The following is a 57,671-nucleotide window of genomic DNA, read 5'->3' on the forward strand; positions in this document are numbered from 1 at the left end:
GGGGGGGGGGCCACCCGCACACCATCTCCCGGAGGTCTGCATGAACGTCTCGTCCGACACGCCCGCGAGCGGGCCCTCGCCCCGCCGGGTCCTCCTCAAGCTGTCCGGTGAGGTCTTCGGCGGCGGCTCCATCGGTCTGGACGCCGACGTCGTGGCCGGCGTGGCGAAGCAGATCGCCGAGGCCAACGCCGCCGGCGTGCAGATCGCCATCGTCGTCGGCGGTGGCAACTTCTTCCGCGGCGCCGACCTCTCCCAGCGCGGGCTGGACCGCTCCCGCGCCGACTACATGGGCATGCTGGGCACCGTGATGAACGCCCTCGCCCTCCAGGACTTCCTCGAGCAGGCCGGCGTGCGCACCCGCGTGCAGACCGCCATCACGATGGGCCAGGTCGCCGAGCCCTACATCCCGCTGCGCGCCGTGCGCCACCTGGAGAAGGGCCGCGTCGTCATCTTCGGCGCCGGCGCCGGCATGCCGTTCTTCTCGACCGACACGGTCTCGGCCCAGCGTGCGCTCGAGACGCACTGCGACGAGGTCCTCGTCGGCAAGAACGGCGTCGACGGTGTCTACACCGCCGACCCCAACCTCGACCCCACGGCCACCCGCCTGGACCACGTCACCTACGCCGACGCGCTGCGCCAGGGCCTGCGGGTCGTCGACGCCGCCGCGTTCTCGCTGTGCATGGACAACGGCCTGACCATGCGCGTGTTCGGCATGAACACGCCCGGCAACGTCACGCGTGCGCTGCTGGGTGAGAAGATCGGCACACTGGTGACGGTCGACGGCGGTGGCGACACCTCCGCGGCAGGAGACGACATGAAGGAGACACGGTGATCGACGAGATCCTCCTCGAGGCCGAGGAGAAGATGGACAAGGCTGTCGAGGTGGCCAGCGAGGACTTCGCCGGCATCCGTACCGGCAGGGCGAACGCGGGGATGTTCTCCAAGATCCTTGTCGACTACTACGGCGCCCCCACGCCGCTGCAGCAGCTCGGCTCCCTGACGATCCCCGAGGCGCGCACCGTCCTCATCCAGCCCTACGACCGCGGCGCCTCCAACGCGATCATCAAGGCGCTGCGCGAGTCGGACCTGGGCGTCAACCCCACGGACGACGGCAACGTCATCCGCGTCGCGCTGCCCGCCCTCACCGAGGAGCGCCGCCGCGACTACGTCAAGCTCGCCAAGACCAAGGCCGAGGACGCGCGCATCTCCATCCGCAACGTCCGCCGCAAGACCAAGGACGAGCTCGACCGCATGAAGAAGGACGGCGAGGCCGGCGAGGACGAGGTCGACCGCGCCGAGAAGGAGCTCGAGGGGCTGACGAAGAAGCGCGTCGACGCCGTCGACGAGCTGCTCGCCGGCAAGGAACGAGAGCTCCTCGAGGTCTGAGTGAGCACCACCGGCGGTGACCCGCCGCTCACCCGCCGTCAGATCCGCGAGATCCAGGAGGGTGCGCGGCGCGCCATCGTGACCCAGGCGCCGCCCAAGCCGGCCAGCCGCGCGGGACGCAACCTGCCCGCCGCGATCGCCGTCGGTCTGGGTCTGCTCGGCGTGCTCCTCCTGTGCCTGTTCGTGCGCGAGGAGGCGTTCGTCGTCCTCGCGCTGCTCGCCACGAGCGGTGCGCTGTGGGAGTTCGCGCGCGCCGTCGGCACCCGCGGCGTCATGGTGCCGCTCCTGCCGCTGTGGGTGGGCAACGCGGGCATCCTCGTCTCGGCCTACACGGCCGGGCCGGGGGCGATGCTCGTCGCCTTCTTCCTCACCGCGGGAGGCGTGCTCGTGTGGCGCGTGCTCGACGGCGGGGGCCCCGACGCCGTGCGCGACGCCTGCGCCGGCATCCTCGCCTCCGCCTACGTCTCCTTCCTCGCCGGCTTCGCCGTCCTCCTCCTCACCGAGGACCGCGGGCCCTGGCTCGTCCTCACCCTCGTGCTGTGCGCCGTCGCCAACGACACCGGCGGCTACATCGCCGGCGTCCTCGTCGGCCGCCACCCGATGGCCCCCTCGATCAGCCCGAAGAAGTCGTGGGAGGGAGCCGGCGGCTCGCTCGTCCTCGCGGCCGCCGTCGGTGTCGGGCTGGCACTCCTCGCGCTGGACGCGCCGTGGTGGGTGGGGCTGGTCCTCGGCGCCGGTGCGGTCGTCACGGCCACCGTCGGGGACCTCTCGGAGTCGCTCCTCAAGCGTGATCTCGGACTCAAGGACATGGGCACGCTCCTGCCCGGCCACGGCGGAATCCTCGACAGGCTGGACTCCCTGCTCATGACGGCGCCGGCCAGCTACCTGCTGCTCACGACGTTCGTCGGCTGATTCCCAGGAACGCATGGAACAATCGGCACCGACATGTCGACGACTTCACCCCTCCCTCCGACGCCAGGCGCTGCCGGTGAGCGGCCCCAGCTGACCTTCACCGCGCGCCGCCGTGGCAAGCCGCCGCGCCACCTGGCCGACCTCACCCGCGAGGACCGCGCCGCGGTGCTGCGGGAGAAGGACCTGCCCGCCTTCCGGGCCGACCAGCTCTCGCGCCACTACTTCAGCCACCTCACGCGTGACGACGCCGCGATGAGCGACCTCCCGGCCGGCGGTCGCGACGAGCTCATCAACGAGCTGCTGCCCGAGCTCCTCACCGAGGTCCACACCCTCCAGGCCGACGGCGGGGCCACCCGCAAGGCGCTGTGGAGCCTCTTCGACGGCGCCAAGGTCGAGTCCGTCCTCATGCGCTACTCCGAGCGCGCCACCCTGTGCGTGTCCTCGCAGGCCGGCTGCGGGATGGCGTGCCCCTTCTGCGCGACCGGCCAGCAGGGCCTGACCCGCAACCTCTCGACGGCGGAGATCGTCGAGCAGGTGCGCGTCGCGGCCGCGGCCTGCCGCGACGGACTCCTCACCGGTGGCCCCACCCGCCTCACCAACGTCGTGTTCATGGGCATGGGCGAGCCGCTGGCCAACTACCGCGCCGTGGTCAACGCGGTGCGCCGGATGGTCGAGCCCAGCCCCGCGGGCTTCGGGCTGTCGGCCCGCAACGTCACCGTCTCGACGGTCGGCCTCGTGCCCGCCATCGACAAGCTCGCGAAGGAGGGGCTGCCCGTGACCCTGGCCGTCTCCCTCCACGCCCCCGACGACGGCCTGCGCGACGAGCTCATCCCGATCAACTCCCGCTGGAAGGTCGGTGAGCTGCTCGACGCGGCCCGCCGCTACTTCGACGCCACCGGGCGCCGCGTGAGCATCGAGTACGCGCTCATCCGCGACATCAACGACCACCAGTGGCGCGCCCAGCTCCTCGCCGACGAGCTCCTCGCCCGCGGCAAGGGCTGGATCCACGTCAACCCGATCCCGCTCAACCCCACGCCGGGCTCGAAGTGGACCGCCTCGGACCCCGACGTCGAGGACACCTTCGTCCGGACGCTGCGCAAGGCCGGGATCCCCACGACGGTGCGCGACACCCGCGGCAGCGACATCGACGGCGCGTGCGGCCAGCTCGCGGCCGAGCAGCTCGCCACCGCGGCCCCCAAGGTCGGAGTCCCCGAGGTGAAGGAGCCCCCACGATGAGCACGCTGTTCCCGGTCGTGGGGCGGATGAGCACCGGCTACGACCGTGAGCAGGTCGAGGAGTTCTTCACCCGCGCCCGCCAGGCCTACGAGGCGGGACGCTCCGGCACCGACACCGGCCTCACCGAGACCGAGGTCCGCCAGGTGGCCTTCGACCTCGTCCGGGCCGGTTACGCGACCGGGTCGGTGGACTCGGCGCTGGACCGCCTCGAGGCCGCGCTCGTGCAGCGTCGCCGTGACTCCTTCGTCGCCGCCAACGGCCAGCAGGCCTGGATGGACCGGATCGCCGAGCGCGCCACCACGCTCTACCCGCGCCTCGTGCGCCCGGCCGGGGAGCGTTTCGCGGCGCCCGAGCGGGGCCGCGGCTATGACCGCGACGCCGTCGACGACCTCATGGACCGGCTCGTCGCCTACTTCGACGCCGACGGCGACCTCACCGCCGCCGAGCTGCGCACCGTCACCTTCCCCTCCGCGCGCCGCGACAAGGCCTACGCCGAGGGAGTCGTCGACGCCTACCTCGACCGCGCCGTCGAGGTCCTCCTGGCCGTCGAATGACCACGCTCACGCTGCTCGGCTCGACCGGCTCCATCGGGACCCAGGCCCTGGAGGTCGTCTCCCGCGGCGGCTACGAGGTCGCCGCGCTGGCGGCCGGCGGGGCGAACCTGCGCCTCCTCGCCGAGCAGGTCGTCGACCACGAGGTGCCGCTCGTCGCCGTCTCCCGCGGCAGTGCCGCGGACGTGCGTGACGCCGTCGCCGCCGTCGCGGCCGACCGGGGCGTGCCGGCCCCTCCGGTCGAGGTCCTCGTGGGGGAGGGGGCCGCCGCCGAGCTCGCCGGCGCCGGCAGCGACGTCGTCCTCAACGGCGTCACCGGCTCGGTCGGCCTGGAGCCCACCCTCGCCGCACTGCGCGCCGGGTCCAGCCTGGCGCTGGCGAACAAGGAGTCGCTCGTCGTCGGCGGCGCCCTCGTGCGCGCCGCGCGGCAGCGGCCCGACCAGATCGTCCCCGTCGACTCCGAGCACTCGGCGATGGCGCAGGCGCTGCGCTCCGGCACGCACGCCGAGGTCGCCCGGCTCGTCCTCACCGCCTCCGGTGGTCCCTTCCGCGGCAAGCGGCGCGAGGAGCTCACCGGCGTCACCGCCGCCGAGGCGTTGGCCCACCCCACGTGGGCGATGGGACCGGTCGTCACGGTGAACTCCGCGACCCTCGTCAACAAGGGTCTGGAGCTCATCGAGGCCCACCTGCTCTTCGACGTCGCCGTCGAGGACATCACCGTCGTCGTCCACCCGCAGTCCGTCGTCCACTCGATGGTCGAGTTCGTCGACGGCTCGACCATCGCCCAGGCGTCCCCGCCCGACATGCGTCTGCCCATCGCGCTCGCCCTGTCCTGGCCCGCCCGCCCCCAGCGCGCCGTCGCCGCGTGCCGCTGGGACGAGGCGACGAGCTGGACCTTCGAGCCGCTCGACGAGGACACCTTCCGCGGGGTGCGCCTGGCCCGCCAGGCGGCCGCCGCCTCGGCCACCCACCCGGCCGTCCTCAACGCCGCCAACGAGGAGTGCGTCGCCGCCTTCCTCGACGGCCGGCTGAGCTTCCTCGCCATCACCGACATCCTCGAGCAGGTCCTCGCCGAGCACGAGGGCGTCCCCGCCGCGAGCCTCGACCTCGCCACGGTCCACGCCGCCGAGGCCTGGGCCCGGCACCGCGCCCGGGAGCTGGCAGGCACGCGATGAGCTTCCTCGTCGGCGTCCTCGTCCTCGTCGTCGGGCTCGTCGTCTCGATCGCGCTCCACGAGGTCGGGCACCTCGTGCCCGCCAAGCGCTTCGGCGTCAAGGTCACCGAGTACTTCGTCGGCTTCGGTCCCACCCTGTGGTCCCGCCGCCGCGGGGAGACCGAGTACGGCGTCAAGGCCGTCCCGCTCGGCGGCTACGTCCGGATGGTCGGGATGTACCCGCCCGCGCGGACCGACCGGCCCGTGCGCCGCCGTCGTGACGGCCGCGCCACCCTCGTCGAGGAGGCCCGCGAGTACGCGCTGGCCGAGGTCGGCCCCGGCGAGGAGCACCGCACCTTCTCGGCCCTCAGCGTGCCGAAGAAGCTCGTCGTCATGCTCGGCGGGCCGGTGATGAACCTCCTCATCGCCGTCGTCCTCCTCACCGTCGTCCTCGTCGGCGTCGGCGTGCCCGCCTACACCGCCACCCTCGGCAACGTCCAGGAGTGCCTGCCCGCCGACCCCGCGGCCACCGAGTGCGCCGAGGCGGACCCGGCCGCGCCCGGCGCCGTCGCCGGCCTGGAGCCCGACGACACCGTCCTGTCCTGGGGCGGGCGGCCGGTCGAGACGTGGGACGACGTCCGCGCGGCCATCGCCGCGTCCGGGCCCAGCCCGGCCGCCGTCGTCGTCGAGCGCGACGGGCAGGAGCGCACGGTCACGGTGACGCCCGTGATGACCGAGCGGCCCGTCGTCGTCGACGGCGAGGTCGTCACCGACGACGCCGGTGAGCCGGTGACCGAGCCGCAGCCCTTCGTCGGCATCGGCCCGCTCGCCGAGCTCGTGCCGCAGCCGGTCACCGCCGTCCCCGGCCGGGTCGCGGAGGCGGTGGGCGCGACCGTCAACGTCGTCCTCACCCTGCCGCAGCGGCTCGTCGACGTCGCCCAGGCGGCCTTCGGCGAGGAGGAGCGCGACCCGGGCGTCGTCGGGCTCGTCGGCGTGGGCCGCTTCGCCGGGGAGATCGCCTCCATCGACAGCGAGCGGTACGGCGTCGTCGAGCGGGCCGCGGACCTCCTCGGTCTCCTCGCCTCCCTCAACCTCGCGCTGTTCGTCTTCAATCTCGTCCCGCTGCTCCCGCTCGACGGCGGCCACATCGCCGGCGCCCTGTGGGAGGGGCTGCGCCGCCGGGTCGCGGCGTGGCGCGGACGCCCGGACCCGGGCCCCGTCGACGTCGCGCGGATGCTGCCGCTCACCTACGTCGTCGTCGTCGCGATGGTGGGCATGAGCCTGCTCCTCGCCTACGCCGACATCGTGCGGCCGATCACCCTCACCGGCTGAGCCGTGCACGCAGGCGGTGCGGTGGGGGATACTGACGAGGTGAGTACACCGATCTCCCTGGGCATCCCGACCGTCAAGGAGCAGCCGCCCGTGCTGGCTCCCCGTCGGCCCACCCGCAAGATCCGGGTGGGCAACGTCGAGGTGGGTGGTGACGCCCCCGTCAGCGTCCAGTCGATGACGACGACGAAGACGCACGACATCAATGCGACGCTCCAGCAGATCGCCGAGCTCACCGCCTCGGGCTGCGACATCGTCCGCGTGGCCTGCCCCACGGACAAGGACGCCGAGGCGCTGCCGATCATCGCCATGAAGTCCCAGATCCCGGTGATCGCCGACATCCACTTCCAGCCGAAGTACGTCTTCGCGGCCATCGAGGCCGGCTGCGGCGCGGTGCGCGTCAACCCCGGCAACATCCGCAAGTTCGACGACAAGGTCAAGGAGATCGCCAAGGCGGCCTCCGACGCCGGCGTCTCCCTGCGCATCGGCGTCAACGCCGGCTCGCTCGACCCGCGCCTGCTCAAGAAGTACGGCAAGGCCACGCCGGAGGCGCTCGTCGAGTCCGCCGTGTGGGAGGCCTCCCTCTTCGAGGAGCACGGCTTCCACGACTTCAAGATCTCGGTCAAGCACAACGACCCCGTCGTCATGGTGCGCGCCTACGAGCTGCTCTCCGAGCAGGGCGACTGGCCGCTGCACCTCGGTGTCACCGAGGCCGGCCCCGCCTTCCAGGGCACGATCAAGTCCGCCACCGCCTTCGGTGCGCTGCTGTCCAAGGGCATCGGCGACACCATCCGCGTCTCCCTCTCCGCCCCGCCGGTGGAGGAGATCAAGGTCGGCAACCAGATCCTCGAGTCGCTCAACCTGCGTCCCCGCAAGCTCGAGATCGTCTCCTGCCCGTCCTGCGGGCGCGCCCAGGTGGACGTCTACCAGCTGGCCGACGACGTCACTGCGGGCCTGGAGGGCATGACCGTCCCGCTGCGCGTCGCCGTCATGGGCTGCGTCGTCAACGGGCCCGGTGAGGCTCGCGAGGCCGACCTCGGTGTGGCGTCCGGCAACGGCAAGGGCCAGATCTTCGTCAAGGGCGAGGTCATCAAGACCGTCCCCGAGGACCAGATCGTCGAGACGCTCATCGCCGAGGCCAACCGGATCGCCGAGCAGATGGGCCTGGAGCCCGAGTCCGGCGGACCCGTCGTCACGGTCAGCTGAGCGGAGCCCCTGTGCTGGGCAGGTGGCGCCACCCCGTGGGCCCACGCGTCCGTCCCCTGCGGGACGAGGACCGTGAGGCGGCCCTCGGGCTGTGCGCTGCCGACCCCGTCGGCAACGTCCTCGCCGCCGTCCAGGTCGAGGCGCTCGGCCGCCGCCGGCTGCCCGGTGCCGAGCTGCTCGGCGTGTGGTGCGACGGCGAGCTGCAGGCCATGTGCTGGTCCGGCGCCAACCTCGTGCCCGTCGCCGTCGACGAGCCGGAGCTGCTCGACGCCGTCGCCGAGCACGTCCGCGGCCGCGGGCGGCGGGCGTCCTCGATCGTCGGCCCCGCCGATCAGGTGCTGGGCCTGTGGGACCGGCTCGGTCCCGGCTGGCTGCCCTCGCGCGAGATCCGTGCCGACCAGCCGTCGATGGCGATCTCCGACACCCCCGCCGTCGAGCCGGACCCGCGGGTGCGGCTGAGCAGTCTCGAGGACCTCGACGTCGTCGTCCCGGCCTGCGTGGCGATGTTCACCGAGGAGGTGGGCTACTCGCCCCTCGCCTCGGGCGGCGCCTACGCGGCCCGGGTCCACGAGCTCGTCTCGACCCAGCGCTCCTACGTCCGCATCGAGGACGCCCCCGAGGGCCGGCGCGTCGTCTTCAAGGCCGAGGTCGGCGCGTGCGCGCTCGGCGTCGCCCAGATCCAGGGCGTGTGGGTGCACCCCGAGCACCGCGGGCAGGGCGTCGCGGCACCGGCGATGGCCGCCGTCGTCGAGGACGTGCGCCGCCGCACCGCGCCGGTGGTCTCCCTGTACGTCAACGGGTACAACACCCCCGCCATCGCGACCTACCGCCGCACCGGCTTCGAGCAGGTCGGCACGTACGCCACCGTCCTCTTCTGAGCGGGATCCCGCTCTCAGCGGAGGGACCCCTCCCGCGCCGAGCGCTGAGTTGTTACCCCGGTGCCCACCCCCGGTGGGGCGCGCGGACGGGGTGGGGGAGCGGGCGCGATACGCTGGCGCGCGTGCTGATGCGGATGTCGACCCTGTTCCTGCGGACCCTGCGTGAAGACCCGGTGGACGCCGAGCTGCCGAGCCACCGGCTGCTCGTGCGGGCCGGCTACATCCGCCGTGCCGCCCCTGGCATCTACACCTGGCTGCCGCTGGGCCTGCGGGTCCTCGGCAAGATCGAGCAGGTCGTGCGCGAGGAGATGACCGCCGCGGGCGCCCAGGAGGTCCACTTCCCGGCGCTGCTGCCGCGCGAGCCCTACGAGGCCACCGGCCGCTGGACCGAGTACGGCCCGAACCTCTTCCGTCTCAAGGACCGCCGCGAGAACGACTACCTCCTCGCGCCCACGCACGAGGAGATGTTCACCCTCCTCGTCAAGGACCTGTACTCCTCGTACAAGGACCTGCCGCTCACGCTCTTCCAGATCCAGACGAAGTACCGCGACGAGGCGCGCCCGCGCGCCGGCCTGCTGCGCGGACGCGAGTTCATCATGAAGGACGCCTACTCCTTCGACATCGACGACGCCGGCCTCGAGCGCTCCTACCGCGCCCAGCGCGAGGCCTACGAGCGGATCTTCACCCGCCTCGGCCTCGAGTACGTCATCGTCGCGGCGACGAGCGGCGCGATGGGCGGCTCCCGCTCGGAGGAGTTCCTCTTCCCGACGCCGTCCGGCGAGGACACCTTCGTCCGCTCGCCCGGCGGGTACGCGGCCAACGTCGAGGCCGCGCTCACGGCGGTGCCCGAGCCCGTCGACGCGAGCGACCTGCCCGCGGCCGAGGTCCGCGACACCCCCGACTCCACGACCATCGACACCCTCGTGTCGCAGGCCAACGCGCTCTACCCGCGCCCCGACCGTCCCTGGACGGCGGCGGACACGCTGAAGAACGTCGTCCTGGCCCTCGCCCACCCGGACGGCACCGAGGAGCTCGTCGTCGTCGGCCTGCCCGGGGACCGCGAGGTCGACCTCAAGCGGCTCGAGGGGGCGCTCGAGCCCACCCTCGTCGCGCCTGCCACCGACGAGCAGCTCGCCACGCGGCCCGAGCTCGTCAAGGGCTACATCGGCCCCGCCGTCGTCGGCCCCAACACCGGCGAGGACGGCGAGGAGCGCACCGCGCTGCGCTACCTCCTCGACCCCCGCGTCGTGCCCGGCACGAGCTGGATCACCGGCGCGAACGCGGACGGCAAGCACGTCTTCGGGCTCGTCGCCGGCCGTGACTTCACCGCCGACGGCACCATCGAGGCCGCCGAGGTCCGCGCGGGCGACCCCGCGCCGGACGGCTCCGGCCCCCTCGAGCTCGCCCGCGGCATCGAGATCGGACACGTCTTCGCCCTCGGTCGCAAGTACGCCGAGGCCCTCGGCCTCAAGGTCCTCGACGAGAACGGCAAGGCCGTCACCGTGACGATGGGTTCCTACGGCATCGGTGTCAGCCGCGCGCTGGCCGCCGTCGCCGAGGCGACGTGCGACGACTCGGGCCTGTCCTGGCCGATGAGCCTGGCCCCCTTCCACGTCCACCTCCTCGCCACCGGCAAGGACCCCGAGGTCTTCGCCGAGGCCGAGCGCATCGGCGCCGCGCTCACCGCGCAGGGCATCGAGGTGCTCCTCGACGACCGCCCGAAGATGTCCGCGGGCGTGAAGTTCGCCGACTCCGAGCTCCTCGGCGTGCCGCTCGTGCTCGTCGTCGGCCGCGGCCTGGCCGAGGGCAAGGTCGAGCTGCGCGAGCGCGCCACGGGGGAGCGGCGCGAGGTTCCCGTCGGGGAGGCCGTCGACGCGGTCGCCACGGCCGTGCGGACCGCCCTCGGGAGCTGAGCGTCACCGTGTGCGGGCGCCGCGCGCTGGGGGCCGCGCTGCTCGCCGCGCTCACGCTGACGGGCTGCGGCGTCCGGCTCGAGACGCCGCCTCCTGAGGTCCCCACCGCCGACGCCGGGGAGGAGTCCCGCCAGGACGCCGCCCTCGTGGCCGCGCAGCTGCGTGACGCCGCCGGCGCGGCGGCTACGGACGACGGCGCCGACGTCGGCGAGGTGCTCACGGCCGTCGAGGAGGCGTCGGCCGAGCACCACGAGGCGCTCGGCGGCGTGTGGGAGCCGTGGCCGGGTGCCGGCCCGGACGCGACGGCGTACCCCGAGGACCCCACCGCGCCCGCGCCCGCCGCGGCGGCGACGCCGCAAGAGGTCCTCGAGCTCCTCGAGGAGGGCGCCGCCACCGCGCGTGAGGACGCCCTCGCGCACGACGGCGAGCTCGGCCAGCTACTCGCCGCCGTCGCGATCTCCCGCACCTGGCTCGCCGCCGACCTCGCGCGCGCGCTGTCCGTCGACGCCGAGCGGCTCCCGGCCGAGCCACAGCCCGCGCCCGAGCCCGGCACGGTCGACACGGAGACCTCCCGCGCCGTCGACGCCGCCCGCTACGCCTTCGAGGTCGTCGCCGCCCGCAGCAGCGGTGGGCAGCGCGAGGCCGCCGCCGTGCGCGCCGAGCAGCTCGCGCTCGTCGCCGGCGCCGTCGCCCCCGAGGAGGACGAGCGCGAGGTCGCCTACGACGTGAGCGACGCGGCCGACGCCGAGGCGCCGGAGCGCGCCCTCGCGGGCGCTGCAGAGCTCGACGTCCTCGGCGCGTACGTCGCCCTGCTCGGGACGCCGGTGGAGGACCGGGAGACCGTCCTCGACGCCGCGACGTACGCCGCCGGGCAGGCGCGGTCGTGGGATACCGCACTGCCGGCCCTGCCCGGCCTCTCCTGAGGGGGGCCCGCGCCCCGGGTAAGGTGTGGGAGTTCCGCAGCCGAGCCCCCAGGAGAGCACCATGGCACGCCCGTCGGACGTCGCAGCCGAGCTGCGCCGCGTCCTCGAGCCCGTCGTCACCGACGCCGGCCTGTACCTCGAGGACGTGAGCGTGAGCGCGGCCGGCCGACGCAGCGTCGTCCGGGTCGTCGTCGACCTCACGGACGGACCCGGCGGTGTCGGCTCCGAGCTCCTCACCGACGTCTCCCGCCAGGTCTCCACGACCCTCGACGACGTCGACGTCGTCGCCGGGGCGTACACCCTCGAGGTCTCCACCCCCGGGGTCACGCGACCCCTGACGACGGCACGCCACTACCGCCGCGCCGAGGGGCGCCTCGTCCGCCTGCGCACCACGTCCGGCGCCCTGCGCGGACGCGTGCTCGCGGTCGACGGCGAGGACGTGGTCATCGACACTGAGGGCACGCGTCAGGTCGTCGCGCTGTCCGACATCACCTCGGGCACGGTCGAGCCCGAGCTGGGGCGTGCGGCAGACGCTGCCGCAGAGGGCTGAGGAGGACACATGGACATCGACATGACCGCGCTGCGCCTGATCGAGAGCGAGCGCGAGATCCGCCTCGACGTGCTGGTCGGCGCCATCGAGGAAGCACTCCTCCTCGCCTACCAGCGCACCCCCGGAGCCGCGGAGCGGGCCCGCGTGGAGGTCGACCGCCGCACCGGCCGCGTCACCGTCATGGCGACCGAGGTCGACGAGGAGGGCAACGCCGTCGGCGAGTACGACGACACCCCCAGCGACTTCGGTCGCATCGCCACCGCCACGGCCCGCAGCGTCATCGTCCAGCGGCTGCGTGACGCCGAGGACGACCAGGTGATGGGCTCGCTGCGCGACCGCGCCGGCACCCTCATCGCCGGCGTCGTCCAGCAGGGCCGCGACCCGCGCGTCGTCCTCGTCGACATCGGCGAGCTCGAGGCCGTGCTCCCCGCCCACGAGCAGGTGCCCACCGAGACCTACCGCCACGGCGACCGCCTGCGCGCCTACGTCCTGGAGGTGACGCGCGGCACCAAGGGGCCCTCGGTCACCCTCTCGCGCACCCACCCCAACCTCGTGCGCGAGCTCTTCGCCCTCGAGGTGCCCGAGGTCGCCGACGGCAGCGTCGAGATCAAGGCGCTGGCCCGCGAGGCCGGGCACCGCACGAAGATCGCCGTCGCCTCCACCGTTCCCGGTCTCAACGCCAAGGGTGCCTGCATCGGCCCCATGGGCCAGCGGGTGCGGGCCGTCATGAGCGAGCTCGACGGCGAGAAGATCGACATCGTCGACTACAGCGAGGACGCCGCGACCTTCGTCGGCAACGCGCTCTCGCCCGCCCGCGTGACGAGCGTCGAGGTCGTGGACGCCGAGGAGCGGTCCGCCCGCGTCGTCGTGCCCGACTTCCAGCTGTCCCTGGCCATCGGCAAGGAGGGCCAGAACGCCCGCCTCGCCGCCCGCCTCACCGGCTGGCGGATCGACATCCACTCGGACACCGAGGGCGAGCAGCCCGAGGGCTGAGCACCCCCGGCGGGGGCGTGTGAGGAAACACACCACCCCCCGCTGCGGGGCCCATCACTGTCCCGCACGGGCCGGTGGGGGTAGACTTCCCGACGGGTCGCAGCCCGAATTCCTATGACAACGCCTCCTTCCCCCTCACCTCCCGGCGAGGGACAGGTGCGCACATGCGTGGGATGCCGGGTCAAGGCCCCGCGGTCCGCCCTCGTGCGTGTCGTCCTCGTTCCCCAGTCGCCTCGCGCGATGGTGGACGAACGGACGGACGCCCCGGGGCGGGGGGCCTGGTTGCACGCTGACCGGGCTTGCCTGGACCTCGCCGATCGCCGGCGGGCGATCCCCCGGGCCCTGCGCTCCGCAGGACCGGTGGACACCACCGCCGTCACGGAGTGGTTCAGCACGAGAACGCCGGGTCAGACCTGAGCCGGTACGAGTCATCGACGAAGAAAGCGGGTTGGAAGCCGATGGGCACCCGATGAGTACCCAGCGATGAGTTTCAAGCACTAACACGGCCCCACCCTGTCCCGGGCGGGCCGAGACAGGAGAAATGTGGCAAAGCTTCGCGTCCACGAGCTCGCCAAGGAGCTCGGCGTCGACAGCAAGACGGTTCTGGCCAAGCTCGGCGAGCTCGGAGAGTTCGTCAAGTCGGCCTCGTCCACCGTCGAGGCGCCCGTCGTGCGCCGCCTCCGGGAGGCCATTCCCGCACCGTCGGCCTCCGAGGAGAAGCCGGCACCCAAGAAGGCGGTCAAGCCCAAGGCCCCCGCCGCCAAGACCGCTGAGCCCGAGGCCCCTGCCCCGCAGGAGGCACCGGCGGCACCCGCCGCCCCGGCACCCAGCCCCGCCCGCCCGTCGCCCGCCGCCGCAGAGCGGCCCGCGGCGCCCAAGCCCGGTGCACCTGCACCGACGCCGGCGCCCGAGCCCAAGGCGACCCCGGCAGCCCCCGAGCCCGCGCAGCCCGCCGCCGCGCAGCCCGCTGCCGAGGCGAGCACCCCCGAGGCACCGAAGCCGGCCACCAAGGCCGCTGCCGGTCCCAAGCCCGGCGCCCCGCGCCCGGGCAACAACCCCTTCGCCACCAGCCAGGGCATGCCCCGGCCCGGTGGCAGCGGTGGACCCCGTCCCGGTGGTCCGCGTCCCGGCGCCCCGCGTCCGGGCAACAACCCCTTCGCCACGAGCCAGGGCATGCCCCGGCCCGGTGGCAGCGGCGGTGCCGGCGCAGCCGGCCCGCGTCCCGGTGGCCCCCGTCCGGGCGGTCCCCGCCCCGGTGCGGGCGCCGGTGCGGCAGGCCCGCGTCCGGGTGCACCGCGTCCCGGTGGCGCACGCCCCAGCCCGGGCATGATGCCCGGCCGCAGCTCGGTCGGGACGCCTGGCGCCCCGGCTCGTGGTGGCGGCGGCGGCCGTGGCCGTCCCGGTGGCGGTGGCCCCGGTGGTCCCGGTGGCGCAGGCGGTCCCGGTGGCGGCGGTCGTCCCGGCGGTTTCGCGGGTCGCGGTCGTCCCGGTGCGCGCGGCGGTACGCAGGGCGCCTTCGGGCGTCCCGGCGGCCGTCCGGTGCGCGGACGCAAGTCCAAGCGCGCGAAGCGTCAGGAGTTCGAGCAGCAGGGCGCACCGAGCCTCGGTGGCGTCCAGGTCCCCCGCGGCAACGGCACCACCGAGGTGCAGATCCGCGCCGGTGCCAGCCTCGCGGACTTCGCCGACAAGATCGACGCGAACCCCGCAGCGCTCGTGACGGTGCTCTTCCACCTCGGCGAGATGGCCACGGCCACCCAGTCGCTGGACGAGGACACCTTCAAGGCCCTGGGTGACGAGCTCGGTTACATCATCAACATCGTCTCGCCCGAGGACGAGGACCGTGAGCTCCTCGGGGGCTTCGACATCGACCTCGACGCCGAGCTGGCCGGGGAGACCGACGAGGACCTCATGGCCCGTCCGCCGGTCGTCACCGTCATGGGTCACGTCGACCACGGAAAGACCAAGCTCCTCGACGCGATCCGCAGCACCGACGTCGTCGCCGGCGAGGCCGGTGGCATCACACAGCACATCGGTGCCTACCAGATCTGGACCGAGCACGAGGGCCACGACCGCGCTCTCACCTTCATCGACACCCCCGGTCACGAGGCCTTCACGGCCATGCGTGCCCGTGGTGCCGACGTCACCGACATCGCGATCCTCGTGGTGGCGGCCGACGACGGCGTCATGCCGCAGACGGTCGAGGCGCTCAACCACGCTCAGTCGGCCGGTGTGCCGATCGTCGTGGCCGTCAACAAGGTGGACAAGGAGGCGGCCAACCCCGCCAAGATCCGCCAGCAGCTGACCGAGTACAACCTCGTGGCCGAGGAGTACGGCGGCGACACGATGTTCGTCGACGTCTCCGCGCTCCAGCGGATGGGTATCGACGACCTCCTCGAGGCCGTCCTCCTCACCGCGGACGCCGCCCTGGACCTGCGGGCCAACCCCGACAAGGACGCGCGCGGTGTCGCCATCGAGGCGAACCTCGACAAGGGCCGCGGCACGGTCGCGACCGTTCTCGTCCAGTCCGGAACCCTGCACGTCGGGGACGCCATCGTCGCCGGTACCGCCCACGGGCGCGTCCGGGCGATGTTCGACGAGCACGGCGTCCCGGTCGAGGAGGCCGGTCCCGCGCGTCCCGTGCAGGTCCTCGGCCTCACCTCCGTGCCTCGCGCCGGTGACTCCTTCATCGTGGCCGGCGACGACCGCACCGCCCGGCAGATCGCTGACAAGCGGGCCGCCGCCGAGCGCGCCGCGACGCTGGCCAAGCGCCGCAAGCGCGTCTCGCTCGAGGACTTCACCGAGGCGCTTCAGCAGGGCCGGGTCGAGACCCTCAACCTCGTCCTCAAGGGCGACGTGTCCGGTGCCGTCGAGGCGCTGGAGGACTCGCTCCTCAAGATCGAGGTCGGCGACGAGGTCGCGCTGCGGATCATCCACCGCGGCGTGGGTGCCATCACCCAGAACGACGTCAACCTCGCCACGGTCGACAACGCCATCATCATCGGCTTCAACGTGAAGCCCGCGGAGCGGGTCACGGAGCTGGCCGACCGCGAGGGCGTCGACATCCGGTACTACTCGGTCATCTACCAGGCGATCGACGACGTCGAGCAGGCGCTCAAGGGCATGCTCAAGCCGGAGTACGAGGAGGTCCAGCTGGGCACCGCGGAGGTCCGCCAGGTGTTCCGCTCCTCCAAGGTCGGCAACATCGCCGGTTCGATCGTCCGGTCCGGCACCATCCGCCGGAACACCAAGGCGCGCGTCCTGCGGGACGGCGTCGTCGTGGGGGAGAACGTCACGATCGACTCCCTGCGCCGCGAGAAGGACGACGTCACCGAGGTCCGCGAGGGCTTCGAGTGCGGCATCAGCCTCGGGTCGTTCAACGACATTACCGAGGGCGACGTCATCGAGACCTTCGAGATGCGCGAGAAGCCGCGTAAGTAGAGGGCTGCAGTCCTAGCGACGTGGCGCGCACCGACAGGTGCGCGCCACGTCGCGTCCCACGACAGGAGAGAACCATGGCCGACACCCCGCGGATGCGCCGCGTGAGTGACCGCATCCAGCAGATCGTCGCGTCGATGCTCGAGTCCCGCATCAAGGACCCGCGCCTCGGCTTCGTCACGGTGACGGAGGTCCGGGTGACCGGGGACCTCCAGCAGGCCACCGTCTACTACACCGTGCTCGGTGACGAGCAGGCCCAGCGGGACACCGCGGCCGCCCTCGCCTCCGCGCGCGGCCACATCCGCTCGGAGGTCGGCAAGCAGCTCGGTCTGCGGCTGACCCCGACGCTCGAGTTCACGGCCGACGTCGTGCCCGAGACCGCCGCCGACCTCGAGCGCGCCCTGCGCGAGGCCGCCGAGCGCGACGCCGAGCTGGCGCGCCTGGCCGCGGGCGCTCAGCCGGCCGGTGACGCCGACCCGTACCGTCGTCCCGCGACGGACGAGGTCGACGAGGCGGACGAGCCCGCCGACGACGCTCGCTGAGCCCGTCGTGCCGGTGAGCATCCCGCGGCTCGGCGCCGCCGGCGTCGCCGTCGGGGTGCTCTCCGGCCTGCTCGGCATCGGTGGGGGAGTGGTCCTCGTCCCGCTGCTCGTCCTCCTCATGGGGATGGCGCAGAAGCGGGCGCAGGCCACCTCCCTCGCCGCGATCACCCTGACCGCCCTCGCCGGCGCGATCAGCTACGGCGTCGCGGGCGACGTCGTCCTCGTCCCCGCCCTCGTCGTCGCGGCCGGCGGGATCGTCGGCACGCTCGTCGGGGCCGAGCTGGTCCACCGGATGTCCGAGCGCACGCTGCGGATCGTGTTCGCCGCCGTCATGGTCGTCGTCGCGGTCCGGATGGCTCTCGCGCCGCCCGTCGAGGGCGCCGGCGAGCTCGCCCACCTCGACCCGCCGGTCCTCGTGGGCTACGTGGGCGCCGGGCTCCTCATGGGCCTGCTGTCGGCGCTGGTGGGTATCGGCGGTGGCGTCGTCATGGTGCCGCTGCTCGTCCTCGGCTTCGGCTTCTCCCCGCACGAGGCGCAGGGCACCTCGCTCGCCGTCATGGTCCCCGTCTCCCTCATGGGCGCCTGGCGTCATGCCCGCCGCGGCTACACCGACTGGCGCGCCGGGCTCGTGCTCGGCCTCGGCGGCGTCCTCGGCGCCCCGCTCGGCGCACTGCTCGCCCAGGCGGTGCCCGAGGTGTGGCTGCAGCGTCTCTTCGCCGTCCTGCTCGTCTACTCGGCCGTCCAGCTCGTCCTCAAGGCCCGCAAGCGCTGACAGACGCCGCCCCCTCTTGCGCCGAGAGCCGGGTTCCTCCGCGGGCGGCGCGATGGAGTCCACCTCCTTGTGCCGAGAGCCGGATTCCTCCGCGGGTGGCGCGATGGAGCCCACCTCCTTGTGCCGAGAGCCGGGTTCCTCCGCGGGTGGCGCGATGGAGCCCGCCTCCTTGTGCCGAGAGCCGGATTCCTCCGCGGGTGGCGCGATGGAGGCCACCTCCTTGTGCCGAGAGCCGGATTCCTCCGCGGGCCACGCGTGCGGAGGAATCCGGCTGTCGGCGAAAGGGGGGCTTGCTTCTGGCGGAATCCGGCTGTCGGCGGAGGGGGCGGGGTGGGGGGCCCGGCTCCGCTGCTAGCGTCGCCGGGTGACTGAGCGACGTTCCCCCTCCGGTGCCTCCGACCCCGTCGACGGGCTCCTCGTCGTCGACAAGCCGTCGGGCTGGACGAGCCACGACGTCGTCGGCCGCGTGCGCCGCCTCGCCGGCACCCGCAAGGTCGGCCACGCCGGGACCCTCGACCCCATGGCCACCGGCGTCCTCGTCCTCGGTGTCAACCGCGCCACGCGGCTGCTCACCTACCTCGTGGGTGCGGACAAGGAGTACACCGCGACCGTCCGTCTCGGTCAGGCGACCGTGACCGACGACGCCGAGGGAGACGTCACCGACGCCCCCGGTGCTGCGGCCGTCGACCCCGACGCTCTCGCCGCGGCCGTCGCCGCCCTGCGCGGGCCGATCGAGCAGGTCCCCAGCTCCGTCAGCGCCATCAAGGTCGACGGCAAGCGCTCCTACGCCCGCGTCCGCGGCGGGGAGGAGGTCGAGCTCGCGGCCCGACCCGTCACCATCCACCGTCTCGACGTGCTCGCGCAGCGGACGACGACGGCGCAGGACGGCACCGCCGTCACCGACCTCGACGTCGTCGTCGGGTGCTCCTCGGGTACCTACGTCCGCGCCCTCGCCCGCGACCTCGGCACCGCCCTCGGAACCGGCGGCCACCTCACCGCGCTGCGACGCACCTACGTCGGCCCCTTCGCCCTCGACGGCGCCGCGGACCTCGACACCCTCGGCGCCGAGCACGCGGAGGGCCGGCCCGTCCAGCTGCTCTCGACGACCGAGGCGTGCCGCGCGGCCTTCGACCTCCGCGAGCTCTCCGACAGTGAGACCACCGCCGTGCGCTACGGCCAGCGGGTTGACGCCACCGGCAGGCCCGGCCCGGTCGCGGCCCTGGCCCCGGACGGCCACGTCGTCGCCCTCCTCGAGGACCGCGGCGCCCAGGCGCGCCCGGTGCTCGTCCTCGACCCCGCCTGAGCTCCCCGCGGACACACCTCTCCGCGCGCGGCCCGGCCAGGTGTGCCACCCTGCCCGGACAGCGTCACACGACGGGAGGGGGAGCGGTGCTCCAGGTGCTGTGGGGACTGGGCGGCATGGTCGTCGTCCTGGCGATCGCGTGGCTGCTCTCGGTCGACCGACGGCGGATCAACTACCGCACCGTGTCCCTCGCCCTGCTCGTCCAGATCGTCTTCGGCGTCCTCGTCCTCTACGTCCCGGCGGGCCAGCGCGTGCTCGAGACGGTGACGTCCGGCGTCCAGTCGGTCATCAACTCCTCCGCGGAGGGCATCGCCTTCCTCTTCGGCCCGATCCTCCCCGACGAGGGCTCGGTCTTCGCCTTCCAGGTGCTGCCCGTCATCGTCTTCTTCGCCGCTCTCACGGCGGTGCTGTACCACGTCGGCCTCCTCCAGCTCGTCACGCGCTGGATCGGCGGCGCCCTCGCGAAGCTGCTGGGCACGACCGGGCCGGAGTCGATGAACGCCGCCGCGAACATCTTCGTCGGCCAGACCGAGGCGCCGCTCGTCATCCGCCCCTACATCAAGGACATGACGCCCTCGGAGATCTTCGCCGTCATGGCCGGCGGCCTCACCACGGTCGCCGGCTCGGTGCTCGTCGGCTACTCGCTGCTCGGCGCCAACCTCGAGTACCTCATCGCCGCGAGCTTCATGGCAGCCCCCGCGGGCCTCCTCATGGCGAAGATGCTCGTCCCCGCCGGCGCCCTCGCGGACATCGGCCCCAACGCCGAGACCACCGCCCCGTCGGACGCGCCCGCCACCGACACCGCCGACGACGGCGCCCCCGCCGACAGCCGCGGCGGCTCGCGGCTGGCAGCGGCCTTCCGTCGCGGCTCCCGCCGGGGCGGCACCCACGAGGGCCGCAACGAGCTCGTCCGCCGGGCGCGTGGGGAGGACGCCCCGGAGGAGGACGAGGAGGAGCCGCCGGTCAACGTCATCGACGCCGCCGCCCGCGGCGCGTCCGACGGCCTCACCCTTGCGCTCAACGTCGGGGCGATGCTCCTCGCGTTCATCTCGCTCATCGCGCTGGCCAACATCGTCGTCGGCGGCATCGGCGGGTGGTTCGGCAACGACGACCTCAGCGTCGAGGAGATCCTCGGCTACGTCTTCTCCCCGATCATGGCAGCCGTCGGCGTCCCCCTCCACGAGGCGGTCGACGCCGGCAGCTTCCTCGGCCAGAAGGTCATCCTCAACGAGTTCGTCGCCTTCTCCGACTTCGCGCCCAGGGCCGAGGACTTCAGCGAGAAGTCCCAGGCCGTCATCACCTTCGCGCTCACCGGCTTCGCGAACCTGGGCTCCCTCGCCATCCTCCTCGGCGGGCTGGGCGGCATCGCTCCCACCCAGCGCAGCGTCATCGCCACCCTCGGCCTGCGGGCGGTGCTCGCGGGCACGCTCGGAAACCTCTTGTCGGCGGCCATCGCCGGGATCCTCATCGGCTGAGCCGGGGTAGTCTCGGCTGCGGCCCGCAGCCAGCGACCGCCGACGACAGAAGGAGCCCCAGCGTGCAGGTGTGGCACGGCATCGAGCAGATCCCCGACGGTCTGAGCGGCAGTGTCGTCACCATCGGCAACTTCGACGGCGTCCACCGCGGCCACCGGGCCGTCCTCACGGCCACGACCGACCGGGCCCGCGCCCTCGGGGTCCCCGCCGTCGCCCTCACCTTCGACCCGCACCCCGCGCAGGTCCACCGGCCCGGCACGACGCCGCCGCTCCTCACCGGTCTCACCGACAGGCTCGCCCTCCTCGCCGAGATCGGCATCGACGCCACGCTCGTCCTCCACTACACCCTCGACCTCGCCGCGCTGACGCCCGAGGAGTTCGTCACCGGGTACCTGCGGGACGCTCTGCGGGCGCGCGCCGTCGTCGTCGGGCACGACGCGCGCTTCGGCCGCGGCAACTCCGGTGACCAGCACACGATGGCGGCCCTGGGACGGGAGCACGGCTTCGTCGTCGACGTCGTCGAGGACGTCGGGGTGGACCGACGCTGGTCCTCCAGCTGGGCGCGCGAGCTCGTCGAGGCGGGGAACGTCGCCGCGGCCGCGACCATCCTCGGCCGCCCCCACCGGATGCGCGGCGTCGTCGTCCGCGGCCAGGCCCGCGGGCGTGACCTCGGCTTCCCGACGGCGAACCTCGCCCCGTCCGCGACCGGCACCATCCCCGCCGACGGCGTCTACGCCGGCTGGCTGCGCCGGCACGAGGGGGCGGGGGAGCGGCTGCCCGCCGCGATCTCCGTCGGGACGAACCCGACCTTCGGGGACATCGCCGAGCGGATCGTCGAGGCCCACGTCATCGGGCGCACAGACCTCGACCTGTACGACGAGGAGGTCGTCGTCGAGTTCGTCGAGCGGCTGCGCCCGACCCTGCGCTACGAGGGCGTCGAGGCGCTCGTCACGCAGATGCGCCTGGACGTCACCGACGCGCTCACCGCGCTCGGCGAGCCGGCCGTCTGATAACATCATCTCTTGCCGTCAGATCGGCCGCGGATGCGTCATGCCCGGGTGGACATGCCCCGGTGCTCCGCGCAACAACCCCTAGGAGAACCTGTGCCCCTCGCTGCAGACGTCAAGCAGTCCATCATCGCCGAGTACGCCACCCACGAGGGCGACACCGGTTCGCCGGAGGTCCAGATCGCGATGCTCAGCCGTCGCATCCTCGACCTCACCGAGCACCTCAAGACGCACAAGCACGACCACCACAGCCGTCGTGGTCTGCTGCTGCTCGTCGGTCAGCGCCGCAACCTGCTCAAGTACCTGCAGCGTGTCGACATCGAGCGGTACCGCACCCTGATCGGGCGCCTCGGACTGCGTCGCTGACACTCGCGCCGGCTCGGACCCGTACGGGTCCGGGCCGGCCTTGCAATGTCCGCCGGTGACGGCGGACGACAACTCAACACACCACCACCGCGCCGGACGTACCGAGCCGGTTTTCGGTAGTGGCCCCCGGAAGACCGGTTCGCCGGTGGTCCGTGGGCCTCGATCGAAGGCCGCCGGGCGCCGCGCGACGACCACGAAGGAGGGCGCCCCATGGAGGGACCCGAGATCACGTCCGCCGAAGCCGTCATTGACAACGGCAAGTTCGGCACCCGCACCGTCCGTTTCGAGACCGGCCGCCTGGCCCGTCAGGCCGCCGGCTCCGCCGTCGCGTACCTCGACGAGGACACGATGCTGCTGTCGGCCACCACGTTCGGCAAGAACCCGAAGGACCACTTCGACTTCTTCCCGCTGACCGTGGACGTCGAGGAGCGTCAGTACGCCGCCGGCAAGATCCCCGGCTCGTTCTTCCGCCGCGAGGGCCGTCCCTCGACCGAGGCGATCCTCGCCTGCCGGCTCATCGACCGCCCGCTGCGCCCGTCCTTCGCCAAGGGCCTGCGCAACGAGGTCCAGGTCGTCGAGACCGTCCTCGCGATCCACCCCGACGACTCCTACGACGTCCTGGCGATCAACGCCGCGTCGATGTCGACCCAGATCTCCGGTCTGCCCTTCTCCGGGCCGATCGGCGGCACCCGCATCGCCCTCATCGACGACCAGTGGGTCGCCTTCCCGCGCTACTCCGAGCTCGAGCGGGCCGTCTTCTCGATGGTCGTCGCCGGCCGCGTCGTCACCGACGCGCAGGGCACCGAGGACGTCGCGGTCATGATGGTCGAGGCCGAGGCCACCGACAACGCCTGGACGCTCATCAAGGAGCAGGGCGCCACCGCCCCGACCGAGGAGGTCGTGGCCCAGGGCCTCGAGGCCGCCAAGCCGTTCATCCTCGCGCTGTGCCACGCGCAGAGCGAGCTCGCGGCGAACACCTCCAAGCCGACCACCGAGCTGCCCCGCTTCCTCGACTACTCCACCGAGGAGTACGAGGCCGTCGTCGCCCACGCCGGCACGGACCTCTCCGAGGCCATCGCCATCGCGGGCAAGCACGAGCGCGAGAGCCGTCTCGACGAGGTCAAGAAGGCCACCCTCGAGGCGCTCGCCGGCCAGTTCCCCGACGCCGAGAAGAACCTCTCCGCCGCCTTCCGCGCCGCCACCAAGCACTTCGTGCGCCGCCGCGTCCTCACCGACGGCGTGCGCATGGACGGTCGCGGCCTGCGCGACATCCGCACCCTGTCCGCCGAGGTCGACGTGCTCCCGCGCGTCCACGGCTCGGCGATCTTCGAGCGCGGCGAGACGCAGATCATGGGCGTGACCACGCTCAACATGCTCCGCATGGAGCAGCAGCTCGACACGCTCTCCCCGCAGACGCGCAAGCGCTACATGCACAACTACAACTTCCCGCCCTACTCCACCGGTGAGACCGGTCGCGTGGGCTCGCCCAAGCGTCGCGAGATCGGCCACGGTGCCCTCGCCGAGCGCGCCCTCATGCCGGTGCTGCCGACCCGCGAGGAGTTCCCCTACGCGATCCGGCAGGTCTCCGAGGCGCTGGGCTCCAACGGCTCCACCTCGATGGGCTCGGTCTGCGCCTCGACCCTGTCCCTGTACAACGCCGGCGTGCCGCTGCGCGCCCCCGTGGCCGGTATCGCCATGGGCCTCATGACCGACGAGGTCGACGGTGAGACCCGCTACGCGGCGCTCACCGACATCCTCGGCGCCGAGGACGCCTTCGGTGACATGGACTTCAAGGTCGCCGGTACCCGCGAGTTCGTCACGGCCATCCAGCTGGACACCAAGCTCGACGGCATCCCGTCCTCCGTGCTCACCGGTGCCCTCTCGCAGGCCCGTGACGCGCGTCTGCACATCCTCGACGTCATGACCGAGGTCATCGACGCCCCCGACGAGATGGCCCCGACGGCGCCCCGCGTCATCACGGTCAAGGTCCCCGTCGACAAGATCGGTGAGGTCATCGGCCCGAAGGGCAAGATGATCAACCAGATCCAGGAGGACACCGGCGCGGACATCTCCATCGAGGACGACGGCACCGTCTACATCGGCGCGACCGACGGCCCCTCGGCCGAGGCCGCCCGCCAGGCGGTCAACGCCATCGCCAACCCGCAGATGCCGGAGATCGGCGAGCGCTTCGTCGGGACCGTCGTCAAGACGACGACCTTCGGCGCCTTCGTCTCCCTGTCCCCGGGCAAGGACGGCCTGCTCCACATCTCGCAGATCCGCCGGCTCGTCGGTGGCAAGCGCGTGGAGAACGTCGAGGACGTCCTCGGGGTGGGCCAGCAGGTCCAGGTCGAGCTCGCCGAGATCGACGCCCGCGGCAAGCTGTCCCTGCACGCCGTCGTCGACGACGAGGAGGGTGAGGCGGCCGAGACCGCCGCGCCCGAGGCCACCGAGGCCGCCTCGTCCGGCGAGGAGCAGGGCGAGCGCGAGGAGCGTCCGCGCCGTGAGGGCGGCGGCCGTCGTCGCGAGCGTCGCACCCGTACGCGGGAGGACGGCGACAGCGCCGGTGCCTGAGGCACTTCCCCTGGGCCCGGCCGGTGAGCCGGGTACCGAGATCTCGCTGGAGCAGGACGGGAGCGTCATCCGACGCTCCGTCCTGCCCGGCGGGATCCGCGTGCTGAGCGAGGCCATGCCGGCCCAGCGCTCAGCCACGATCGGGGCCTGGGTGGCCGTCGGCTCGCGTGACGAAACCGACGGCCACCACGGCTCGACCCACTTCCTCGAGCACCTGCTCTTCAAGGGCACCCCGCGCCGGGACGCGATGGACATCGCCGTGGCCTTCGACGCCGTCGGCGGGGAGGCCAACGCCGCCACCGGCAAGGAGCACACCTGCTACTACGCGCGGGTGCTCGACGCCGACCTGCCGATGGCGGTCGACGTCATCACCGACATGGTGACCTCCGCCCTCCTCGACGCCGAGGAGTTCGAGACCGAGCGCGGCGTCATCCTCGAGGAGCTGGCGATGGCGGGGGACGACCCTGTCGATGTCGCCCACGAGCAGTTCGCGACGGCGGTCCTCGGACCGCACCCCCTCGGACGCCCGATCGGTGGCACGCCGGCGACGATCCGCGGCGTGCCGCGTGAGGCCGTGCTCGAGCACTACCGGCGCACCTACGTGCCCAGCGAGCTCGTCGTCACGGCGGCGGGTGCCGTCGACCACGACGAGCTGTGCCGCCAGGTCCTCGAGGCCGTCCGCGCGGGCGGCTGGGAGCTCGACCCGGCGGGCGTGCCCGCCGAGCGCCGCTCCGCCGGCGACGACGCGCTGCCCACCGAGGGCCGCGCCCTTACGCTGCACCGCACCACCGAGCAGGCCAACGTCATCCTCGGCTGCCAGGGCCTGCCCGCCGGTGACGACCGCCGCTGGGCGCTGTCGGTCCTCATGACCGCCCTCGGCGGCGGCATGAGCTCACGCCTGTTCCAGGAGATCCGCGAGCGTCGCGGCCTGGCCTACTCGACCTACGCCTTCGCCTCCTCGTACGCGGAGGCCGGCACGGTGGGCCTGTACGCCGGCTGTGCGCCGGAGAACACCGCGCAGGTCGTCGAGCTGCTCGGCGAGGAGCTCGACCGCATCGCGGCCGCACCGCTCCCGGCCGAGGAGCTCGAGCGGGCCATCGGCCAGCTGAGCGGCAACCTCGTCCTCGGCCTCGAGGACACCGGCTCGCGCATGTCCCGGCTGGGGCGCGCGGAGATCGTCCACGGCGAGCTGACGACCGTCGCCGAGACGCTCGAGCGGGTCTCAGCCGTCACGGCCGAGCAGGTGCAGGCGCTGGCGGTCGAGCTGGCCGCCAAGCCGCGCTCGCTCGTCGTCGTCGGCCCCTTCGAGGACGACCTCGCCGGTCAGCTCCTCGCCAGCCCCGCCGCCGACAGCTGAGTTGTTCCGGTATCCCCCTGCCGCCGACAGCTGAGTTGTTCCGGCGTCCCCCTGCCGCCGACAGCTGAGTTGTTCCTCGCGCTTCACGCCGTACGGCGCGTACCTGCGCTGTGAGCGGCACGAGCACTCGGTAACAACTGCGCTCTCGGCGCGGGTGGGGGTGTAACAACTCAGCGCTCGGCGGGGGTGGGCCACAACTCCCCGCTCGGCGGGGGTGGGGTAACAACTCAGCGCTTGGCGGGGGTGGGCCACAGCTCCGCGCTCGGCGGGGTGGGGTAACAACTCAGCGCTCGGCGGGGGTGGGGGCCACAGCTCCGCGCTCGGCGGGGGTGAGGGCCACAGCTCCGCGCTCGGCGGGGGTGGGTAACAACTCAGCGCTCGGCGGGTGGGCGGTGCTGAGGGGTGAGGGACGCGCGGCTTATGCTCGCGGGCATGAGTGAACCCCTCAAGGTGGCCGTCCTCGGGGCCGACGGGCGCATGGGCGCCACCGTCTGCGACGCCGTCGAGAAGGCACCGGACCTGGAGCTCGTCGCCCGGCTCGAGAAGGACGACGACGTCGCCTCCCTGGCCGGGCGGGCGGACGTGGCCGTCGACTTCACCGTCCCCTCCGTCACCGAGGCCAACGTCCACGCGCTGCTCGACGCCGGCGTCCACGCCGTCGTCGGCACGACCGGCTGGGACGACGCGGCCCTGGCCCGGGTGGAGGAGCACCTGGCCCGCACCGACGGGCTCGGGGTGCTCATCGCCCCCAACTTCGCCCTGTCCGCCGTGCTCGCCATGCAGTTCGCCGCCACCGCGGCCCGCTACTTCGAGTCCGCCGAGGTCGTCGAGCTCCACCACCCGAACAAGGTCGACGCACCGTCGGGGACGGCGCTGGCCACCGCGCGCGGCATCGCCGCCGCTCGCCGCGACGCCGGCCTGGGCGCGATGCCCGACGCGACCGAGACCCAGCTCGATGGTGCCCGCGGCGCCGTCGTCGACGGCGTCCACGTCCACGCCGTGCGCCTGCGCGGGCTCGTCGCCCACGAGGAGGTCGTCCTCGGCAACCCCGGGGAGCAGCTGACGATCCGCACCGACTCCTTCGACCGGGAGAGCTTCATGCCCGGCGTCCTCCTCGGCGTCCGCGAGGTGGGCGGTCGCCCGGGGCTCACCGTGGGCCTGGAGCACCTGCTCGACCTCTGACCCGGTCTCAGCCCCCGAGGGCGGCGATCGCCGCGACCGTCATGTCCCACAGGCGGTCACGGTCCAGTCCCACCGCCACGGAGGTGGTGAGCGGCCGGCCGAGGTCGCCGTCGAAGTCGGTGACCGTCATGCCGGTGGTCCACCGCCCTGCCGTCTCGACCGTGACGAAGGCGTCCCGGTAGGTCATGACGCCGGGGTCGAGGGCGGCGGCCACGGCGCACAGGTCGTGGACGGCCGGGGCGGGGAAGCCGCGCGCCGCGTAGGCCGCGGTGAAGAACTCGAGCAGCTCGTCGACGAAGGCCGCGAGCGGGGTGCCCAGCGCGCGCACCCTGCCGCGGAAGGCGTCGTCCGCGAGGGCCTGGTGGGTGAGGTCCAGGCCCACCATGGTGACCGGCCACGACCCGGCGAAGACGGCCTCCGCCGCCTCGGGGTCGGCGAGGATGTTGAACTCGGCCGCCGGGGTGCGGTTGCCCCGCGTGTAGCTGCCGCCCATGAGCACCACCCGCTTGACGAGCCCGGCCAGGCGCGGCTCGAGGGCAAGAGCCAGGGCGATGTTGGTGAGCGGGCCGGTGGGCACGAGCGTCACCGTGCCCGGCTCGTGCGACAGGACGGTCTCGACGATGAGCTCGGCGGCGCGCCGCTCGTCCAGGCCGACCGTCGGGGTGGGCAGCACCGGCCCGTCCAGGCCGCTCTCACCGTGGTAGTCGGGGGCGACGATCGCCTCCCGGACGAGGGGCCCGGCAGCCCCGCGCGCGACCGGCACGTCTACCCCGGCGATCGTGCACACCGCGCGGGCGTTGCGGGTGACCTTGTCGATGGTCTGGTTCCCGGCGACGGTCGTCACCGCCAGCAGCTCGCAGCGCGGGTCGCCGGCGGCGAGGAGGATCGCCAGGGCGTCGTCGTGGCCGGGGTCGCAGTCGAGGATGATCTTCTCGGTCATGGACCGAGTCTGGTCCCCGGCTCAGACCTGGGCGAACCAGCAGCTCTCGACGACGTCCCCCGCACCGGTCGTGAGGACGCGGCGCGGCCCGGCCGGCGCGAAGCCCGCCGAGGAGAGGAAGCGGGTGCGGGCGTCGTCCTCCTGGCCCGCCCACATGACGAGCGACGTGGCGCCCGCCTCGCTGGCCAGGTCCACGCAGGCGGCGAGCAGCCGGGAGCCGTGCCCCTCGCGGGTGTGGGAGGCCTCCACCTCCAGCGCCAGCACCTCCACCGGCGCCTCGCCGGCGGACTCGGGCAGCTCCACGCCCTCGGCCGGGGCGAAGGCGAGGAAGCCGACGACCTCGACGCCCGCGCAGGCGGTGAGGACGCGGTGACGCTGGCTGGGCGGGGAGGTGACGGCCGCCTGCCACTGGGCGGTCACGGCCGAGGAGTCGACCGCGCCGAGCTCCTCCTCGGTGATGATCCCGCGCCCGCGCCACGCCGCCAGCTGCAGCCGGGTGACGAGGGGGGCGTCCTCGGGGACGGCCGGGCGCACGGAGAGGTCCGCCGTCGGGCCGTGGTCGTGACCCGCGTGCGGGTCGTCGTCGGGCAGGGCGCCGGCTGCCAGGGCACCGAGCAGGTCGTCCGCGTCGTGCGGCGTGCTGTCCATCCTCACCCCAGCAGGCTACCGGCGCGGGCGGTCACGGTGCGGACCGCCGCGGTCCCCGACCCGCGCGGACGGTACCGTCGTCCCCATGAACGCCGCCGCACCCTCGCGCACCTTCGGCTCGGTGTCGGTCGCCATGGTGACCCCCTTCCACGCCGACGGCACGGTGGACGTGCCCACCGCGCAGCAGCTGGCCGTCGACCTCGTCGACGCCGGCTGCGACAGCCTCGTCGTCAACGGCACGACCGGGGAGTCCTCGACCACCCACCAGCCCGAGAAGGACGCGCTCGTGCTCGGCGTCGTCGAGGCCGTGGGGGAGCGCGCCATGGTCATCGCCGGCGCCGGGTCCAACGACACCGCGCACGCCGTGCGCATCGCCAAGAGCGCCGAGCGCACCGGCGCCCACGGGCTGCTCGTCGTCACCCCGTACTACAACCGGCCCTCCCAGGCCGGTGTCGTCACCCACATCGAGACCATCGCCGACTCCACCGGCCTGCCGGTCATGCTCTACGACATCCCCGGCCGCACCGGCGTCGCCATCGGCGACGACGCCCTGGACCGCCTCGCCGAGCACCCCCGCATCCTCGCGGTCAAGGACGCGACCGGCGACGTGCCGCACGGCTTCGAGCGCATGGCCCGCACCGGGCTGGAGTTCTACTCCGGCGACGACGGCCTCAACTTCGCCTGGCTCGCGCACGGCGCCTCCGGCGTCGTCAGCGTCGTCGGGCACCTCGCGGCCGGCGCCTACGCCGAGATGGTCGCCGCGGTCGACGACGGCGATCTCGTCGCCGCCCGCGCCGTCGCCAACCGCACACGCGGCCTCGTCAATGCCATCATGGGAGGTGGCCAGGGCGCCGTCATGGTCAAGGAGGCACTACACCTCCAGGGCCGGCTGCCCAGCCCGGCCGTGCGGCTGCCGCTCGTGCGCGCCGCGGAGAACGAGATCGTGGCACTGGAGACGGTGCTGCGCCAGGAAGGACTTCTGTGAGCCACACCCACCCCGACCTCGCGCCCCCGGGGCCCCTCGCGCCAGGGGCGCTGCGCATCGTCGCCCTCGGAGGCCTGGGTGAGGTCGGCCGCAACATGGCCGTCCTCGAGTACGAGGGCCGCCTGCTCATCATCGACTGCGGTGTGCTCTTCCCCGAGGACCACCAGCCCGGCGTCGACCTCATCCTCCCGGACTTCGACTACATCGCCGACCGCATGGGCGACGTCGAGGCCATCGTCCTCACCCACGGGCACGAGGACCACATCGGCGCCGTGCCCTACCTCCTGCGCCTGCGCCAGGACATCCCGCTCATCGGCTCCCAGCTCACCCTCGCGTTCATCGAGGCCAAGCTCAAGGAGCACCGCATCACTCCCCGCACCCGCGCGGTGAAGGAGGGGCAGGTCGAGCGCTTCGGGCCCTTCGAGACCGAGTTCGTCGCCGTCAACCACTCCATCCCCGACGCGCTGGCCGTCATGGTGCGCACCGGTGCCGGCAACGTGCTCCACACCGGTGACTTCAAGATGGACCAGCTGCCGCTGGACGGCCGGATCACCGACCTGCGCGCCTTCGCCCGTCTCGGCGAGGAGGGCGTGGACCTGTTCATGACCGACTCGACGAACGCTGAGGTCCCCGGCTTCACCACCGCCGAGGCGGAGATCGGCCCGGTCCTGGACGCCGTCTTCGCCGACGCCACCCAGAAGATCGTCGTCGCCTCCTTCGCCTCGCACGTGCACCGGGTGCAGCAGGTGCTCGACGCCGCCTACGCCCACCGCCGCAAGGTCGCCTTCGTCGGGCGCTCGATGGTGCGCAACATGAAGATCGCCTCCGACCTCGGCTACCTCCACGTCCCGGAGGACACCGTCGTCGACATCAAGCAGGTCGACGACCTGCGCGACGACGAGCTCGTCCTCATGGCGACCGGTTCCCAGGGCGAGCCGATGGCGGCCCTCAGCCGCATCGCCAACCGCGACCACCGCGTCGCGGTCGGCCCGGGGGACACGGTGATCTTCGCCTCCTCCCTCATCCCGGGCAACGAGAACTCGGTCTACCGGGTCATCAACGGGCTCACCCGTCTCGGCGCGAAGGTCGTCCACCAGGCCAACGCCCGGGTGCACGTCTCCGGCCACGCCAGCGCCGGTGAGCTCCTCTACTGCTACAACATCGTCAAGCCGCGCAACGTCATGCCGGTGCACGGGGAGATCCGCCACCTCGTGGCCAACGGGGCGCTCGCCGTCAAGACCGGTGTGCCCGCCGAGCGGGTCGTGCTCGCCGAGGACGGCGTCGTCGTCGACCTCGTCGACGGGAAGGCCCGGATCGTCGGCGCCGTCCCGAGCCGGTACGTCTACGTCGACGGCTCGTCCGTCGGGGAGATCACCGAGGCCGAGCTCAAGGACCGTCGGATCCTCGGCGAGGAGGGCTTCATCTCGATCTTCGCCGCCGTGGACTCCGCGACCGGCGCCGTCGTCGCCGGACCGCACATCCAGGCCCGCGGCATGGCCGAGGACGAGTCCGTCTTCGACGGCATCCTCCCCAAGCTCGCCGAGGAGCTCACCAGCGCGGCGCGCGGCGGGGCGACCGACACGCGCCAGCTGCAGCAGGTGATGCGCCGGGTGGTGGGCCGCTGGGCGTCCAGCAGGCTGCGCCGCCGTCCGATGATCATCCCGGTCGTCGTCGAGGCATAGGACAGAGGGAGTGCGATGGCCGCGACGCTGATCATCCTCGTCGCGGCCATCGTCGCTTTCGTCTCCGGCAGGATCCCGCTCGCCATCGTGGCGATCGGGGTGGCCCTGGCCCTGTGGGCCACCGGGGTGCTCGAGCTCCAGGACGCGCTCGCCGGGTTCGGTGACCCGACGGTGCTGTTCATCGCCGCCCTGTTCGTCGTGAGCGAGGCCCTCGAGGCCACCGGCGTGACCGCGTGGGCCGGCACCCAGGTCATCCGTCGCGCCGGGACGTCGCGGACGGCGATCCTCCTCGCCGTCTCCCTCCTCGTCGCGGTCCTCACCGCCTTCATCAGCGTGAACGGGGCGGTGGCCGCCCTCATCCCGATGGTGGTCGTCGTCGCGACCCGCGCCGGGATCCCGGTGTCCCACCTGCTGCTGCCGCTCGCCTTCACCGCGCACGCCGGGTCGATGCTCCTGCTCACCGGCACCCCGGTGAACATCATCGTCAGCGAGGCCGCGCAGGACGCCGGGGAGCGTGCCCTCGGCTTCTTCGAGTTCGGGCTGGCCGGTGTCCCGCTGCTCGTCGGGACCGTGCTGGTCATCGTGCTGCTCGGGCCCCTCCTCCTCCCGGACCGGACCCCCAACGAGCTGCCCAGCGACCTGACCGCGGTGATCGGGGTGCTGCGTGAGCAGTACGCGCTGCCCGCCGACCAGCGGCTGACCAGCGCCGAGCGCGGGGTCGCGGAGGTCACCGTCGCGCCGCGGTCAGCGCTCGTCGGGCTCCATGTCTTCCCCGGCATGGCGACGCCGAGCGGGGACCTCGTCGTCGTCGCGGTCCAGCGGGGCGGTGAGGACCTCACCGGTCCGGACTCCCACCTGCGGCCTGGGGACACGCTGCTCGTCAGCGGCACCTGGGAGCACCTCGAGCGGCACACGGCCGGGCCCGACGTGCTCGTCGCCACCCCGCCGGACGAGCTGCGCCGCGGCGTCCCGCTGGGGCGCGGGGCCCGGCGCACCCTCACCGTGCTCGCGCTCATGGTGCTGCTGCTCGCCACCGGTGCGGTGCCGCCCGCGGTCGCCGGGCTGCTCGCCGCGTGCGCGCTCGTCCTGTCCGGTGTGCTCACCCCCGTGCAGGCCTTCCGGAGGATCGGCTGGTCCACCGTCGTCCTCGTCGCCGGCATGATCCCGCTGTCGACCGCCTTCATCACCACGGGCACGGCCGATCGCATCGCCGAGGAGCTGCTCGGCGTCGTCGGCCAGAGCTCGCCGCACGTGGCCCTGCTCGCCATGTGCGTGCTCACCATGGTGCTCGGGCAGCTCATCTCCAACACCGCCACCGTGCTCATCCTCGTGCCGGTCGCGGCCGCCCTCGCCGCGGACCTCTCGGTCTCGGTCCTGCCCTTCATGCTCGCCCTGGCGGTCTCCGGTGCGGCCTCCTTCCTCACCCCGGTCGCGACCCCGGCCAACACCATGGTGCTGGAGCCCGGCGGCTACCGGTTCGGGGACTACGGCAGGCTCGGGCTGCCCCTGCTGCTGCTCTTCCTCGTCGTCGCCGTCCTGTGGGTGCCGGTCGTCCTGCCCTTCGGGTGACCCGAAGGGTGCCGCCGCGGACACCTCCGTCGCTATGCTGGGCCCATCGCGGTCCTTGCAAGGGCGGAGAAGCAGGGGCACGCGAGCACTCCTGCGGACGAGGCACGCATGGCGACGACCGAGACGGGGAGCTCCGAGTCCTCGGGGTTCCTCGACTGGATCGAGCGGGTCGGCAACAAGGTGCCGAACCCGTCGATCATGTTCGTCTACCTCATCGGCGTCGTCGCCGTGCTGTCCGCGCTGCTCGCCTGGGCGGGCGTCAGCGTGACCGACGAGGTCGTCATCCCGGTCCCGCGGGACGAGTTCAACCAGATCAACGAGCACCTCGGGGGGACGTACTCGATCTACGACTCCACCACGGGTGAGCCGGCGACCCTCCCGGACTACGTCGTCTCGGAGGAGACCTTCGACGTCCGCAGCCTCCTGTCCGTCGACGGCGTGCGGTTCTTCTTCTCCTCCTTCGTCGACAACTTCGCGGGCTTCGGTGTCGTCGCCACGGTGCTCATCGCGATGGCGGGAGTGGGCGTCGCCGAGCACGCCGGCCTCATGGCCGCGCTCATCCGCAAGGTCGTCAAGATCGCCCCGCCGCGGTGGCTGGCCTTCGTCCTCATCTTCGTCGGTGTCCTCTCCTCGGTCGCCACCGACGCCGGCTACCTCATCCTCGTGCCGCTGGCGGCCGCAGCGTTCCTCTCGGTGGGCCGGCACCCGCTCGCCGGCCTCGCCGCGGCCTTCGCCGGGGTTGGCGCCGTCTTCGGTGCCAACCTCCTCATCACGCCCTCGGACAGCATGCTCACCGAGATCACCAACGAGGTGCTGTCGAGCGCGGGCATGGACACCATCGAGGTGACGCAGAACTTCTACTTCGCGATCGTCTCCTCGTTCGTGCTCGCCGTCGTCGTCCTCCTCGTCACGGTGCTCGTCACCGAGAAACGGCTCGGTGCCTACGACGCCGCCGGGGGAGCGGACGCCCCCGAGGAGGGGGAGGTGGACGAGGCGGCGGTCTCCCGCGGCCTGCGCTTCACGCTGTGGGCGATGCTCGTCTACGTCGTCGTCATCGCACTGCTCACCCTGCCGCCCGGCGCGCCGCTGCGGGACCCGGAGACCGGCGACATCATCGGCACGACGCCGTTCATGGCCAGCCTCATCTTCATCATCTCCCTCGCGTTCCTCGTCGCCGGCGTCGCCTACGGGGCGGGGGCGCGCACACTCGTCGGCGGGGACGCCGCGGTCAACGCGATCGCCAAGACCTTCGGCAGCCTGGGCGGGCTGCTCGTCATGTTCCTCATGATCGCCCAGTTCATCGCGGTGTTTAACTGGAGCAACCTGCCCACCGTCGCGGCCGTCTCCGCGGCCGAGCTCCTCGAGCAGGCCAACGTGCCGGCGATCGTGCTCCTGCTCGCGTTCATCCTCGTCATCGTCGTCCTCGACGTCATCCTCCCCGGGCTCGTGCCGAAGTGGGTGATCTTCGCCCCGGTGTTCATCCCGATCTTCGCCACCCTCGACGTCGCCCCGCAGACCCTGCTGGCGGCCTACCGGGTGGGCGACTCGCCGGTCAACGTGCTGACGCCGCTCATGGTGTACCTGCCCTTCATGGTCACCGTCGCCCAGCGGTACAAGAAGGATGCGGGCATCGGCACGATCATCGCGCTCATGCTGCCCTACGCCGTCGCGGTCCTCGTCGCGTGGACGGTGCTGTTCGTCCTGTGGTTCGTGCTCGGCATCCCGTGGGGCCCGGGCTCGCCCGTCAACCTGCCGGGGTGATCCGGCACCCGTTCCCCACCGACCGGAAGGAGACCCGTCATGAGCACCACGCTCGACGACATCCTCACGAGGATCGTGCCCTCCTTGCGGACGGACCTCGCCGTCACCGTCGTCGCCGACGGCGAGAGCGTGGACGCCGACGCGCTCGCCGTTCCCGTCCCCAGTGACGGGGCGGTCCCGGACGTCCTCGGCGTCGACCTGCCGGCCCTCGAGCGGGCCGGCTTCACCCCCGAGGTGGGCAAGGCCATCGCCTTCCCGTCCTCCCAGCAACCGGTGCTCGTGGCGGTGGGGGTGGGGCAGGTGGGCCGGCTCGGTGCTGCCGAGGTGCGGGACGCTGCCGCCGCCTTCGCCCGGGCCGTGCCGCAGGACGCGCGGCTGGCCACCCGGATCCCCGTGAACGACGCCCTGTCCGCGCGGGACTCCGCCGCTGCCGTGGTGGAGGGGATCGTGCTGGCCCGCTACCGGTACTCCCTGCGCAGCGAGCACCGCGGGCCGGTGGCCCTCCGCTCGATCGTCCTCGTGGCGCCCGACGACGCCGTCGAGGAGGCCCGGGCCGGGGTGGCGCGAGGCCTGGCCACGTCCCGGGCCGCCTGCCTCGCCCGGGACCTCGCCGCCTGCCCGGCCGGACTCCTCACCGCGACGCGCCTCGGGGAGATCGCCGAGGCCCTCGCTGCGGAGTCACGGCTGGAGGTGGAGGTCCACGACAAGGCCGCCGTCGTCGAGATGGGCCTGGGCGGCTTGCTCGGGGTGAACAAGGGCTCGGTCGAGGAGCCGCGGATGATCGTGCTGCGCTACGTCCCCGAGGGGGAGCCCACCGGCCACCTCGCGTTCGTCGGCAAGGGCGTCATGTACGACTCCGGCGGCATCAGCCTCAAGCCGGGCGACCTGTCGCACTCCCAGATGAAGAACGACATGACCGGCGCCGGGAACATCCTCGCGGCGATGTCCGTGATCGCCGAGCTCGGCGCCACCGCGCAGGTCACCGGTTATCTCATGTGCACCGACAACATGCCCTCCGGCTCCGCGATGCAGCTCGGTGACGTCCTCACCATCCGCGGCGGCAGGACCGTCGAGGTGCTCAACACCGACGCCGAGGGGCGCCTGGTCATGGCCGACGCCCTGGTCCTGGCGGTCGAGGAGGGCGCCGACGCGATCGTCGACATCGCCACCCTCACCGGGCAGTGCCTGCGCACCCTGGGGGAGGAGGTCGCCGGCCTCTTCGCCAACGACGACGACCTCGCCTCCCAGGTGGTCGCGGCAGCCGAGCACACCGACGAGCAGGTCTGGCGCCTGCCGCTCGTGCGCAGCTACCGCGCGGAGCTCGACTCCGAGATCGCGGACATGAAGAACATGGGCGGTGCCAACGGCGGCTCGATCCACGCCGCCCTCTTCCTCGAGGAGTTCGTCGCCGGCACCCCGTGGGCGCACCTCGACATCGCCGGCACCGCCCAGTCCTCGGCCGAGCGGGGCTGGGTGAACAAGGGCCCCACGGCCTTCGGTGCGCGTCTGCTCGTCGAGCTCGCGCTCGGGTTCGCGCGGCGAAGGTAGCGCGCCCAGCCGGCCCTCCCACCGAGCAGAGTGGTTCCGACGGTGAGCCCCTACCCGAACTCGATGTGGGTGCCGCCCTGCTCCGCGAAGACCCTGTAGTAGATGTAGTAGTGGTCGTCCGTGAAGTACACGGAGTGGTCGTCGCCCATGATGACGCGGGTCAGTCCCGCGGCGGCGCCGGGCGGGGCGTACACCGCCTCGAGGTAACGCGGCCCTGCCGGCAGGACGTGGAACGCGAACCCCGCCTCGAGCAGGTGGTTCTGGACGTAGGAGCCCGTCGGGCTCGTGGGACTCCCGTGCCCGCCGTGTGCGCTGTAGTTGCGGTGGTGGGGGTGCGGGTTCAACCGGTTGACGACCTGGTCGAGGCGCCCGGCGATGCTCAGCGGGACGCGGCCCTGCGGACCGACGTACCAGTACGTCGTCCTGCCCGGCGTGACGACGTCGGGCGCCCTCGTCCCGAGGGCGTCGTTCAGCCGCTCGTACGCGTTGCGCACCACGACCGTCTCCGTGTCGCCGAGAAGGCGCTCCAGCGCCTGGCGGTACCTGACGAGAGTGGCGTGGTCGACGTCGTCGGTCTCGATCCGTCCGACACCGGGCAGAGGGATGTTGATGACCTCCCGCTGCACCGCCGGGAGTGGCGCCGTCGTCGGTCGGCCCGTGTGCGCCAGGAGCGCCGTGACGGCGGAGTTCCCCACGCTTCGCTGGAGCGCGCGCAGCCGGCCGGGCCCCGGTACGGCGGTGGGACCGATGACCGGAGGTCCGCCCTCGCGCAGGCCGGCCGGCCGGCGGCGATCGGACCCGGGCGCGTTCTCGGGGGACCTCGTGTCACGCATGGCGGCTCCTCGGTGAGGCAGGGCGCGGTGGACCAGGGTCGGTGATCGAATGACGGCAAACGTACTGTGCTGCCGTCCGACGGAACAGGGACGATCGTGCAGACTCTGGCGTGCCATCGCGCGATCGGCAGGCTTCGTGTGGTTCAGTGGACCCGCAGGTGCGTCTGAGACGCACCGCTTGGAGGACACACATGGCGACCCGTACGACTTCCCCCGCACGGTCCGCCCGGCCCGCCAGGCCGAGCGCGAGCTCGGCCGCGCGCTCCGGAGGACGGTCGAGCCGCGCCCCCAGCCCGTCACGCCCGCCGTGGCCGGTCCGGGCGGTGCGCGGGCTGTGGTTGGGGATCGCCCACGTCATCGGAGGGACGCTGCGTCGTATGGGAAGTGGTGCCCGCGGGCTTGACCCGGCACTCCGCAAGGACGGGGTGGCCCTGCTGCTCCTCGCGCTCGCGATCGTCGTCGCGGCGCGTGAGTGGTTCGGCCTCTCCGGCGCGGCCGGGACCGTCGTCCACGCCGTCACCGCGGGGAGCGTCGGCGTGCTCGCCGTGCTGCTCCCCGTCCCCCTGGTCGTCCTTGCCGTGCGCCTCATGCGCCACCCCGAGCGGGGACACGACAACGGCCGGGTAAGCATCGGCGTCGCGATCGCCGTCGTCGCCGTCACCGGCATCATCCACGTCGCCAAGGGCGTGCCGAGCGCCACGCAGGAGTTCGCGGCCGTGCAGGACGCCGGCGGCGTCGTCGGCTGGCTCGTCGGCACCCCGCTCACCGTGCTCCTCAGCGAGTGGGTCGCCATCCCGGTGCTCGTCCTGCTCGCCTTCTTCTCCCTCCTCATCATCACCGCCACCCCGGTGGCCGCGATCCCGCGCAAGCTGCGGGGCCTCACGGGCCGCCACGACGACGACGCCCCCGCGGCACCCCAGGAGGACGATGTCGCCGCCGCGCGTCCGCCACGTCCCCGCCGTCGCCGCGCGCCGAAGGCGGACACCGAGGTCGTGCCCGGCGAGTACGCCGCCGACGAGGCCTATGCGCGCGCCGCCGAGACGGCGGCCGCCGCCGAGGAGACGACCGTCCTGCCCGAGCCGGGCCGCAAGCGCGCCCCTCGCAAGAAGGCCGTCGCACAGGAGCAGGAGCCGGAGCCGCAGGACGAGCTGCTCGCGCCGCCAACCGAGCCGCTGCCCGCACGCGCCGAGCAGCTCGAGCTCAGCCCCGACATCGTCTACCAGCTCCCCGCCGACGACGTGCTCGTCAAGGGCGCTCCGCACAAGCTGCGCTCCGCCGCCAACGACCGCGTCGTCGAGGCGCTGAGCAACGTCCTCGAGCAGTTCGAGATCAACGCCAAGGTCACCGGCTTCTCCCGCGGCCCGACGGTCACCCGCTACGAGGTCGAGCTCGGGTCCGGCACGAAGGTCGAGCGGGTCACGGCGCTGAGCAAGAACATCGCCTACGCCGTCGCCAGCGCCGACGTCCGCATCCTGTCCCCGATCCCCGGCAAGTCCGCGATCGGCATCGAGATCCCGAACGCCGACCGGGAGACCGTCTCCCTGGGTGACGTCCTGCGGTCCTCCGTCGCCCGCCGCAGCGAGCACCCCCTCGTCATGGGCGTGGGCAAGGACGTCGAGGGCGGCTACGTCGTCGCGAACCTCGCGAAGATGCCGCACCTGCTCGTCGCCGGCGCGACCGGCGCCGGAAAGTCGAGCTTCGTCAACTCGATGATCACCTCGATCATGATGCGTGCCACCCCCGAGGAGGTGCGCATGGTGCTCGTCGACCCCAAGCGGGTGGAGCTGACGATCTACGAGGGCATCCCGCACCTCATCACCCCGATCATCACGAACCCCAAGAAGGCCGCCGAGGCGCTGGAGTGGGTGGTGCGGGAGATGGACGCGCGCTACGACGACCTCGCCGCCTTCGGCTACAAGCACATCGACGACTTCAACGCCGGGGTGCGCGCCGGCAAGGTCAAGCCGCTGCCCGGCAGCGAGCGTAAGATCTCGACCTACCCCTACCTCCTCGTCGTCGTCGACGAGCTCGCCGACCTCATGATGGTCGCCCCGCGCGACGTCGAGGCCTCGGTCCAGCGCATCACCCAGCTCGCCCGCGCGGCCGGCATCCACCTCGTGCTCGCCACGCAGCGCCCGAGCGTCGACGTCGTCACCGGGCTCATCAAGGCGAACGTGCCCTCGCGGCTCGCCTTCGCGACGTCGTCGCTGGCCGACTCGCGGGTCGTCCTCGACCAGCCCGGCGCCGAGAAGCTCATCGGCCAGGGCGACGCGCTGTTCCTGCCGATGGGCGCGCCCAAGCCGATGCGTGTCCAGGGTGCCTGGGTCACGGAGTCGGAGATCCACGCCGTCGTCGAGCACGTCAAGACGCAGCTGCAGCCGAGCTACCGCGAGGACGTCGTCGTCGCGGCCGCGAAGAAGCAGGTCGACGAGGACATCGGCGACGACCTCGACCTCCTGCTCCAGGCGGCCGAGCTCGTCGTCAGCTCCCAGTTCGGCTCGACGTCGATGCTCCAGCGCAAGCTGCGGGTCGGCTTCGCCAAGGCCGGCCGCCTCATGGACCTCCTCGAGTCGCGGGAGATCGTCGGCCCGTCCGAGGGCTCCAAGGCGCGTGACGTGCTCGTCCAGCCGGACGACCTGCCCGGCACGCTGGCGATGCTCCGTGGGGAGACGCCGGCGCCGTCGGGGGAGGACGTCCCCTACGACGTCGCCGCCGAGGTGGACGCCACCACGGTGCTGCCCACCGGGGACGCGGAGGTCGTCGAGGACTACTACGACGACGACGCCCCCTCCGACGAGGACGCCTGGAACCTCACCAACCGCTGACCCAGCCTTCCCGCGGGAGCTGAGCTGTGACGCCTTCCTCACGCCGCGCCGCCCCTCTCGCGCCGAGCGCTGAGTTGTTACCCCCGTCGCGGCGCCCCGGCCCCGTTCGCGCCGAGCCAGCCCTCTCGCGCCGAGCCAGCCCTCTCGCGCCGAGCGCTGAGTTGTTACCCCTCGCGCCGAGCCAGCCCTCTTGCGCCGAGCGCTGAGTTATTACCCCTCGCGCCGAGCCAGCCCTCTTGCGCCGAGCGCTGAGTTGTTACCCCTCGCGCGGAACCGCGATGCGCCGCGCCGAGACGTGCACTGTCGGGAACAAGTCAGCGCTCGGCGACGGGGTGTGGCGGTAACAACTCAGCGCTCGGCGACAGGGGGTGACGGGAACAAGTCAGCGCTCGGCGATGGGGTGTCTGGAACAACTCAGCGCTCGGCGATGGGGTGTGGCAGGAGCAAGTCAGCGCTCGGCAACAAGGGGTGTCTGGAACAACTCAGCGCTCGGTGGCAGCGGCTCGGGCGGTCAGTCGGTGGGGCGGGGGACGACCGTGGGCGGGGGGCCGGTCGGTTCGGGGGGCTCGGTGCGCTCGGGGGCCACGTCGCCGACGACGTCGAGCACCTGCTGGTAGCGGCTGGTGATCTGCTGCTCGGACAGGGCCAGGCCCTCCGGGCGCTCCCCGGCGACGAGGTCGGACAGGACGTGCAGCCGCTGGTCGCCGACGCGGTCCACCGTCACCGCCGTCCACTCCACCGACTCCACCCGGGCCGGCTCGCCGTCGGGCTTGACGACGTGCGCGAGGGCGAGCAGGCCGGTGGCCGTCTGCGGCACGCAGCACAGCTCGTCTTGGTTGGAGATGAAGTTGCCCAGCCCGTAGGCCACCCACATCCCCTGGCCGTCGGGTCCACCCGGCAGCCGGTCGATGGGCTGGGGGACGTGCGCGTGGTGACCGAGGACGAGATCGACCTGGCCCGAGTCGGCGAGGGTCTCGGCGAGGCTCGCCTGGTCGGGGTGCACGACTCCGCTGTACTCGCTGCAGCAGTGGATGCTCGCGACGACGAGGTCCGCCCCCTGCTCCCGCGCCTCCGTCGCCATCCGCACGAGCCGGTCGGCGTCGATGAGCTCTACCGCCCACGGGCTGTCCGCGGGCACCGGGATGCCGTTGGTGCCGTAGGTCGCGCCGAGGTGGGCCACGCGGATGGTCTGCCCCTCGCGCTCCAGCTCGTACCACTGCGCGCTGCCCGCCTCCGCCTCGCTGCGAGCGGTGCCCACGTGCCCCAGGCCCGCGTCGTCGAACACGTCGAGGGTGTGGGTGAGGCCGTCCAGCCCGCGGTCGAGGCTGTGGTTGGTGCCGGTCGAGCACCCGTCCCAGCCGAGGCGGACGAGGTCCGCGGCCAGCTCCTCGGGGGCGCCGAACATCGGGTACCCGCTCGGCTCGGTGCCCGACGGCGCGATCGGCACCTCCGCGTTGCACAGCGCGAGATCCGCGCCGCGCGTGTACTCCGCGCTGGCCTCGAGCATGGGGACGAAGTCGTAGCCGTCGCCGGTGCGCGCCGTCTCGATGACCGTCGTGTGGGGCAGCACGTCGCCGCCGCCGAGGATGGTGAAGCGTGCGTCGGGCCGCGGCTCGGGCGTCGGGCTCGGCGTCGGCGTCGGTGTGGCGGTCGGCTCACTGGTCGCCGTCGCCGTCGGGGACGGAGCGGCGGCCGGCTGCTCCTGCCAGGGCCGCCAGAGCGCGACGGCGGCGAGGAGACCGACGAGGAGGACGACACCGAGCGCCACCCAGGGCGCGGTCCGTGGGCGGGCGGGGAGGGCGTGGCGTCCCATGGCGCCGAGAGTACTGCGCGGTGGCGGGTACCTCGTCCCGGCGGCCCGTACCCTGGACCCCATGTCGACGGAGAGCTCCCCGCACGTCCCGCTGTGGAACCTGGCGAACGTGCTGACGATGGTGCGCGTGGCACTCGTGCCCGTCTTCGCCGTCCTCATGCTCGGGGACTCCACCGCCTCGCGGGTCGCGGCCACCGTCGTCTTCCTCGCCGCCGCGGCCACCGACAAGCTCGACGGTCACATCGCCCGCAGCCGCGGCCTGGTGACGAACTTCGGCAAGATCGCCGACCCGATCGCCGACAAGGCCCTCGTCATCGCGGCGCTCCTCCTGCTGTGGACCGAGGGGACGATCCCGTGGTGGGTGCCCGTCGTCATCATCGTCCGCGAGCTCGGCATCACCGCGCTGCGCTTCGTCATGGTGCGCCGCGCCGTCATGGCCGCCTCCAACGGCGGCAAGCTCAAGACCGTCCTGCAGATCGTCTTCATCACCGCCTACCTCATCCCGTGGGAGTCCCTGCTGCCGCAGGCGGCGGCCGACGTCCTCCTCGTGTGCGCGTGGTGGGTCATGCTCCTCGCCGTCCTCGTCACGGTCGTCACGGGCCTGGACTACGTCGTCCGGGCCGTGCGGATCGCCCAGTCCCCGGCCGCCGAGCGCCGGTGACCGCCGCCGCCGTCGTCGAGCGGCTGCGACGCGCGGGTCTCACCGTCGCGACGGGGGAGTCGCTCACCGGTGGGCTCGTCAGCGCCGCGCTCGTCGACGTCCCGGGTGCTTCGTGGGCGGTGCGCGGCGGGGTGGTCACCTACGCGACCAGCCTCAAGGCGCAGGTCCTCGGGGTCGAGCAGGCGGTCCTGGACGACGGCGGGCCGGTCCAGGCGGAGGTCGCCCGGCAGCTCGCCCTGGGTGCTGCCCGCCTCCTCGGTGCGGACTGCGGCATCGGCACCACGGGCGTGGCCGGGCCGGGACCGGCCGACGGCGCTGCCGCGGGCACCGTGTTCGTCGCCGCCAGCCTCACCGGCACCGTCCGGGTGCGCCGCCTCGCCGTCGCCGGCACCCGGCCGCTCGTGAGACGCGCCGCGGTCGGTGCCGCGCTCGCCGTCCTCCTCGGGCTCCTGGAGGACGGGGAACAAACTGCGGCGGCCGCCCGTTGACCAGTGTGATGACGACGAACAGTGTTCCGGGCCGCACCGCGGTGCGACCGACACGCCGCCCTGTGGGACGGCGACCCACCCGACCCGCGCCATCGCCCGCGTCAGGGTACGGTAAGACAACTTTCGGTGAGCGACAGGAGGTGACCCCGATGATCGTCCTACGACGTGAGATCGGTGATGTGCTCCGGACGGTGCGTCAGCACCAGGGCCGGACGCTGCGTGAGGTCTCCTCCGCGGCCCGTGTGTCCCTCGGCTACCTCAGCGAGGTGGAGCGCGGTCAGAAGGAGGCGTCCTCCGAGCTGCTCGCCTCCATCTGCACCGCTCTCAACATCCCGATGTCCTTCGTCCTGCGCAAGGTCAGTGACCGCATCGCAGTGGCCGAGGGCGTCCACGTCCCCGACACCGTGCCCGAGGAGCTCGTCTCCTCCCTCCGCGAGGAGCTCGCAGGCGTGGCCTGACCTCGCACCACACGTGAGCCCCCGGCTGGTCCGGGGGCTCACGTGTGCGTGGACCCGGCCGGCGTGCGAGGGCTCAGCCGGCGCTGCCCGCTGCCCGGCGCCACGGTCGTGCGACCCAGACCCCACCCGCCGCCACCACGCCGGCCCCCACGGCCGCGGCGACGAGCAGCCACCCGCGCCCCTCCTGCTCGGGCTCGCCGCCGCCGCCGACCAGCCCCTCGAGCTGCGCGGCGAGCGACTCCGAGAAGGCGGCCAACGGCGCAGTCCGTGGCCCCTCGAAGAAGCCCGGGACGAGCGTCGTCACCTCCTCGTCGCGGATCGCGAAGAACGCACCGAGCAGGGGCTCCTCGACGACGAGGGACCCGGCCGGCAGCGGGGCCAGAGCCGCAGCCAGCTCCGCGTGGTCGTCGACGCTGGCGAGGGCCACCTCGCCGTCCACGCGCCAGGCTACGAGCGTCCCCGCCGCAGTGCCGTCCCGGCTGTACGCGGCCACCCACTCCTCCCGTGGCACGACCGGGTGTGGCTCCGGCTCGCCGGTGCGCACGGACTCGCTCCACAGGTGCAGCGGGAACGCACCACCGACCGCTGCCCGACCGGCGGCCTCCACGTCCAGGCCTTCGGCCGCGGTCGTGGCCGCCGTGCCGCCGTGGGCGGCGAACCAGGCGGCGACGTCGTCGGGGACGGGGGGTGTGTCCGCCCCGGGGGTGGCGAGGAGGCCGAGCAGCACCCCGGCCAGGAGCGGGCCGAGCGTGAGCAGTGCGGGGCGGGCCATCGTCATCAGGACCTCCGATCACCGGTGATCGCCAGCATGCCAGGGCGACGTCCACCGGGGATGCTTCGGTGGCAACGAACCTGTCTCGGTTCGGGATGCTCCTACGCGGGCTGGCAGCGCGGGCAGAAGAACGCCGGCCGCTCCTGGCCGGGCGGGCCGACCTTGATCTCGACGATCGGCGTCCCGCAGCGCCGGCACGGGCGCCCGCGCCGTCCATGGACGTGCTTGTCGCGTCCCGGCCCGGTCTCCCCGGTGGCCGTGGGGAGCGGGGCGTCGGCCGAGCGCAGCATGAGGTGGCGCGCGGTCGCGCACACCGGCTCGGTGACGTCCCGGGCGGGCCGCAGCGGGTGGACGTGGTGGGCCCAGAGGGACTCGGCGAGGTAGAGGGTGCCGATGCCGGCGACGACGGTCTGGTCGAGGAGGACGGCACCGATCGGGCGCTCTCCCTGGGCCCGGACCCGCTCGCCGCAGTCCTCGAGGTCGACGTCGTCGGCGAGGAGGTCCGGTCCGAGGTGCCCGACGACGAGGTGCTCGTCCCGGGTACGGACGAGGTCGACCATGCCGAGCAGCCGACCGATGCACGTCCACCGCTCGGTGCCGAGCACGGCCCGTACGCGGTGGGCGCGGTCTGCTCCGCGCTCCTCACCGGCGCGGGTGATCCACCAGCTGCCGTCCATGCGGAGGTGGGTGTGCAGGGTGCGGCCGTCGTCGAGGCGGGTGAGCAGGTGCTTGCCCACCGGGTGGTTGCCGAGGACGACGGCGCCCGCGAGGTCGGTGTCGCCCAGCCGTCCCCAGCGCAGCTCCCCGCGCACGAGCCGCTGACCGGCCAGCGCGGCGTCCATCCGGCGGGCGACGCGCAGGACGATGTCACCCTCGGGCACGGGTGGCTCCCTCCGCCGCCCGGCGTGCCGGACCGTCCTCCCGCAGCCGCAGCCCGCGCGGGGTGGCGAAGAAGCCGGCCGCCTCGAGCGCTACACGCGCCGGTCCGCCGGCGCCGAGCGCGGGCTCGCCGTCCACCCGCTGGAGGGTGACGCGGCCGAGCGTCCCGCGTGCCGCCGTGGCGGCGAGCTCCTGCGCCGCAGCGGCCAGCCGGGCGGCGTCCGTGGTGAAGGACAGCAGCGTGCGGCCGCCGCGCTCGACGTACAGGCACAGCTCCCCGCCGACGAGGACGACGACGGCGCCCGCCGCCCGGCGCGCACGTGCGCCCTCGGTGGTGCCCTCGGGCCAGGGGAGGGACGCGCCGTACGGGTTGGCCGGGTCCGTCGCGGCGAGGAGGAGGGCCGTGGCGTCCTCCCGGCGGAGGGCGTCCCGCAGGAGGTCGACGCACTCGGGCAGGGCGAACTGGGCGGCACCCAGGCCCTCGACGAGGTAGCCGCGGCGGACCTTGCCGGCGTCCTCGAGCCGGGTGAGGACGGGGTAGGCGGTGCCGAATCCGCCGGGGAGGTCCTCGAGGCCCGCGGCGCCGCGGGTGAGGACGCCGTGCCGCTCGAGCAGGGCGGCCACCTGGGCGAGCACCGCCGTCGCCGTGTCCCCGCCGCGCGGGACCAGCGACCAGCGCCCGGCCGCGGCCGGGGGCTGCGGGTTGCCCGGGCGGGTGCCGGCCGCCGCCATGAGCGAGCGACGGCGGGACAGGGCCCCGCCCGCCCGCGGCGGCCGCCGTGCCGAGTGGTGGGCCGGGCGGCCACCGGAGAGCCGCGCGCGGACCGGGCCGAGGGAGTCGTTGGTGACGTGCCCGCCCCACACGAGCTCCCACAGCGCGTCGAGCACCCGCTCGGTGCTCACGAGGATGTCCTCCTCCCGGCACGCAGCGAGGAGGTCGCGGAAGAACTGCCCGCCCCCGGCCAGCGCCTCGAGGATGGTGCGCTGGAGCGGGTCGTCGGGGACCTCCTGCGGCGGGGGGAGGAGCTCGGGGCTGTCGGCGGGCGCGAGGACGAGGTAGCCGTCCACGCCCGGCAGCGCGCCGGCGCCGCACCACACGACCTCACCGGCGGTGGTGAGCTCGTCGAGCAGGGCGGTGCGGTACCCGCTCACGCGGGCGGGCAGGACGAGGGACTCCAGCGCCGAGGCAGGCACCCGGGCCCCGGCGAGCTGGTCGACGACCGAGCTCAGCGCCGCGGTGCCCGAGCCGGCCGTCCCCACCTGCTGCCACCGCGGCAGGAAGGCGCCCAGCGTGGCCGCGGGCACGGCCTCGACCTCGCTGCGGAGCACGGCCAGGCTGCGCCGGCGCACCCGCCGCAGGACCTCGGAGTCGCAGTACTCGTCGGCCGACTCCGAGCCGGGGCGCAGACGACCGGTGACGAGCGCGGCCGCCGCGGTGAGCCTCCGCAGCACCGGCGCCAGCGCCGCCGTGCCCAGGCCCAGGTGGGCGGCGACTTCGTCGGCCCGGAAGGGGCCGTGGGTGCGGGCGTAGCGGCGCACGAGGTCACCGAGCGGGTCGGCCACCGGCTCGAGGACCTCCTCGGGCAGCCCGACGGGCAGGGCGACACCGAGGGCGTCACGCAGCCGGCCGGCGTCCTCGAGCACCGCCCAGCGGGTGCCGCCGGCGACGGTGACCCGGACGACGCGCCGGGCCGCCTCCAGCTCCTCGAGCCAGCCCTCGGCCGCGGTGGGCGGGTCGCAGCGGGTGGCGAGCTCCGCCGTCGTCACGGGCCCCAGGCGGCGGACGAGGTCGGCGACCGCCTCGACGTCCTGCGCGGGGTAGCGGCGCAGGGAGACCTCGGCCTCGATCTCGGCCAGGGCGGTGGCATCGAGGAGGTCGGCGAGCTCGGTGGCGCCCGGACCGATGAGCTCGGCGAGGAGGCGCGGGTCCAGGGTGAGGGCGGCGGCGCGGCGCTCGGCCGCGGGTGCGTCGCCGTCGTAGAGGAACTGGCCGACGTAGCCCATGAGGAGGCTGCGCGCGAAGGGCGACGGCGTGGGCGTGGAGACCTCGACCACGCGCAGCTCGCGGCGGACGACCTGCCCCATGAGCTCGGCGAGGGCGGGGGTGTCGAAGTCGTCCTGGAGGCACTCGCGGACGGCCTCGAGGACGATGGGGAAGTCGGGGTGGTCGACGGCGACGCCGAGGAGCTGCGCCGCCCGGTGCCGCTGCTGCCACAGCGGCTGGCGGCGGTCGGGGCGCCGGCGGGGCAGCAGCAGCGCCCGGGCGGCGGCCTCGCGGAAGCGCGAGGCGAAGTGCGCGGAGCCGGCCAGCGCGTCGACGACCTGCCCGGTGAGCTCGTCGGGGTCGAGGAGGAGGTCCTCGCCGCTGACGGGCAGCTCGCCGCCCTCGGAGCCGATGTCGGGCAGCCGCATGACGATGCCGTCGTCCGCGGGCATCGCGGCGACGTCCATGCCGAGCTGCTCCCGCAGCCGGGCGGCCAGGACCAGCGCCCAGGGCGTGTGGACCCGGGAGCCGAAGGGGGAGTGGATGACGAGCCGCCAGTCACCGAGCTCGTCGCGGAAGCGCTCGAGCACGATGGTGCGGTCGTCGCTGAGGTGGGCATGCTCGCGCTGCTCGTGGAGGTAGCCGAGGAGGTTGTCCCGGGCCCACTCGTCCAGCCCCTGCTCCGCGAGGCGCTCGTGGGCCTGCTCGAGCGGCAGGGCCGCGGTGGTGCGGACGAAGGCGCCCAGGGCCCGGCCGAGCTCGACGGGCCGGCCGGGGGAGTCGCCCTTCCAGAACGGCAGGCGTCCGGGCTGCCCCGGTGCCGGGGAGACGAGGACGCGGTCGGGGGTGATGTCCTCGATGCGCCACGTGCTCGAGCCGAGGGTGAAGGTGTCCCCGACCCGTGACTCGAAGACCATCTCCTCGTCGAGCTCGCCCACGCGGCGCCCGCCGCGCCCGGCGGAGGTGACGCCGTCGCCGCCGTCGGCGCTCACGGAGGCGGCGAGGAAGACCCCGTAGAGGCCGCGGTCGGGGATGGTGCCGCCGCTCGTCGTCGCGAGCCGGACCGCGCCCGGCCGCGCGGAGAGGGTGCCGGCGGCGCGGTCCCACACGAGGCGGGGCCGCAGCTCGGCGAAGTCCTCGCTGGGGTAGCGGCCGGAGAGCATGTCGAGGACGGCGTGGAGGGAGGCGTCGCCCAGGGACTCGAAGGGTGCGCTGCGCCGGACGAGCGCGGCGAGCTCGTCCACCGACCAGTCCTCGACGGCGAGCATCGCGACGATCTGCTGGGCGAGGACGTCGAGCGGGTTGGCCACCACCTGGAGCGACTCGATGGCCCCCTCCTGCGCGCGCACGGAGGTGACGGAGGCGGCGAGGAGGTCCCCGCGGTGGGTGGGCAGGACGACCCCGCGGGACAGCGCCCCGACCTGGTGGCCGGCGCGTCCGATGCGCTGGAGGGCGGAGGCGACCGACGGCGGGGACCCGACCTGGACGACGAGGTCGACGGCGCCCATGTCGATGCCGAGCTCCAGTGTGGAGGTGGCGATGACGGCCGGCAGGGTGCCCGACTTCAGCGCCGACTCGATCCTGGTCCGCTCCTCGCGGCTCATCGAGCCGTGGTGGGCGCGCGCGAGCTCGCCGTCGGCGGCCGGTGAGGCGGTCCCGGACTGTCCGGGCACCTGGGCCGCCCACCCCGAGCCCGGGGAGGACGACGACGGCGGTGCGGCGGCGTCGCCGGCGGGTCGGGTGCGCTCGGCCCAGACCTCGTTGACCCGCGCCGCGAGCCGCTCGGCGCCGCGGCGGGAGTTGGCGAAGACGATGGTCGAGCGGTGGGCGGTGATGAGGTCGACGAGCCGCTCCTCCACGTGCGGCCAGATGGAGGCGCGGTGCTGGGTGGGCAGGCGGCCCGCGGCGCTGCCGGACAGGTCCTCCTCGCCGGGCGTGGACTCGCGGCCGGGGGCGTCGGGCAGGTCCGAGAGGTCGGGCACCGGGACGACGACGTCGACCTGGAGCTCCTTGGCGATGTCCGGGCGCACGACGCGCACCGGGCGCCCGCCGTCCTCCGGGGTGCGCGTGCCGCCGAGGAACCGGGCGACGGTCTCGACCGGACGGACCGTGGCCGAGAGACCGACCCGCTGGGCGGGGCGGGGGAGCAGGGCGTCGAGCCGCTCGAGGGAGACGGCCAGGTGCGCGCCACGCTTGGTGCCGGCGACGGCGTGGACCTCGTCGAGGATGACGGTCTCCACCCCGCGCAGCCCCTCGCGGGCGGCGGAGGTGAGGACGAGGTAGAGCGACTCGGGGGTGGTGATGAGGATGTCGGGCGGCCGGGTGGCCAGGGCCCGCCGCTCGGCGGGCGGGGTGTCACCGGTGCGGACGCCGACCGTCACGTCGCGGACCGGCGTGCCCGCCGCTGCGGCCGCCCGCGTGATGCCGACGAGCGGGGAGCGGAGGTTGCGCTCGACGTCCGCGGCCAGGGCCTTGAGCGGGGAGACGTACAGGACCCGGGCACGCCGCTCGGGCGGCGGGTCCTCGCCGGTGAGCAGGCGGTCCACCGACCACAGGAAGGCGGACAGCGTCTTGCCCGACCCGGTGGGCGCGACGACGAGGGCGTGGTCCCCGGCACGCACCGCCTCCCAGGCACCCGCCTGCGCGGCGGTGGGTGCGGCGAAGGCCCCGGCGAACCACGCGCGCGTGGGAGCGGAGAACCCGGCCAGCGCGTCGTCCACCATGTCGTCATTGTGCAGGGCAGGTGTGACATGCACGCGTCGGTGCCGCTGCGGGAGCGGTGGACGCCGCGGGCGTGGCACGCTGGTGCGGTGAAGCACTCGGAGTTCCGGCAGGCGCTGGAGGAGACCTTCGGCCCCGCCTACGGCCGCACCCTGGCCACCGAGCTCGTCCTCGTGCCGCTCGGCAACCGCACGCCGGAGCAGGCGCTCGCGGACGGGGTGGCGCCGCGCGAGGTGTGGGACGCGGTGTGCGTGGAGATGGAGCTGGACGAGCGGGTGCGCTGGCGCCACCGGGGCACCCTGGACCCGCGGCGGCGCTGAACAGTCTGCGCGCGTGTCGGAGGGGCGGTCGAACGCCCGTTCGGTTTACGCTGGTCCCCAGGGAAGGACGAGCCGCGGAGCTCCACAGCCGGTGGGGCCCACGTCCCGGATGTCAGTGGTCGGACATAGCCTCCCCACAGGTAGCCGTCCGGAGAGGGCGGGCCCTGACAGACCAGCCCCGTCCCGCACGGCCGCGCCCCGCCGGCCACGACACAAGGAGACCCACATGGCCGCTCCCGTAGCAGACCGCAGCAAGGCCCTGGAGGCCGCGCTCAGCCAGATCGACCGCCAGTTCGGCAAGGGCTCGATCATGCGGCTGGGGGACGACACCCGTCCGCCCGTCGCCGTCATCCCCACCGGGTCGGTGGCCCTGGATGTCGCCCTCGGCATCGGCGGGCTGCCCCGCGGCCGCGTCGTCGAGATCTACGGCCCGGAGTCCTCGGGCAAGACGACCGTCGCGCTCCACGCCGTGGCCAACGCGCAGAAGGCCGGCGGGATCGCCGCCTTCATCGACGCAGAGCACGCGCTGGACCCCGAGTACGCGAAGAAGCTCGGCGTCGACACCGACGCCCTCCTCGTCTCCCAGCCGGACACCGGTGAGCAGGCGCTGGAGATCATGGACATGCTCATCCGGTCCGGGGCGCTGGACATCGTGGTCATCGACTCCGTCGCGGCGCTCGTGCCCAAGGCCGAGATCGAGGGCGAGATGGGCGACTCCCACGTCGGTCTCCAGGCCCGCCTCATGTCCCAGGCGCTGCGCAAGATCACCGGTGCGCTGTCCGCGTCGGGCACCACGGCGATCTTCATCAACCAGCTGCGCGAGAAGATCGGCGTGTTCTTCGGCTCCCCGGAGACCACCACCGGTGGCAAGGCGCTGAAGTTCTACGCCTCCATCCGCATCGACGTCCGCCGGATCGAGACCCTCAAGGAGGGGACCGTCCCGGTGGGCAACCGCACGCGGGCCAAGATCGTCAAGAACAAGATGGCCCCGCCCTTCAAGCAGGCGGAGTTCGACATCGTCTACGGCCAGGGCATCTCGCGCGAGGGCGGCCTCATCGACCTCGGCGTCGAGCACGGCATCGTGCGCAAGTCCGGCGCCTGGTTCACCTACGAGGGCGACCAGCTCGGCCAGGGCAAGGAGAACTCCCGCCGCTTCCTCAAGGACAACCCCGAGCTCGCCGAGGAGATCGAGAAGAAGATCCTCGACAAGCTCGGTATCGGGGTCAAGGTGGAGGACGCCGACGCCGAGGCGAAGGTCGACTTCTGAGCCCCTCGTCCCGTCCCGGTGGTCGGAGGCCCGCGCAGGAGCCTCCGGCCACCGGCGCTGCCGCCGAGGACGTCGAACCTCCCGGTGAGGAGGTCGCCCGCGCGATCCTCCTGCGCCAGCTCGCGGCCGCACCACGCAGCCGCGCGCAGCTGGCGGAGAAGCTCGCCGCGAAGGACGTCCCCGACGAGATCGCCGAGCAGCTCCTCGACCGCTTCGAGGAGGTCGGCCTCGTCGACGACGCCGCCTACGCCGAGATGCTCGTGCGCACCCGCCACGGGGAGCGCGGCCTCGCCCGGCGGGCGCTGGCCCACGAGCTGCGTCTCAAGGGCGTGAGCCCCGAGGTCGCTGAGCAGGCCCTCGAGCAGATCGACGACGACGACGAGCTCACAGCCGCGCGTGACCTCGCCCTCCGCAAGGCTCGCGCGAGCCGCGGACTGGACCACGACAAGCGCCGCCGCCGGCTCGCGGGGATGCTCGCCCGCAAGGGCTACTCACCCGGTGTGGCGATGCGGGCAGTCGACGAGGCGCTCGCCGCCGACGGCGAGGAGCCCGCCGGCGAGCCCCTGGCGCCGTAGGAGCCGGAGGTCGGCCCTGCGTGCCGGACCAGGTCGACTCAGCGCGCCGCCACGCGGGCCCCCGGCTTCTCGACCTTCTGCCCCCGCTGGCGCAGGCGCCTCTCGACGACGATCGCCACCCGGGTGAGTGTGAAGTTCAGGGTGAGGTAGATCGCCAGCGTCGCGACGAAGAACGGCAGCCGGCTCTCGTTGCCGAAGAAGTTGTAGTTGAGCTGGGACGCCCGGAGCAGCTCGTGGTAGGCGATGATGAAGCCGATCGAGGTGTCCTTGAGCAGCACCACCAGCTGGGCGATGAGGCTCGGCAGCATGACCCGCACGGCCTGCGGGAGCATGATGATGAAGAAGTTCTGGAACCATGACAGGCCGATCGCCAGGCCTGCCTCTCCCTGGCCCTTGGCGATGGAGGAGAGTCCGGCGCGGAGGATCTCGGCGACGATGGCGGCGTTGTAGATCACCAGTCCGAACACCACCGAGGCGAACGGGCTGAAGCCGAAGACGAAGTACCCGAACATCATGAGGACGAGGACCGGCAGCCCGCGGAAGAGCTCGATGAGGCCGGTGGTGGGGGTGCGGACCGCCCGGCGCGGCGTGGTGCGGAGGATGACGAGGACGAGCGCGAGCAGACCGGCCAACGGCATGGCGAGCGCTGCGGCCTTGAGGGTGCCCTGGATGAGCCCGCCCCACAGCAGCGAGTCCCACCACACGTTCTGGACGGACTGGCCGCGCGGTGGGTCGACGAGCACGAGCCAGCGGTCGTTGAAGATGTCGTTGCGGTACATCGCGTACAGGCCCCACGCGAGGATCGCGAGGATGAGGAGCCCGGCGAGGGCGGAGAGCAGGCGCTGGCGCCGACGGGTGACCGGGCCGGGGGCGTCGTACAGGACGGTGCTGACGTCACTCATCGTGCGAACGCCACCTTTCGCTCGACCCGGTTGGCAAGGATGCCCGCCGGCACCGTGATGAGGAGGTAGAAGACCGCGATACCGCTGAACACCCACAGGGCGCTGCCGGGGTTCGACAGGGAGACCGTGCGGGCGGCGGACACGAGCTCGGGCGAGGCGAAGCCCGCGGCGATCGAGGTGTTCTTCACCATGGCGATGAGGACGTTGATGAGTGGCGGCACGACGGTGCGCAGCGCCTGCGGCAGCACGACGAGCTGCAGCGACTGGCCGCCGGTGAGGCCGATGGCCCGGGCGGCCTCAGCCTGCCCGATGCCCACGCTGTTGATGCCCGAGCGGACGGCCTCGCACACGAAGGCCGAGGTGTACACGGAGAGGGCGACGATGGCCTGGGTGCGCCCGATCGGGATGAGGATGTCCATCGTCAGCAGCACGCCGGCGACGAAGATGAAGATCAGCGTCAGCGGTGTGTTGCGCATGACCTCGACCCACGCGGTGGACACCCAGCGCAGCGTCGAGAGGGGGGACACGCGCATCGCGGCCAGCAGGACTCCCGCCACCAGCGAGATGACGCCGCTGACCGCGGCGATGTACAGGGTGGTGAGGAAGCCGTTCCAGAATGCCGGCAGGTTGTCGAGGACGACGTTCATCAAGGTTCCCGATCAGCGTGGGTGCGGTCCGGGGCGCCGCAGCGCCCCGGACCGCGTGGAGGTCGGCTCAGTACCGGTCGACCGCCGGCGGCTCGGGCGTGTCGAGCACCGCGCCGGCGGTGTTCTCCCAGGCCTCCGCCCAGCGGCCGTCCTCGTAGGCGGCCTCGAGGGTGTCGTTGACGAAGGTGCGGAAGTCGTCGTCGTCCTTGGCCAGACCGATTCCGTAGGGCTCCTCGGTGAACTGCTCACCGACGAGCTTGAAGTCGTCCGGCTGCTCGTTGACGTAGCCGGCGAGGATGACGTTGTCGGTGGTGACCGCGTCGACCTGGCCGCTGCTCAGCGGGTCGAGGCAGTCGGTGTAGGCGCCGTAGGTGACGAGCTCGGCGTCGGGGTAGTTGTCGCGGATGTTCTGCGCGGGCGTCGAGCCGTCCGCGGAGCACACGGTCTTGCCGGCGAGGTCGTCCGGGCCGTTGATGTCGGTGTTGTCCGCCGTCACCATGAGCGACTGGCCGGCGACGTAGTACGGCCCGGCGAAGTCGATGAGCTCCTTGCGCTCGTCGTTGATCGTGTAGGTCGCCACGACGAGGTCGACCGACCCGTTCTGGATGAGCGTCTCGCGCTGGGCGGACTGCGCCTCGACGAACTCGGCCTCCACGCCGAGCTCGTCGGCGATGAGCTGGCCGATCTCGACGTCGAAGCCGACGGGGACGCCGTCGGGGCCCTGGAGGCCGAAGAGCGGCTGGTCGAACTTCGTGCCGATGGTGATGGTCCCCTCCTCGACGATCCGTGCCATGGTGCTGCCCTCGGGGAAGTCGGCCGGGTCGGCGCTCTCGCCGTTCCCGTTCCCGCCGTCGTCTCCGCAGGCCGTCAGCGCCAGCAGCGCTGCGGCTGCGATCGCGATCACTCGGGTCTTCTGCATGCTGTTCTCCTTCGAAGTGCGGACAGTGCGGAGGGTCAGTGGGTGAGGATCTTGCCGAGGAAGTCCTTGGCGCGCTCCGTCTCGGCGTGGGTGAAGAACTCCTCGGGGGTCTTCTCCTCGACGATCTCGCCGGCGTCCATGAAGACGACGCGGTCGCCCGCCTTGCGGGCGAAGCCCATTTCGTGGGTGACGACGACCATCGTCATGCCGTCTCGCGCGAGGGAGGTCATGACGTCGAGGACCTCGTTGATCATCTCGGGGTCCAGGGCCGAGGTCGGCTCGTCGAAGAGCATGACCTTGGGCTGCATGGCCAGCGACCGGGCGATCGCCACGCGCTGCTGCTGGCCGCCCGAGAGCTGGGCGGGGAGCTTGCCCGCCTGGTTGGCGACCCCAACCCGCTCGAGGAGGTCCATCGCGAGGTCCTTGGCCTCCTTCGTCTTGAGCCCCTTGACCTTGATCGGCCCGAGGGTGACGTTGTCGAGGACCGTCTTGTGCGCGAAGAGGTTGAAGGACTGGAAGACCATCCCGACGTCGGCGCGCAGACGGGCCAGCGCCTTGCCCTCCTCGGGCAGCGGGGTGCCGTCCACGACGATCTCGCCGGAGCTGATCGTCTCCAGGCGGTTGATCGTGCGGCACAGCGTGGACTTGCCCGATCCCGAGGGGCCGATGACGACGACCACCTCGCCGCGGTGGACGGTGAGGTCGATGTCCTTGAGCACGTGGAGCTCGCCGAAGTACTTGTTGACCCCGCGCATCTCGACAAGCGGCTCGGTGGTCGGAGGCGGCATGGAGTCCGTGCCCGGCTGAGTCATAGTGGCAAACCTAACCACACTTGTGATGACGATCATGTAAATCGAGGTCACGGTCGGGACACGGCGCGGCCCAACTACACTTGGCCGACGATGACTGCCACCGCGAGCGCGCCCCGCACCTACGTCGTGCGCACCATGGGCTGCCAGATGAACGTCCACGACTCCGAGCGCCTCGCCGGCATGCTCGAGGGGGCCGGCTACGTGCCCGCGGAGGCGGGCGCCGGTGAGGCGCTGGGCACCGGTGCGGACGTCGTCGTCATCAACACGTGCTCCGTCCGCGAGAACGCGGCCAGCCGCCTCTTCGGCAACCTCGGCCAGCTCGCCTCGGTCAAGCGCTCCCGGCCCGGCATGCAGATCGCCGTCGGCGGCTGCCTCGCCCAGCAGATGCGCGACGGCATCGTCGACAAGGCCCCGTGGGTGGACGTCGTCTTCGGCACCCACAACCTCGACGTGCTGCCCACGCTCCTCGAGCGGGCCCGGCACAACGCCGAGGCGCAGGTGGAGATCGAGGAGTCGCTCAAGGTCTTCCCCTCGACGCTTCCCACCAAGCGGGAGTCGGCCTACGCCGGCTGGGTGTCGATCTCCGTGGGCTGCAACAACACGTGCACCTTCTGCATCGTGCCCCACCTGCGCGGCAAGGAGCGCGACCGCCGCCCGGGCGACGTGCTCGCCGAGGTCGAGGCCGTCGTCGCCCAGGGCGCCATCGAGGTCACCCTGCTCGGCCAGAACGTCAACTCCTACGGCGTGGGCTTCGGCGACCGCGGCGCCTTCGCCAAGCTGCTGCGCGCCTGCGGGCAGGTCGAGGGCCTGGAGCGGGTGCGCTTCACCTCCCCGCACCCCGCCGCCTTCACCGACGACGTCATCGAGGCGATGGCGCAGACCCCCACCGTCATGCCGCAGCTCCACATGCCGCTGCAGTCCGGCTCGGACCGCGTCCTGCGGGCCATGCGGCGCTCCTACCGCTCGGCGAAGTTCCTCGGCATCCTCGACCGCGTCCGCGCCGCCATCCCCGACGCCGCGATCAGCACCGACATCATCGTCGGCTTCCCGGGGGAGACCGAGGAGGACTTCCAGGCCACCCTCGACGTCGTCGAGGCGTCCCGCTTCGCCAGCGCCTTCACCTTCCAGTACTCCCCGCGCCCCGGGACGCCCGCGGCCGACCTGCCCGAGCAGGTCCCGGCCGACGTCGTCGCCGAGCGCTACCAGCGCCTCGTCGCCCTCCAGGAGCGGATCGGCACCCAGGAGAACGAGCGGCAGGTCGGGCGCACCGTCGAGGTGCTCGTCGCCGACGGCGGCGGCCGCAAGGACGGTGCGACCGCCCGGATCAGTGGCCGCGCCGCCGACAACCGGCTCGTCCACGTCGCGCTTCCCGACGGCGTCACGGACCTCCCGCGTCCCGGCGACATGGTGACCGCGACCGTCACCCACGGCGCGCCCCACCACCTGGTCGCCGACTCCCCGGCGCTCGGCGGCACCTACGCCCTGCGCCGCACGCGCGCCGGCGACGCGTGGGAGCGCGCCCAGCGCGGCGACCACGACCACGGCGGCGGCGCCCCTGCCCCGGGCGGCGCTGTCACCCTCGGCATGCCGTCCCTGCGCACCCGCTGAGCGGCGGCGTGCTCCCGGAGCCCTGCGTCGCCCTTCCCGGTCACGGCGCGCCCCTCTCCACGGGCCGCGGTGAGCGGAAGGTGCGACCGGTCCGCCGGTGCCGTGGTGCGTAGCGTGGGCGCCGTGCACCCTCCCGTCCTCGCCGTCGTCGGGTCCACCGCGACGGGCAAGTCCGACCTCGCGCTCGACGTCGTCGAGCTCCTCGGCGGCCCCGCCGCCGCGGAGGTGGTCAACGCGGACGCGATGCAGCTCTACCGCGGCATGGACGTCGGCACCGCGAAGCTCCCGCTCGCCGAGCGCCGCGGCATCGTCCACCACCAGCTCGACGTCCTCGACGTCACCGAGGAGGCGAACGTCGCGGCCTACCAGCGCGAGGCGCGCGCCGACCTCGCCGCCGTCGCCGGCCGCGGCCGCCGCGGTGTCCTCGTCGGTGGCTCCGGCCTCTACGTGCGTGCCGTCCTCGACGAGCTCGAGTTCCCCGGCACCGACCCCGAGGTGCGCGGCCGCCTCGAGGCCCGCGCCGAGGAGCAGGGCCCCGGGATGCTGTACCGCGAGCTGGCCGAGCGCGACCCCACCGCCGCCGAGCGGATCCCGCCGGCCAACACCCGGCGCATCGTGCGCGCCCTGGAGGTCATCGAGCTCACCGGCCGGCCCTACTCTGCGACGATGCCCGAGCACCGCTACCACCTGCCTGCCGTCCAGGTGGCCATCGACGTCCCGCGCGAGGAGCTCCTCACGCGCATCTCCGCGCGTGCCCGGGCGATGCTCGACGGCGGACTCCTCGAGGAGACCCGCGAGCTGCTCGGCGCGGGCCTGGGCCGGGGCCTGACCGCGTCGCGTGCCGTCGGCTACGCCCAGGCGGTCGCCGTCCTCGAGGGCCGGCTCAGCGTCGAGGACGCGCACGAGGCCATCTCGATCGCCACCCGCCAGCTCGCCCGCCGCCAGCAGCAGTGGTTCCGCCGCGACCCGCGCGTCCACTGGCTCCCGCCGTCGCCCGACCTGGCGGAGCGGGTT

The 57,671-nt window shown here is 73.1% G+C and carries 49 protein-coding genes (1 of these 49 running past the window's edge); 38 read left to right on the top strand and 11 right to left on the bottom strand.

What is annotated here, in order from left to right; genetic code table 11:
• The first annotated feature begins 40 nt into the window (after window positions 1-40).
• The 24 genes from pyrH to dapB all read left to right on the top strand — a co-directional run bounded on the left by pyrH (window position 41) and on the right by dapB (window position 27,040).
• The gene (gene pyrH, locus H9624_RS00400) at window positions 41-832 is read left to right on the top strand and encodes a UMP kinase (RefSeq protein WP_251837950.1); all 792 of its coding nucleotides are present in this window, start codon (window positions 41-43) and stop codon (window positions 830-832) included.
• Window positions 829-1,386 (top strand): ribosome recycling factor, encoded by a 558-nt coding sequence (gene frr, locus H9624_RS00405; protein WP_110852334.1) that lies wholly within the window; start codon window positions 829-831, stop codon window positions 1,384-1,386. Before pyrH ends, frr begins: the two co-directional genes overlap by 4 nt.
• Window positions 1,387-2,298: a phosphatidate cytidylyltransferase gene (locus H9624_RS00410; protein WP_307784904.1), complete on the top strand. Its 912-nt coding sequence runs from the start codon at window positions 1,387-1,389 to the stop codon at window positions 2,296-2,298.
• A 33-nt stretch (window positions 2,299-2,331) separates the two neighbouring features.
• On the top strand, window positions 2,332-3,534 hold the full coding sequence (gene rlmN / locus H9624_RS00415) for a dual-specificity RNA methyltransferase RlmN (RefSeq protein ID WP_251837951.1): 1,203 nt from the start codon (window positions 2,332-2,334) through the stop codon (window positions 3,532-3,534).
• Window positions 3,531-4,088: a DivIVA domain-containing protein gene (locus H9624_RS00420; protein ID WP_251837952.1), complete on the top strand. Its 558-nt coding sequence runs from the start codon at window positions 3,531-3,533 to the stop codon at window positions 4,086-4,088. Before rlmN ends, H9624_RS00420 begins: the two co-directional genes overlap by 4 nt.
• On the top strand, window positions 4,085-5,260 hold the full coding sequence (dxr, locus tag H9624_RS00425; protein WP_251837953.1) for a 1-deoxy-D-xylulose-5-phosphate reductoisomerase: 1,176 nt from the start codon (window positions 4,085-4,087) through the stop codon (window positions 5,258-5,260). The genes H9624_RS00420 and dxr overlap by 4 nt, the downstream gene beginning before the upstream one ends.
• Window positions 5,257-6,570 (top strand): M50 family metallopeptidase, encoded by a 1,314-nt coding sequence (locus tag H9624_RS00430; RefSeq protein ID WP_251837954.1) that lies wholly within the window; start codon window positions 5,257-5,259, stop codon window positions 6,568-6,570. Before dxr ends, H9624_RS00430 begins: the two co-directional genes overlap by 4 nt.
• 39 nt (window positions 6,571-6,609) lie before the next feature.
• Window positions 6,610-7,773, top strand: coding sequence for a flavodoxin-dependent (E)-4-hydroxy-3-methylbut-2-enyl-diphosphate synthase (gene ispG, locus H9624_RS00435; RefSeq protein ID WP_251837955.1), 1,164 nt, complete (start codon window positions 6,610-6,612; stop codon window positions 7,771-7,773).
• Between the two features lie 35 nt (window positions 7,774-7,808).
• Complete coding sequence (locus tag H9624_RS00440; RefSeq protein WP_251837956.1) at window positions 7,809-8,651, top strand: GNAT family N-acetyltransferase; 843 nt, start codon at window positions 7,809-7,811, stop codon at window positions 8,649-8,651.
• Window positions 8,652-8,773: 122 nt separating this feature from the next.
• On the top strand, window positions 8,774-10,564 hold the full coding sequence (locus H9624_RS00445; RefSeq protein WP_504740221.1) for a proline--tRNA ligase: 1,791 nt from the start codon (window positions 8,774-8,776) through the stop codon (window positions 10,562-10,564).
• A gap of 8 nt (window positions 10,565-10,572) precedes the next feature.
• Window positions 10,573-11,487 (top strand): DUF4439 domain-containing protein, encoded by a 915-nt coding sequence (locus H9624_RS16745; RefSeq protein WP_251837957.1) that lies wholly within the window; start codon window positions 10,573-10,575, stop codon window positions 11,485-11,487.
• A 61-nt stretch (window positions 11,488-11,548) separates the two neighbouring features.
• Window positions 11,549-12,037 carry a ribosome maturation factor RimP gene (gene rimP / locus H9624_RS00455; protein WP_251837958.1) on the top strand — a complete coding sequence of 163 codons (489 nt, stop codon included), beginning with the start codon at window positions 11,549-11,551 and terminating at the stop codon, window positions 12,035-12,037.
• 9 nt (window positions 12,038-12,046) lie between these two features.
• On the top strand, window positions 12,047-13,030 hold the full coding sequence (gene nusA / locus H9624_RS00460; RefSeq protein ID WP_251837959.1) for a transcription termination factor NusA: 984 nt from the start codon (window positions 12,047-12,049) through the stop codon (window positions 13,028-13,030).
• 114 nt (window positions 13,031-13,144) lie between these two features.
• Window positions 13,145-13,447, top strand: coding sequence for a YlxR family protein (locus H9624_RS00465; RefSeq protein ID WP_251837960.1), 303 nt, complete (start codon window positions 13,145-13,147; stop codon window positions 13,445-13,447).
• 126 nt (window positions 13,448-13,573) lie between these two features.
• Entirely contained in the window at window positions 13,574-16,468 is a 2,895-nt protein-coding gene (infB, locus tag H9624_RS00470) for a translation initiation factor IF-2 (protein WP_251837961.1), read from the top strand.
• A 74-nt stretch (window positions 16,469-16,542) separates the two neighbouring features.
• Window positions 16,543-17,007 (top strand): 30S ribosome-binding factor RbfA, encoded by a 465-nt coding sequence (rbfA, locus tag H9624_RS00475; protein ID WP_251837962.1) that lies wholly within the window; start codon window positions 16,543-16,545, stop codon window positions 17,005-17,007.
• 13 nt (window positions 17,008-17,020) lie between these two features.
• Window positions 17,021-17,779 carry a sulfite exporter TauE/SafE family protein gene (locus H9624_RS16750; protein WP_251837963.1) on the top strand — a complete coding sequence of 253 codons (759 nt, stop codon included), beginning with the start codon at window positions 17,021-17,023 and terminating at the stop codon, window positions 17,777-17,779.
• Window positions 17,780-18,143: 364 nt separating this feature from the next.
• Window positions 18,144-19,082 carry a tRNA pseudouridine(55) synthase TruB gene (gene truB, locus H9624_RS00485; protein WP_251837964.1) on the top strand — a complete coding sequence of 313 codons (939 nt, stop codon included), beginning with the start codon at window positions 18,144-18,146 and terminating at the stop codon, window positions 19,080-19,082.
• 86 nt (window positions 19,083-19,168) lie between these two features.
• Window positions 19,169-20,557, top strand: coding sequence for a NupC/NupG family nucleoside CNT transporter (locus tag H9624_RS00490; protein ID WP_251837965.1), 1,389 nt, complete (start codon window positions 19,169-19,171; stop codon window positions 20,555-20,557).
• A 62-nt stretch (window positions 20,558-20,619) separates the two neighbouring features.
• Entirely contained in the window at window positions 20,620-21,567 is a 948-nt protein-coding gene (locus tag H9624_RS00495; protein ID WP_251837966.1) for a bifunctional riboflavin kinase/FAD synthetase, read from the top strand.
• A gap of 54 nt (window positions 21,568-21,621) precedes the next feature.
• Complete coding sequence (rpsO, locus tag H9624_RS00500; RefSeq protein ID WP_286010706.1) at window positions 21,622-21,930, top strand: 30S ribosomal protein S15; 309 nt, start codon at window positions 21,622-21,624, stop codon at window positions 21,928-21,930.
• 210 nt (window positions 21,931-22,140) lie between these two features.
• Window positions 22,141-24,501 carry a polyribonucleotide nucleotidyltransferase gene (locus H9624_RS00505; protein ID WP_251837967.1) on the top strand — a complete coding sequence of 787 codons (2,361 nt, stop codon included), beginning with the start codon at window positions 22,141-22,143 and terminating at the stop codon, window positions 24,499-24,501.
• A complete protein-coding gene (locus tag H9624_RS00510) occupies window positions 24,494-25,858 on the top strand; it encodes a M16 family metallopeptidase (protein WP_251837968.1) in 1,365 nt (454 codons plus the stop codon). Before H9624_RS00505 ends, H9624_RS00510 begins: the two co-directional genes overlap by 8 nt.
• A gap of 432 nt (window positions 25,859-26,290) precedes the next feature.
• On the top strand, window positions 26,291-27,040 hold the full coding sequence (gene dapB, locus H9624_RS00515) for a 4-hydroxy-tetrahydrodipicolinate reductase (protein ID WP_251837969.1): 750 nt from the start codon (window positions 26,291-26,293) through the stop codon (window positions 27,038-27,040).
• Window positions 27,041-27,047: 7 nt separating this feature from the next.
• On the opposite strand, the gene H9624_RS00520 is transcribed toward dapB, so the two are convergent.
• Window positions 27,048-27,980: a nucleoside hydrolase gene (locus tag H9624_RS00520; protein WP_251837970.1), complete on the bottom strand. Its 933-nt coding sequence runs from the start codon at window positions 27,978-27,980 to the stop codon at window positions 27,048-27,050.
• A gap of 21 nt (window positions 27,981-28,001) precedes the next feature.
• Window positions 28,002-28,628 carry a GNAT family N-acetyltransferase gene (locus H9624_RS00525; RefSeq protein ID WP_251838955.1) on the bottom strand — a complete coding sequence of 209 codons (627 nt, stop codon included), beginning with the start codon at window positions 28,626-28,628 and terminating at the stop codon, window positions 28,002-28,004.
• A gap of 85 nt (window positions 28,629-28,713) precedes the next feature.
• On the opposite strand from H9624_RS00525, the gene dapA reads away from it, so the two are divergent.
• From dapA to H9624_RS00550, 5 genes are all read left to right on the top strand, one after another.
• Entirely contained in the window at window positions 28,714-29,613 is a 900-nt protein-coding gene (gene dapA, locus H9624_RS00530) for a 4-hydroxy-tetrahydrodipicolinate synthase (protein WP_251837971.1), read from the top strand.
• Window positions 29,610-31,295, top strand: a complete 1,686-nt coding sequence (locus tag H9624_RS00535; protein ID WP_372435077.1) for a ribonuclease J — start codon at window positions 29,610-29,612, stop codon at window positions 31,293-31,295. The genes dapA and H9624_RS00535 overlap by 4 nt, the downstream gene beginning before the upstream one ends.
• A gap of 15 nt (window positions 31,296-31,310) precedes the next feature.
• Window positions 31,311-32,864 (top strand): SLC13 family permease, encoded by a 1,554-nt coding sequence (locus tag H9624_RS00540; protein ID WP_251837972.1) that lies wholly within the window; start codon window positions 31,311-31,313, stop codon window positions 32,862-32,864.
• A 108-nt stretch (window positions 32,865-32,972) separates the two neighbouring features.
• Window positions 32,973-34,625 carry an AbgT family transporter gene (locus tag H9624_RS00545; protein WP_251837973.1) on the top strand — a complete coding sequence of 551 codons (1,653 nt, stop codon included), beginning with the start codon at window positions 32,973-32,975 and terminating at the stop codon, window positions 34,623-34,625.
• 39 nt (window positions 34,626-34,664) lie between these two features.
• Window positions 34,665-36,173 carry a leucyl aminopeptidase family protein gene (locus H9624_RS00550; RefSeq protein WP_251837974.1) on the top strand — a complete coding sequence of 503 codons (1,509 nt, stop codon included), beginning with the start codon at window positions 34,665-34,667 and terminating at the stop codon, window positions 36,171-36,173.
• A gap of 50 nt (window positions 36,174-36,223) precedes the next feature.
• On the opposite strand, the gene H9624_RS00555 is transcribed toward H9624_RS00550, so the two are convergent.
• Entirely contained in the window at window positions 36,224-37,006 is a 783-nt protein-coding gene (locus H9624_RS00555; protein ID WP_251837975.1) for a hypothetical protein, read from the bottom strand.
• Between the two features lie 191 nt (window positions 37,007-37,197).
• On the opposite strand from H9624_RS00555, the gene H9624_RS00560 reads away from it, so the two are divergent.
• Window positions 37,198-39,831, top strand: coding sequence for a DNA translocase FtsK (locus tag H9624_RS00560; RefSeq protein ID WP_251837976.1), 2,634 nt, complete (start codon window positions 37,198-37,200; stop codon window positions 39,829-39,831).
• A 511-nt stretch (window positions 39,832-40,342) separates the two neighbouring features.
• Here the strand turns inward: H9624_RS00560 and H9624_RS00565 are convergent.
• Window positions 40,343-41,644 (bottom strand): CapA family protein, encoded by a 1,302-nt coding sequence (locus H9624_RS00565; protein WP_251837977.1) that lies wholly within the window; start codon window positions 41,642-41,644, stop codon window positions 40,343-40,345.
• 61 nt (window positions 41,645-41,705) lie between these two features.
• Here H9624_RS00565 and pgsA point away from each other — a divergent pair, with 61 nt between their 5' ends.
• The 3 genes from pgsA (at window position 41,706) to H9624_RS00580 (ending at window position 43,251) form a co-directional block, all read left to right on the top strand.
• Window positions 41,706-42,305, top strand: a complete 600-nt coding sequence (pgsA, locus tag H9624_RS00570) for a CDP-diacylglycerol--glycerol-3-phosphate 3-phosphatidyltransferase (protein WP_251837978.1) — start codon at window positions 41,706-41,708, stop codon at window positions 42,303-42,305.
• On the top strand, window positions 42,302-42,793 hold the full coding sequence (locus tag H9624_RS00575; protein WP_251837979.1) for a CinA family protein: 492 nt from the start codon (window positions 42,302-42,304) through the stop codon (window positions 42,791-42,793). The genes pgsA and H9624_RS00575 overlap by 4 nt, the downstream gene beginning before the upstream one ends.
• Before the next feature lie 149 nt (window positions 42,794-42,942).
• Window positions 42,943-43,251, top strand: coding sequence for a helix-turn-helix domain-containing protein (locus H9624_RS00580; RefSeq protein ID WP_110852306.1), 309 nt, complete (start codon window positions 42,943-42,945; stop codon window positions 43,249-43,251).
• Window positions 43,252-43,324: 73 nt separating this feature from the next.
• On the opposite strand, the gene H9624_RS00585 is transcribed toward H9624_RS00580, so the two are convergent.
• From H9624_RS00585 to H9624_RS00595, 3 genes are all read right to left on the bottom strand, one after another.
• Window positions 43,325-44,029, bottom strand: coding sequence for a hypothetical protein (locus tag H9624_RS00585; protein WP_251837980.1), 705 nt, complete (start codon window positions 44,027-44,029; stop codon window positions 43,325-43,327).
• Between the two features lie 95 nt (window positions 44,030-44,124).
• Window positions 44,125-44,904, bottom strand: coding sequence for a DNA-formamidopyrimidine glycosylase family protein (locus H9624_RS00590; RefSeq protein ID WP_251837981.1), 780 nt, complete (start codon window positions 44,902-44,904; stop codon window positions 44,125-44,127).
• Window positions 44,891-49,609 carry a DEAD/DEAH box helicase gene (locus H9624_RS00595; RefSeq protein WP_251837982.1) on the bottom strand — a complete coding sequence of 1,573 codons (4,719 nt, stop codon included), beginning with the start codon at window positions 49,607-49,609 and terminating at the stop codon, window positions 44,891-44,893. The genes H9624_RS00590 and H9624_RS00595 overlap by 14 nt, the downstream gene beginning before the upstream one ends.
• 87 nt (window positions 49,610-49,696) lie before the next feature.
• Between H9624_RS00595 and H9624_RS00600 the strand changes: the two genes are divergently transcribed.
• The 3 genes from H9624_RS00600 to H9624_RS00610 all read left to right on the top strand — a co-directional run bounded on the left by H9624_RS00600 (window position 49,697) and on the right by H9624_RS00610 (window position 51,769).
• Window positions 49,697-49,927, top strand: a complete 231-nt coding sequence (locus H9624_RS00600) for a DUF3046 domain-containing protein (RefSeq protein WP_251305034.1) — start codon at window positions 49,697-49,699, stop codon at window positions 49,925-49,927.
• Window positions 49,928-50,153: 226 nt separating this feature from the next.
• Window positions 50,154-51,194 (top strand): recombinase RecA, encoded by a 1,041-nt coding sequence (gene recA / locus H9624_RS00605; protein ID WP_251837983.1) that lies wholly within the window; start codon window positions 50,154-50,156, stop codon window positions 51,192-51,194.
• Window positions 51,195-51,298: 104 nt separating this feature from the next.
• The gene (locus H9624_RS00610) at window positions 51,299-51,769 is read left to right on the top strand and encodes a regulatory protein RecX (RefSeq protein WP_372435115.1); all 471 of its coding nucleotides are present in this window, start codon (window positions 51,299-51,301) and stop codon (window positions 51,767-51,769) included.
• Between the two features lie 38 nt (window positions 51,770-51,807).
• On the opposite strand, the gene H9624_RS00615 is transcribed toward H9624_RS00610, so the two are convergent.
• From H9624_RS00615 to H9624_RS00630, 4 genes are all read right to left on the bottom strand, one after another.
• Entirely contained in the window at window positions 51,808-52,671 is an 864-nt protein-coding gene (locus tag H9624_RS00615) for an amino acid ABC transporter permease (RefSeq protein ID WP_251837984.1), read from the bottom strand.
• Entirely contained in the window at window positions 52,668-53,318 is a 651-nt protein-coding gene (locus tag H9624_RS00620) for an amino acid ABC transporter permease (protein ID WP_251837985.1), read from the bottom strand. Before H9624_RS00620 ends, H9624_RS00615 begins: the two co-directional genes overlap by 4 nt.
• Window positions 53,319-53,385: 67 nt before the next feature.
• On the bottom strand, window positions 53,386-54,237 hold the full coding sequence (locus tag H9624_RS00625) for a glutamate ABC transporter substrate-binding protein (RefSeq protein WP_251837986.1): 852 nt from the start codon (window positions 54,235-54,237) through the stop codon (window positions 53,386-53,388).
• Window positions 54,238-54,272: 35 nt separating this feature from the next.
• On the bottom strand, window positions 54,273-55,025 hold the full coding sequence (locus H9624_RS00630) for an amino acid ABC transporter ATP-binding protein (protein ID WP_251838958.1): 753 nt from the start codon (window positions 55,023-55,025) through the stop codon (window positions 54,273-54,275).
• 114 nt (window positions 55,026-55,139) lie between these two features.
• Between H9624_RS00630 and miaB the strand changes: the two genes are divergently transcribed.
• On the top strand, window positions 55,140-56,657 hold the full coding sequence (gene miaB / locus H9624_RS00635; protein ID WP_251837987.1) for a tRNA (N6-isopentenyl adenosine(37)-C2)-methylthiotransferase MiaB: 1,518 nt from the start codon (window positions 55,140-55,142) through the stop codon (window positions 56,655-56,657).
• Window positions 56,658-56,780: 123 nt separating this feature from the next.
• Window positions 56,781-57,671, top strand: partial view of a tRNA (adenosine(37)-N6)-dimethylallyltransferase MiaA gene (gene miaA / locus H9624_RS00640; RefSeq protein WP_251837988.1) — the 5' portion only. Its footprint extends 18 nt past the window's final position; the window shows 891 of its 909 coding nt (coding positions 1-891); the start codon lies at window positions 56,781-56,783; its stop codon lies beyond the right edge, outside the window.

Source organism: Oceanitalea stevensii, from assembly GCF_014837105.1.
GTDB classification, from domain to species: Bacteria; Actinomycetota; Actinomycetes; order Actinomycetales; family Actinomycetaceae; genus Oceanitalea; species Oceanitalea stevensii.

Bases quoted from the DNA above. Each gene is read 5' to 3' on its own strand.
- pyrH (WP_251837950.1), top strand. From the start codon at position 41: ATGAACGTCTCGTCCGACACGCCCGCGAGCGGGCCCTCGCCCCGCCGG.
- rlmN (WP_251837951.1), top strand. From the start codon at position 2,332: ATGTCGACGACTTCACCCCTCCCTCCGACGCCAGGCGCTGCCGGTGAG.
- H9624_RS00420 (WP_251837952.1), top strand. From the start codon at position 3,531: ATGAGCACGCTGTTCCCGGTCGTGGGGCGGATGAGCACCGGCTACGAC.
- dxr (WP_251837953.1), top strand. From the start codon at position 4,085: ATGACCACGCTCACGCTGCTCGGCTCGACCGGCTCCATCGGGACCCAG.
- H9624_RS00430 (WP_251837954.1), top strand. From the start codon at position 5,257: ATGAGCTTCCTCGTCGGCGTCCTCGTCCTCGTCGTCGGGCTCGTCGTC.
- rimP (WP_251837958.1), top strand. From the start codon at position 11,549: ATGGCACGCCCGTCGGACGTCGCAGCCGAGCTGCGCCGCGTCCTCGAG.
- nusA (WP_251837959.1), top strand. From the start codon at position 12,047: ATGGACATCGACATGACCGCGCTGCGCCTGATCGAGAGCGAGCGCGAG.
- H9624_RS00465 (WP_251837960.1), top strand. From the start codon at position 13,145: ATGACAACGCCTCCTTCCCCCTCACCTCCCGGCGAGGGACAGGTGCGC.
- rbfA (WP_251837962.1), top strand. From the start codon at position 16,543: ATGGCCGACACCCCGCGGATGCGCCGCGTGAGTGACCGCATCCAGCAG.
- rpsO (WP_286010706.1), top strand. From the start codon at position 21,622: ATGCCCCGGTGCTCCGCGCAACAACCCCTAGGAGAACCTGTGCCCCTC.
- H9624_RS00505 (WP_251837967.1), top strand. From the start codon at position 22,141: ATGGAGGGACCCGAGATCACGTCCGCCGAAGCCGTCATTGACAACGGC.
- dapB (WP_251837969.1), top strand. From the start codon at position 26,291: ATGAGTGAACCCCTCAAGGTGGCCGTCCTCGGGGCCGACGGGCGCATG.
- H9624_RS00520 (WP_251837970.1), bottom strand. From the start codon at position 27,980: ATGACCGAGAAGATCATCCTCGACTGCGACCCCGGCCACGACGACGCC.
- H9624_RS00525 (WP_251838955.1), bottom strand. From the start codon at position 28,628: ATGGACAGCACGCCGCACGACGCGGACGACCTGCTCGGTGCCCTGGCA.
- dapA (WP_251837971.1), top strand. From the start codon at position 28,714: ATGAACGCCGCCGCACCCTCGCGCACCTTCGGCTCGGTGTCGGTCGCC.
- H9624_RS00540 (WP_251837972.1), top strand. From the start codon at position 31,311: ATGGCCGCGACGCTGATCATCCTCGTCGCGGCCATCGTCGCTTTCGTC.
- H9624_RS00545 (WP_251837973.1), top strand. From the start codon at position 32,973: ATGGCGACGACCGAGACGGGGAGCTCCGAGTCCTCGGGGTTCCTCGAC.
- H9624_RS00550 (WP_251837974.1), top strand. From the start codon at position 34,665: ATGAGCACCACGCTCGACGACATCCTCACGAGGATCGTGCCCTCCTTG.
- H9624_RS00555 (WP_251837975.1), bottom strand. From the start codon at position 37,006: ATGCGTGACACGAGGTCCCCCGAGAACGCGCCCGGGTCCGATCGCCGC.
- H9624_RS00560 (WP_251837976.1), top strand. From the start codon at position 37,198: ATGGCGACCCGTACGACTTCCCCCGCACGGTCCGCCCGGCCCGCCAGG.
- H9624_RS00565 (WP_251837977.1), bottom strand. From the start codon at position 41,644: ATGGGACGCCACGCCCTCCCCGCCCGCCCACGGACCGCGCCCTGGGTG.
- pgsA (WP_251837978.1), top strand. From the start codon at position 41,706: ATGTCGACGGAGAGCTCCCCGCACGTCCCGCTGTGGAACCTGGCGAAC.
- H9624_RS00580 (WP_110852306.1), top strand. From the start codon at position 42,943: ATGATCGTCCTACGACGTGAGATCGGTGATGTGCTCCGGACGGTGCGT.
- H9624_RS00585 (WP_251837980.1), bottom strand. From the start codon at position 44,029: ATGACGATGGCCCGCCCCGCACTGCTCACGCTCGGCCCGCTCCTGGCC.
- H9624_RS00595 (WP_251837982.1), bottom strand. From the start codon at position 49,609: ATGGTGGACGACGCGCTGGCCGGGTTCTCCGCTCCCACGCGCGCGTGG.
- recA (WP_251837983.1), top strand. From the start codon at position 50,154: ATGGCCGCTCCCGTAGCAGACCGCAGCAAGGCCCTGGAGGCCGCGCTC.
- H9624_RS00615 (WP_251837984.1), bottom strand. From the start codon at position 52,671: ATGAGTGACGTCAGCACCGTCCTGTACGACGCCCCCGGCCCGGTCACC.
- H9624_RS00620 (WP_251837985.1), bottom strand. From the start codon at position 53,318: ATGAACGTCGTCCTCGACAACCTGCCGGCATTCTGGAACGGCTTCCTC.
- H9624_RS00625 (WP_251837986.1), bottom strand. From the start codon at position 54,237: ATGCAGAAGACCCGAGTGATCGCGATCGCAGCCGCAGCGCTGCTGGCG.
- H9624_RS00630 (WP_251838958.1), bottom strand. From the start codon at position 55,025: ATGCCGCCTCCGACCACCGAGCCGCTTGTCGAGATGCGCGGGGTCAAC.
- miaB (WP_251837987.1), top strand. From the start codon at position 55,140: ATGACTGCCACCGCGAGCGCGCCCCGCACCTACGTCGTGCGCACCATG.